Genomic DNA, 55,135 nt, shown 5'->3' on the forward strand with positions numbered 1-55,135 from the left:
GTCCCGGACCATCGTCGCCCGGGAGACCGAGCGGCTGGCCAAGCGCCGCGACGGCATCCTCACCCAGATCGCCGGGCTGAACGAGATCGCCAGCAACATCGCCCGCCAGGCCGCCGAGCTCGACTCCGAGACGGCTGCCCCGGCGTACGTGAACCCCTTCAGTCGCCCCGAGACCACTCCCCCGGCATCGCCTGCCGCGCCCGCCTCCCCGGCACCGAGCGGGTTTGCGGCTCCCGCCGAGACGGTGGCCCCGGCCGGCAGCCCCTTCGCGCCCCGGGAGTCCGTGCCGGCGGCCGAGACCGACGTACCGAGCAGCAAGTTCGCGTCCCGGGACGCCGAGCCGGCGGCGCCGAGCAGCCCGTTCGCGCCGAAGGACAGCGCGTTCTCCGCGCCCAGCGGGCGCTTGCCGAAGGCGGACGAGGACGACGCGCCGGCCGACAGCCCGTTCGCGCCGAAGTCTGCTGGCTCGTCGTACGACGACGACGAGGATGAGGTCCCGTTCACGGGGTCCAGCCCGTTCGTAGGCACCGGCGCGGGTGACGCACGGGTCGACGAGACGCGGATCGACGCCGGGCTGCGGGTCGACACCAAGGTCGCCGAGGACCTGGCGAGCAAGTCCGCCGGCGGGCCGATGGCGGACGACGAGGAGCCGGCCGACTCGACCAAGATCGACGAGTTCCGGCTGAGTGACCTCGACGACGAGGAGACTTCGGTGCAGGCGGCGGCATCGCCATCGGACGACGCAGTCGATGACAAGCCCGCCGACGACGAGAAGACCGACGAGGCCGCAGCCGGCTCGCGATCCCCGAAGGACAAGATGTGACGCCACCCGGCGACGAAAACTCCACAGCGACGCCCGACCGGGACCTCGCGGAGGCCACCCGCGAGGCCAAGGCCGCCGCCGCCGAAGCGGAAGCCGCCGCCACCAAGGCCGAGCAGTCCGCCCGCGAAGCCGACGACGCGGCCGAGAAGGCAGACGCCTCCGCCGAGGACGCGGAAGAGTCCGCGAAGTCCGCCGACGAGTCCGAGGCCGAGGCGGAGACCGCCGCACAGTCCGCCGACGAGTCCGAGTCGGATGCTCAGGCTGCCGCGAAGGCGGCGGACGAGTCCGAGGCCGAGGCGGAGACTGCCGCGAGGGCGGCGGACGAGTCCGAAGCTCAGGCGAAGAGCGCGGCTGCGTCGGCCGACTCCGAGGCCGAGGGGGCCGCGGGCAAGCCGGATGACGACCTGGCGGGCGAGCTGCTGATCGAGGAGCGGCACCCGGACGTCGGCATGGGCCTGCCCGGCCCGCCGCTGCGGCGCTCGAACCCGTTCATGTTCGGCTTCTTCGCGGCTCTCGGCGTGCTGGTCGCCTGGGGCCTGTGGAACGCCCTCGGCCAGGCCCGCTCCGTCCTCATCCTGCTGCTGGTCTCGATGTTCATCGCCGTCGGCCTGAACCCACTCGTCGAGTGGTTCATGCGCCGCGGCCTGAGGCGCGGCCTGTCCGTCGGCGTCGTGTTCCTGCTGATGATCCTCGCGGTGGCCGGCGTCGGCTTCGCGATCGTCCCGGTCGTCACCGACCAGATCAACAGCCTGATCAAGAACGCCCCCGAGTGGCTCGACCTGCTGACCAAGTCGAGAACCCTCAACGAGCTCAACGACCGCTACCAGTTCATCCAGAAAGCCCAGGACTACATCCAGGACCCGGCGCTGGCCCAGCGTGCGTTCGGCGGCATCCTCGGCGTCGGCCGGGTGGTCGCGAACGCCCTGTTCTCCGGCTTCACCATCCTGATCCTGACGCTGTACTTCCTGGCCTCGCTGCCGTCGGTCAAGCGGGCGGCGTACAGCCTGGTCCCGGCCACTCGCCGGACCCGCGTGGCCATCCTCGGCGACGAGGTCCTCAGCCGGGTCGGCGGCTACGTCAGCGGCCAGTTCCTGGTCGCCGCGTGCGCCGGGTTCTTCATGTTCGTCTTCCTGCAGGTCGCCGGCCTGCGCGAGTACGCGCTGGCGCTGGCGATCGTGGTGATGTTCACCGCGTTCATCCCGATGGTCGGTGGCCTGATCGGCGTCGTCATCGTCGCCCTGATCGGCTTCACCAGCGGCCTGTGGATCGGCGTCGCCTGCCTGGCGTACGGCATCATCTACCAGCAGATCGAGAACTACGTCATCGCGCCCCGCATCATGCGCCGGGCCGTGGACATCCCCGGCGCCGTCACCGTCATCGCCGCCCTCCTGGGCGGCGCCCTCCTCGGCGTGGTCGGCGCCCTCCTGGCCATCCCCAGCGCCGCCGCCATCCTCCTGATCATCCGAGAAGTCTGGGTCCGCAAAGCCGATGCCTCCTGACCCGCCACCCCCGCCCGCGCGCTCAGCGTGCTGTCGCGCGCGGCGCGGGTTCCTGACCAGCCCGCTTGGCGGGTGAAGTGTCCGGGAATGCGGTGGGGAGGTGGACTGTTACTCGGAGGCCGCCGGTGGGGCGGGGGGTGAGGGTCAGGGTGCCGTCGTGGGCTTGGGTGATGCTTTTGACGATGGCCAGGCCCAGGCCGACGCCGGCGTGGTCGGTGCGGATTCGTTCGGTGCCGCGCTGGAACGGCTCGACCAGCGTGGACAGCAGTTGGGGGCCGAGGTTTTCGCCGGCGTTCTCGACGGTGAGTGCGACGGTGCCGGGGTGAACGCTGGTCGTGACCCACACCGTGCCCTGGGACGGCAGGTTATGGACGATCGCGTTGTGGACGAGGTTCGTGGTCAGCTGCAGCAGGAGCGCGTGCGAGCCGATGGTGGGGGTCAGGTCGCCGGAGGTCTCGATGGTGAGGCCGCGTTTTTCGGCGAGCGGTAGAAGCGTCTCGATGGCTTCTTCCGCCAGCAGGGACAGATCGACGCGCTCTCGGGTGAAGGACCGCCGGTCGGCGCGGCTGAGCAGGAGCAGCGCTTCGGTGAGGTCGATCGCTCGGCTGTTGACGGCGTGCAGGCGCTCGACGAGCTCGTCGGTGTCTCGGTTGCGATCGTTGCGGGCCACGTCGAGCAGTGCCTGCGTGATCGCCAGTGGGGTGCGCAGCTCGTGGGAGGCGTTGGCCGCGAACCTCCGCTGCGCGGCGACGTGTGCCTCGAGCTGCCCGAGCATGCCGTCGAACGCATCGGCGAGTTCGCGGAACTCGTCCTTGTGGCCGTCCAGCTCGATCCGGTGCGCAAGCGATCCGGTCGCCGCCTTGCGAGTGGCTTCGGTGATGCGAGTCAGCGGGGCGAGCATGCGGCCGGCGAGAAGCCACCCGCCGACGAGACCGAACACCAGCAGGATCGCCATCACCGCGGCTGCCCGCGGAGCGAACTCGCGCAGCAGGGTGGACCGGACGGGGAAGACACCAGGGGTGGTGGCGTCAGGGACCACGAGCATCGCCCGGTCGGGGACGTACCGCAGGAGGAACAGCCACACCGCACCGAGCAGCAAGGAGCAGGCGAGCATCAGGAACCCGGCGTAGCTGAGGGTGAGCTTGAGGCGAACGCTCAACCCGGGCTGCCTATCCACGGTCCCCTCCGGTGTCGATGCGGTACCCGACGCCGGCCACGGTGGCGATGATCCAGGGTTCGCCGAGCCGCTTGCGCAGAGCCGAGACAGTGATGCGTACGGCGTTGGTGAACGGATCGGCGTTCTCGTCCCAGGCCCGTTCCAGCAGCTCCTCGGCGCTGACGACCCCGCCTTCGGCAGCGACGAGGACTTCGAGGACGGCGAACTGCTTCCGGGTCAGCGCGACGTACCGGCCGTCGCGGTAGACCTCGCGGCGGAACGGATCCAGGCGCAGGCCCGCGATCTCCCACACCGGCGGCCGGTTGTGGGCGCGCCGCCGGTTGAGTGCCCGGAGCCTGAGCACGAGCTCCTGCAGTGCGAAGGGCTTCGTGAGATAGTCGTCGGCGCCGAGCTCGAACCCGGAGGCCTTGTCGTCGAGCCGGTCGGCGGCGGTGAGCATGAGGATCGGCATACCGCTGCCGGAGGCAACGATCCGCTGGGCGATCTCGTCGCCGGACGGGCCGGGAATGTCCCGGTCGAGTACGGCGATGTCGTACGCGTTGACGCTCAGCAGCTCCAGCGCCGTGTCACCGTCACCGGCGATGTCGGACGCGATCGCTGCCAGGCGCAGGCCAGCATGAATGGCCGCTGCCATGTCGGGTTCGTCCTCGACGACCAACACACGCACGCCACCGATGCTACGGGCCCGCTCATATCGCCCGCATATCGAAAACCTCGTACACGCTGACAACACCACGCTCCCTTGGCTTCAGCCATGCCTGCCACCACCACCCAGCAAGCCAGTCAGCACGCCACCCAGGAAGGCGTGGCCGCCAGCGCGCGGGAGCTGACCAAGACCTACGGCCGAGGCGAAGCCCAGGTGCATGCCTTGCGCGGCGTCGACCTCGACCTCCCCCGCGGCCGATTCACCGCGATCATGGGGCCGAGCGGCTCGGGCAAGTCCACGCTGATGCACTGCCTGGCCGGACTCGACCAGGCCAGCAGCGGCACCGTCGCAGTGGCCGGCACCGACCTCGGATCACTCGACGACGACGCGCTCACGACCTTCCGGCGCGATCATGTCGGCTTCGTGTTCCAGTCGTTCAACCTGCTGCCGATGCTCACCGCTCTCCAGAACATCGTGCTCCCCCTGGAGCTGGGCGGTCGCCGGATCGACGACGCGACGCGGGAGCGGGCACGGGAGCTCGCCGATGCCCTCGGCGTGGCCGACTGGCTGAGCCACCTGCCCGCGGAGCTGTCCGGTGGCCAGCAGCAGCGGGTCGCGATCGCCCGGGCCCTGGTCACGCAGCCGGACCTGCTGTTCGCCGACGAGCCCACCGGAAACCTGGACAGCGCCACGTCGGCGGAGGTGCTGGGTCACCTGCGCCGGTCGGCGGGCGAGCTTGGCCAGACCGTCGTGATGGTCACCCACGATCGGGACGCGGCGACGTACGCCGACGACGTGGTCACCATGCAGGACGGGCGGATCGCCTGATGCACACGGTCTTGCTCGCGTCCCTGCGCACCCACCTTCGCAGGTACGTCGCAGCGGCGATCGCGGTCATCGTCGGAGTTGCTTTCGTCGTCGTGGTCGGCGTACTCACGGCTGGGGCCCGGAGCGGACTCATGGACGGCTTCGGAGCGCCGTTCCGCAACGCCGACCACGTGGTCTCCAAGATCGGCACGAATGCCGCGGTCGAGCTCGCCGAGCGGCACGGCGAGGACGCTTCCGTGATCGGCCGGGCCCTGCTGCTGATGCGCGCGGGCGGCCGGCCGTACCCCGGAACGGCCGTCGGCCCGATCGCTCCCTCGGCGGAGCTGCGCTGGCAGAAGCTCAGCTCGGGCCGCTTCCCGGCGGGCAAGGGCGAGGCGGTCGTGGATGTGTGGGTCGCCCAGGCCCGGGAGATCGCGATCGGCGACCGCATTCGGATCGGCGAGGGCGCCACCGCGGCCGAGTTGGCAGTCGTCGGTCTCGTGGAGTCACCCTCGAGCACTGCCCAGGCCTCGGTGTACGTCACGCTGCCGCAGATGCTGCAGTGGCGCGACCACCAGTCGCTCTCGCTGGGCCGGGTCGCGGTCCGCGGGGAGGTGGGCCCGCTCCCACCAGGCGCGCAGGTGCAGTCGCCGGAGGAGTTCGTCGACGAGGCGCAAACCGAGCTCAACAACGGTGTGGACACCATGTCGTTGCTGCTGCTGTTGTTCGCCGCCGTGGCGCTCTTCGTCTCGGTCCTGGTCATCGCGAACACGTTCTCGATCCTGTTCGCGCAGCGCCTCCGCGACTTCGCGCTGCTGCGCTGCGTCGGCGCGACCCGGCGGCAAGTGGTGCGTTCGGTACGACGGGAGGCCGCCGCCGTCGGCGTACTCTCATCGCTGACCGGGATGCTGGTCGGCGTCGGACTCGGCTATGGGCTGGTCGCCTTGATCAACGCCCTCGCGCCCACCACCCCGATGGGCACCCCCAGGCTGCCCCTGCTCTGGCTGCTGGGCGGGTTCGCCGCCGGCCTGCTGGTCACCATGCTCGCGTCCTGGTTGCCGACCCGGCGTGTAGTGCGGGTGAGCCCACTGGCGGCGCTGCGCCCGGATGCGGCGGTCGACGTACGCACAGCCGCCGGTGTGGTGCGGCTGGCGCTCGCTGCGCTCCTCCTGGTCACCGGGCTGGTCCTGCTCGGGGTTGCGATGAGCCAGCACAGTACGGCGCTCATGGTGGCGGGCGGCGGATCGGTGTTCACCGGCGTACTCCTGTTCGGGCCGGTGCTCGTCCCCCGACTGATCCGGATCGCCGGCGCGGTACTCGGCCCCGCCGGGCGACTGGCCACCACGAACGCTGTGCGCAACCCGCGCCGGACCGCCACCACCACGGCCTCGCTCCTGGTCGGCGTCACGCTGACGACCGCCGTACTCACCGGGCTCGCCACGTGGCGAACGGCGATGGATGAGGAGCGCGGGAGGCGGCACCCCCTCGATGCCGCGCTCACCTCGCCCGAGAAGCCCGTCACCACCGATCTCCTGGACCAGGTACGTCGTACGACCGGTGTGGAGCAAGCCATTTCAGTCGACGGCGCCATGGCCCACGTGGCCGGGCTCCCTGAACCGCTCCTGGTTGTCACCGCGCCGACCGCGGAGGAGGTGGCTCGCGACGGCGGAGCGTTCGCCCGGTTGGAACCCGGGCAGCTCAGACTCGACTACGCGTCCTTTCGCAAAGGTCTGGGCGTCCGGCCCGGTGACCGGGTCACGGTGCGGGTCGGAAAGCGACAGACCCAACTGGAGGTTGCCGCCGGCATCGGCTGGGGCCGGACGGGCGTGGTCGCGCCCACCACGCTGGCGAGCCTCACCGACTCCGCCGAGCCGCATGCCATCTGGATTCGCGCCTCCCCTCATGCCGACCCGGGCCGACTTGTCGGTGACCTGGACGAGCTGGCCGATCCGGTCGGCGCGCGGGTCGACAACGAGTTGCAGGCCCGGGAGACGGAGAACCAGCAATTGAGAGTTCTCACCTGGTCGGTGCTCGGTCTGCTCGGCATCTCCGTGGTGATCGCGCTGATCGGGATCGCGAACACCCTCGGGCTCTCCGTCCTCGAGCGCGCCCGCGAACACGCGATGCTGCGCGCGCTCGGGCTCACCCGCCGGCAGTTGCGGCGGATGCTTGCCGCCGAGGCCGTGCTGATGTCGGTGGTGGCTGCCGTGCTGGGCACGGCGATCGGCGTCGGGTTCGCCTGGGTCGGCTATGAGACGTTCGTGCAGGACGTCCTCAAGGCCGCCACCCTGCGAGTCCCGTGGCTCTCACTCGGCGTCGTCGTACTCCTCGCTGCCGTGGCCGGACTGCTCGCCTGCGTTCTGCCGGCCCGCCGGGCCGCCCGCGTGGCTCCGGCCGCCGGACTGTCACTCGACTGAGTCGTCCATGGCGGCCAGGGGAACCTCGCCGGCGGTTTTGCTGTAGGCGAGTGCTTCGACGACCTGCCCGTCGCGAACCCGAACCAGGTTCACGCCGCGCACGGAGTCTGCCGGAGCGTCTCCGAAGTGGTAGCGCCAGCGGATCGTCGCTTGGTCGCCCGCCACCATCACGTCCTCGACCTCGAACTGCGTGCTGCGGTCCTCGGCCAGCGCCCGCCAGAAGGTCAGGTTCGCCTCGCGGCCTTCGTAGCGGGCACCCTCGGGCGCCGGCTGGATCGCCTCCATCACGCAGTCCTCGGCGACCAGGTCGTCCAGCACGGCGGGGTCGTGGTTGACGAAGGCGTGGTTGAAAAGGTCGATGGTCTCGGCCGTGCTGCGCTGGGTCATCACACTCTCCTTAGATAGATCGATCGGTCTACTCTGACCATATAGACCGGTTGATCTACTGGCAACCCCATGGCACCCTGATTTTCATGGATTCCCGCACCACAAGCCGCCCGCGTGAACGGCTACTGACCGCCGCCAGGGAGCTGACCTACCGGTACGGCGTCGCGGTCGGCGTCGACGCGATCCTCAAGGAGGCCAAAGTCGCCCGGCGATCGCTCTACGAGCACTTCGGCGGGAAGGACGGGCTGATCGCCGAGGTGCTGCGAGAAACGACGGCAGAGGACGTGGAGCTCTACCGCCGGACCATGGAAGCCGCCGGCGACGACCCAGCGGCTCGCCTGCTGGCGATCTTCGACATGCTCGACGGAGTCATCGACGACCCGAGCTTCCGCGGCTGCCGCTACCTCTCCGCGGACCTCGCGCTGGCGGATCCCGACCACCCGGCCCACGCCATCACTCGCCAGTACCGCGAGCACCTCCACGCCCTCTTCGAGGCGGAGCTCGTCAAGCTCGACCACCCACACCCGGCAGCCGCCGCCGACCAGCTCCTGCTACTCGTCGACGGCACCCTCGCAGCCGGCGCAACCCGGCCCGGCACCACCCCCTCACGCCTGGCCCACCAACTGGCCGAACAAATAGTCGGCTCGGTGGTGTCCCCGGCGTGAGTGGTTGTTCGTCGTACTGGGTGAGGAGGTTCGGATGCGGTTCGCGTTGATGATTTACACGGAGCCTGGGTACGACGAAGGGCTGTCCGAGGCGGAGCGGGAGGGCGTGGTCGCGGAGTACTCGATGCTGTTCGGGGAGGGGCAGTGTGTGGCGGCGGCTCGGTTGCAGCCGGTGGAGATGGCCACGTGTGTGCGGGTTGAGGGTGGACGGACGTTGATGACGGACGGGCCGTTTGCCGACACCAAGGAGGTGCTCGGCGGGTTCTGCCTGCTGGACGCGGCGAACCTGGACGAGGCGGTCGAGTTGGCGGCGCGGTTCCCGGCGGTGCGGCTGGGTGGGACCGTCGAGATCAGGCCGGTGGTGCAGGGCTGACCGCGCTGGAGCAGGTCTTTCGGGACGAGTGGGGCCGGGTGCTGGCCACGCTGGTCGGGTTCCTCGGTGACTTCGACCGGGCCGAGGAGGCGGCGCAGGAGGCGTTCGCGCTCGCCGCGCAGCGCTGGCCGGACCACGGTACGCCGGACAACCCGGGCGCCTGGCTGACCACGACGGCCCGCAACCGGGCCATCGACCGGATCCGCCGGGACCGCACGCTGGCCGAGAAGATCCAGTTGCTACCGGCAACCGAGGTCGTGATGGACGAGTACGACGAAACCGTGATCAAGGACGAACGGCTCGAGCTGATCTTCACCTGCTGCCACCCGGCGCTGGCGCTGGAGGGCCAGGTGGCACTCACCTTGCGGGCGCTCGGCGGACTGCAGACCGCGGACATCGCGCGCGCGTTCCTGGTGTCCGAGGAGACCATGAAGCGCAGGCTGACGCGCGCCAAGGCGAAGATCAAGGCGACCGGCATCCCGTTCGCGGTGCCCGCCGAACGTCTGTTGCCCGACCGGCTCGATGCGGTGCTGGCCGTGATCTACCTGATCTACAACGAGGGCTACAGCGGCCGGATCGATCTCGGCGCCGAGGCCATCAGCCTGGGACGCGTGCTGGTCGAGCTGATGCCTGACCAGCCGGAGGCCCACGGCCTGCTCGCGTTGATGATGATCCACCACGCCCGCCGGCAGGCCCGGTACGCCGGAGACGACCTCGTCCTGCTCGAGGATCAGGACCGCTCGCTGTGGGACCAGCACCAGATCGACCAGGGGCGCGCGCTACTCGACCGAGCGATCGCGTTGGGCGGTCGCGGCGCGTACGTCGTACAGGCCGCGATCGCGTCGCTGCAGACGCGCGAGCAGATCGACTGGCCGCAGGTCGCGGAGTTGTACCGGCGACTGGCCGAGCTCACCGGCTCGCTGGTCGTCGAGCTCAACCGGGCCGCCGCTGTCGCACAGGCCGGCGACCCGCTTGCTGCTCTGCGGGCCGTCGACCGCCTGGACCTCGACGGCTACCTCTACTTCCACTCGACCCGCGGGGAGCTCCTCTGGCGGCTCGGACGTGATGCGGACGCGCGGACGGCGTACCTGCGTGCCCTCGACCTGGCCACCTCGACGCCCGAGCGGCGGTTCCTGAAGCGGCGGCTCGAAGAACTCTGAGGCGGGCTGTCCCCACGGCGCGGACTCGTTCGTCGCCTGGATGTGAGCGACCCCTACATCCAGGGAGGAACCATGACCGTCGCGGTCGCAATCCCCAACTACCTGACCGGCACGTGGAAGGTCGACCCGGTCCACTCCGAGGTCGGCTTCAGCGTCCGGCACCTGATGGTCAGCAAGGTGCGCGGCCGGTTCACGACGTACGACGTGACGATCGTGACGGCGCCGGATCCGCTGCAGTCGTCGGTCGAGGCGACCATCGAGCTCGCGTCCGTTGACACCGGCAACGAACTGCGCGACGACCACCTGCGCTCGGCCGACTACTTCGAGACCGAGGCGCATCCGGTGATGACGTATCGGTCGTCCGGGGTACGTCGTACTGCCGAAGGCTGGATCGTGGACGGCGAGCTCACGCTGCACGGCGTCACGCGGCCGGTGCCGCTGGAGGTCGAGGTGGGTGGGTTCGGGCCGGATCCGTTCGGCGGGTACCGGGCCGGGTTCTCGGCGACCGCTCAGGTCAGCCGGCGGGACTTCGGGATCGACCTCAACGTGCCGCTGGACGGCGGCGGGGTCGCGGTCGGCGACAAGGTGACCATCAACCTCGAGATCCAGGCTGTCCTGGAGAAGTAGGAGAATTTCATGTCCACTGCCGCGCGCAACAAGGCGACCTTCCACCGGCTGCACGAGGCGATGAACTCGCGCGACCCGGAACTGATCTCCAAGGCGATCGACGAGGTGATCGCGCCGGACGTGCAGATCAGCACACCACTGCCCGTCGACACGACTGGCGCGGAGGCCCAGAAGCAGGTCTGGGCGATGCTCCTCGGCGCGTTCCCCGACCTCCACGTCGAGGTCGAGGACCTGATCGCCGAAGACGACACGCTGGTCTGCCGCAACACCGTCACCGGCACCCACCTCGGCGAGTACATGGGCGTCCCACCCACCGGCCGCCGGATCACCTGGAACGAGGTCTTCATCTTCCGCTTCACGAACAACCACATCACCGAAACCCACGGCGTAGTCAACGTGGCCACCCAAATGCGCCAACTCGGTCTACTGCCGGGGTAGTCCTTCCCACACGCGTCTGACCCACGCGGAAGTTCAACCACGCGGCGCCGGTGCCGTTCGCCCGACGTATCACGGCAAGCGCGTCCACGTGGCGGTCGATGAAGCGCGATAGCGCGTGTACCGGTTGGGTGGGAGCGGTGGCGGGCGGGCGACGAAGGAGCTCGCGTGGGGCCGCATGGGGAAGATCTACGGGCTGAGTTTGGTGATTTCCGGCGTAGGCGTGCTGTGGAAGGCGCAGGCTCGGGGGTAGCCGGCCAGGCAGCCTCGGGTGGTCATCAGGGCTGTGTAGTAGTCGATGTAGCGGAAGCCGTAGGTTTCGCCGCGGGCGAAGGCCTGGTGGCGGATGGCGGAGATCCAGCGGTAGAAGGCTTCGTCGGGGATCGGGACGTACATCGTGGGCTGGAAGCCTTCCATGTCCTCCCAGTTCTCGGCGTGCAGGAAGGTGCGGACCGAGTGGCGGGCGCCTTCGACTCCCTCCGACGGGTCCATCGGGAGGCCGGCCAGGAAGCGGGCGCGTTCGGTCAGCTTGGCGGCGTGCTCGTGGTTGCGGTGGATGCTGCGCTTCCAGTGCGTGATCAGGGTGTCCGGTTGTTTCTCGCGGATGATCGCAGCTAGCTCGGTCGCGACGTCGTCGGTGTCGGGCAGAAAGCCGTCGCTGTGGTCGAGGACGATGAAGTCGGCTCCGATGGCGGTGGCAAACGCCTCGCCCTCGGCGATCTTCTGCACCTTGTACTCCGACGGCGTCATCCGCGGGTGGCCGCGCTCGCCGGGGGTGAGCGCGATGATGGTCACGTTCGCGCCCTCCAGCACGAGTTTGGCCAGCGTGGGTCCGGCGGTCAGGTCCATGTCGCCGATGTGCGCTCCGACGGCGAGCACTGTTCTGGTCACGAGCAACTCCTCACTTAAGGCCACTCAGTACGACGCCTCGCACGTGGTACTTCTGGAACAACAGGAACACGACCAGCACGGGCAGTGTGCTGACGACCAGGCCGGCCATCACGATCGGCATGGTGCGGTCGGACGACGAGATCAGCAGCGTCCAGATGTCAGTCCTTCCCGTCGGCCGGGACCAGGGGCGCCCGGAGGATGGTGAACGTGCGGGTGATGGTGAATCCGGTCTTCAGATAGAGCTGGCCGGCCGCGGACTGCACGCCGGTCCAGAGGAACCAGGCGCTGTGCGCGCCGAGCCCGGCCATCCGCTCCAGCGTCAGGTGGAGCAGCACCTTGCCGAGCCCGGTGCCGCGCGCCGCCGGCAGTACGCCGAACGGCCCGAACCGGTCGATGACCCCTTCGTAAGTCCCGTGCATCGCCCACCCAAGCAGGCGACCGGCGGGATCACGTGCGACCACGATCCGCTCCAGCGGCAGCCCAGCCACGACGGCTTCCCGGATCGCGCGCGCCCAGTCCGGGTTGAACTCGTCGCCCGCGATCGCGATCAGCGAGGTGAGCTCGTCACCGCTCGGCGTCCCGAAGCTGTAGCCGTCCGCCGTCAACCCGGCGATCTGCGCACGAACCTCAGCAGGGATCTCGTACCCGACCAGGCTCCGGTCCATCGCGACCGCGTCGTACTGCCGCTCGAACCCCAGGGCCGACAGCAACCGCAGAGCACCCGGGTAGCGGGCGGCGTCGAGGCCGGGCAGGAAGTAGTTCGGCGTGTACGACGAGAAGAACGCCTCGGACCGCCCGTGCGACCGGAGCCAGTCCAGCGCCGCCGTCAGCAACGAGCGGCCGAGCCCGCGACCACGATGGTCGGGATGCACGAAGAAGAACGGGATCCACCCAGCCGACGGCTCGAGGTCCGAGCCGGCTGCCGCGACCAGCCGACGTACGGCGTAAGCCGCCCCGACCACCCGGTCGTCGACGACCGCGACCTGCAGCCCGGCCGGATCGAAGTTCCGGTCGAGCAGGAAGAGGTCGCGGAAGCGCTGGTAGCCGATCGGATCCGCCGGCGCCGCCGCGGTCCACGCCGCGGCCAGTGCCGGCCCGTCGCCGACCTGGAAAGACCGGATCATCGCGAGGTCCCTTCGTAGAGCAGTACGCCGGGCCGCACCCAGTCGAGCGTTGCTGCGGGCAACAACGCGAGCGGGTCCTCACCGGCTTCGAGTGCCTTGCGCAACGAGTCCGAGCCCCACAACAGGTCGAGCGACGGGAGCAGCCGCAGGTCGTCCGGGTACAGCTGCCTGACCACCTGGAGCATCTCCAGCGCCGTACGCACCGGCTCGTACGCCGACCGGTCCACGACGTGCAGCTGGACGCCGGGCACCGCCACACCGGCGTACTTGCTGAACGTCGGCTCGAACCAGGTACGGCGGAAGACGACGCCAGGCAACCCGAAGTCGCGCAAGGTCGGGACGAACCGCTCGTCGAGGAACGGAGCCCCGATGGTCGTGAACGGCCGGGTCGTGCCGCGCCCCTCGCTGAGGTTGGTGCCTTCGAACAGCCCGGTGCCCGGGTAGACGAAGGCCGTATCGAGCGTCGGCATGTTCGGCGACGGCGGCACCCAGACCGCGCCGGTCCCGCACGCGTCCCGCGTCCAGCCCTCCATCGCGATGACCTCGGCCGCGCCCAACTGCAGGGCCAGCTCACCGGCGGTCAGCCCGTGCCGAAGCGGGATCGCCGCGCGCCCGACGAAGCTCTCGAAGCCCGGCTGCAGCAGCGGCCCCTCGACGCGCAGCCCGCCGAGCGGATTCGGCCGATCCAGTACGACGAACCGCTTCCCCAGCCGCGTGGCCGCCTGAAGGCAGTCGTACATCGTCCAGATGTAGGTGTAGAACCGCGTGCCGATGTCCTGGATGTCGAACAGCAGTACGTCGACCTCGGCGAACAACTCGTCGAGCGCAGCACCGTGCCGCCCGTAGGTGTCGAAGACCGGCAGCCCGGTGTCGGGGTCGATGCCCTCGGCCTCACTCGCCCCGGCCTGAGCCGTGCCGCGGAGACCGTGCTCCGGGCCGAACAGCGCCGTCAGCCGCAGGCCCGCGTCGAGCAGCGCGACGGCGGTCGGCCGGAGGTCCGGCAGCACGCCGGTGAAGTTCGTGATCAGCCCGAGGCGCCCGTCGCCCACGAGCCCCGGCTCGCCGGCCAGACGCTCCGCGCCGGTCCGGACTGCCATCGCCACCACCACCCAGTTCGTGGATCATGCAGGAGCTGGGTAGAAAACTTACCGAGGCATTCAGGCGATGGTCAACGGATTACAGACAAACGTTTACCCGAGCAGCTCCGATCAGCGTTGCAAAGTGGCGAAGTACTCGGCCACCCGGGCCTGGATCTCCTCCCGGGTGAACTCGCGGGTCTTCAGCTCCTCGAGCCAGCCCGCCATCACCTCGTTCGAGGCGCTGAGCTCCAGCGCGATGTTGTCCGGGTCCCGGAAGTTCAGGTGGGACGCGAACTCCATGTCCCGGATCGGCGTGTAGGTGACGCCGTACTCGTCGAACCGGCGCTCCCACTCGACCAACTCGTCCCGGCTGGCCGCGTTCAGGCCGATGTGGTCCAGGCCGGTGTGCAGCTCGCTGAACGGCTTCGCCGTACCCGCCTCGTGCTTGACCAGCGACTGGATGAAACTGGTCGGCCGGTCGATGTACGTCCGGGCGATCCCGAAGTCCATCAGCGGCATCAGCCCCAGCACCTCGGTGTAGAAGCGCTCACTGCGGTCCAGATCCGTGACCGTCAGGCTGAGATGATCGATCCCTGAAAAGCTCGGCACGATTCTCCCCCTTCCCCCACCACCGACGGTAAGGGATCAACGGGAGGACAAATAGGTCAAGACAGCCATCACCCGGCGGTTGTCGTCCTCCGACGGGGGCAGGTCGAGCTTGGCGAAGATGTTGTTGGTGTGCTTGCTGACCGCCTTCTCGGTGACGAACAGGGCGTTCGCGATCGCGGCGTTCGAGCGGCCTTCGGCCATCAGGCCCAGCACCTCGGCCTCCCGGGGCGTGAGCCGGCCGATCGGCTCGTCCCGGGTGTTGCGAGCCAGCAGCTGGCCGATCACGTCCGGGTCCATCGCGGTCCCGCCGCCGGCCACCCGGCGTACCGAGTCCAGGAACTCGGCGACGTTCGAGACCCGGTCCTTGAGCAGGTAGCCGACCGCGCCGCCACCGCCGGTCAGCAGCTCCCGGGCGTACAGCTGCTCGACGTACTGCGACAGCACCAGGATCGGCAGGCCGGGCACCTGGCGGCGGGCCTCGATCGCGGCCTTCAGGCCCTCGTCGGTGAAGGTGGGTGGCAGCCGTACGTCGACAACGGCCACGTCCGGCCGGTGCTCCACCAGGGCGGGCACCAGCCGGGGACCGTTGTCGACTGCCTCGACGACGTCGAAGTCGTGCGCCTCCAGCAGGCGGATCAGGCCGTCCCGGAGGAGGGCGTGGTCTTCAGCGATGAGGACTCGCAAGGCAGCTCCATGATCACGGTGGTCGGCCCGGCCGTCGGGCTGACCACGGTCAACGTACCGTCGAAGGCGGCCAGCCGCCGCTCGATACCGTACAGACCGCCACCGGGCTTGATCACCGCGCCTCCGATGCCGTCGTCACCGACCAGGATGTGCAGCTTCTCGTCCTCGTGCGTGATCTGGATCCAGGCGTTCGTCGCGGCCGAGTACTTCACCGCGTTCGCGAGCGCCTCGGCCACCGCGAAGTACGCCGCCGACTCGACCGGCGCGGCCGGCCGGCCGGAGACGTCGAAGGTGACGTCGACCTTGAACGGGCAGGACAGGGCCAGCGCCTTGACCGCGCCCTCGAGCCCACGGTCGGCGAGCACCGGCGGGTGGATGCCCCGGACCAGGTCGCGCAGCTCGGACAGCGCCGTACTGGCCGACTGGCGGGCCTCGGTCAGCAGCGCGGCGGCCTGCTCGGGGTCGCGGCTGACCATCTCCTCGGCCATGCCCAGGTTCATGCTGAGCGCGGCCAGCCGGGCCTGGGCGCCGTCGTGCAGGTCGCGCTCGATCCGGCGCAGCTCGGCCGCCTGGGTGTCGACGGTCTCGGCGCGGGACTCGGCCAGCTCCCGGACCCGGAGCGCGAGCTTGGCGCTCTCGGTCGGCCCGAGCAGCGAGCGGGCCATGAACGCGTTCGCCTTCAGCAGCCGCTCACCGGCGGCCATCCAGATCAGGAACGCGATCAGCGCGACCGGCATGACCAGGAAGCTGGTCCAGAAGTTCACCGTGAGCAGCCCGCCGAACGGCTCGGTGAAGACGCCCTCCGGAGTCACGCCGACCAGCAGCGGGTAGACCAGGTAGAACAGCGTCGCCAGGAACAGCACGGCGGACAGCAGGTTCAGGGTGAACCCGATGGTCGCGTTCACGATCAGCCAGACGATGTCGCGCCAGGTGGCCGGGTCGGTCAGCGTGGTCCGCAGCCACATCAGGATGCCGGGCATCGGCGGCTTCTTGTACGGGCGCGGGATCCGCTCGCCGGTGAAGCCGGCCAGCATGGTCCGGTGGCAGTTCGCGAACCAGCGGGTGGCCGGGACGAACGCGAGCAGCAGCGGGATCCCGACCCACACCGCGATCAGCGGCACGGCCACCACGTTGAGCACAAAGAAGGCGATCCCGAGCTCGGCCAGGATCGCGAGGAACAGCGCGATCCACGGCTGAGCGAGTTTCGGGTACCGCATCGGCGGCGCCTGGGTGGCAACAGTGGTCATGGCTCCATCATGACTGAGCGTAGGACTGCGCTCAGTGGTGTTAGCTCCACTGTCTTCGGGGCACTGTCTCCCCATCGAGTTCGGGTAATAGCACTCATGTTTTCGGCCGTTAGGGCGACGAGGCTTGATGCCGTACGCTGGCCATGGCTGTACGCCTAGGCCCCCACCGCTCTGAGACGAGGACCTGAATGGCTCAGCCCATGGTTTCCCCTACTGCCGTATCCAAAGGCAGTGACTTCGCTCCCCTGCTGCGCGAGATCAAAGCAGCCGGCCTGCTGGAACGGCGTACGGCGGCCTACGCCATGGCAATCGGGATCAACGTCGCGCTGCTGGCCGCGACCTGGGCCGGAGTGGCGCTCCTGGGTGGCTCGTGGTGGGTGCTGTTCCTGGCGATCCCACTGGCCGTCCTGACCACCAGGGCGGCTTTCTTCGGCCACGACGCCGGCCACCAGCAGATCTCGGGCTCCCGCAAGCTGCACGACTGGATCGGCATGCTGCACGGCAACCTGCTGTGCGGGATGAGCTACGGCTGGTGGAACGACAAGCACAACCGCCACCACGCGAACCCGAACCACACCGACAAGGACCCGGACGTCGGCGAGGGCGTGCTGGTCTGGACGCTCGAGCAGGCCGAGGGCCGGACCGGCCTGTACGGCTGGCTGACCCGCAACCAGGCGCGGATCTTCTTCCCGCTGCTCACCCTGGAAGGCTTCAACCTCAAGGTCTCCAGCATCACGTTCCTGCTCGGCCGCCCACGGCGGGACGCCCGGCTGGAGCTCGGTCTGATCGCCGCCCACCTGGTGTTGTACTTCGGCGCGCTGTTCCTGCTCATGTCGCCGGGCCAGGCGGTGCTGTTCGCGCTGATCCACCACATGCTCTTCGGGCTGCACCTGGGCAGCGTGTTCGCGCCGAACCACAAGGGCATGGAGATGCCCGACGCCGACACGAACTGGGGCCACCTGGAGAAGCAGGTGCTCACCTCGCGCAACGTGCACGGCGGCCTGGTCACCGACTGGATGATGGGCGGGCTCAACTACCAGATCGAGCACCACCTGTTCCCGAGCATGCCGCGCGCCAACCTGCGCGCCGCCCAGCCGATCGTCCGGGCGTACTGCGAACGGGTCGGCGTGTCCTACCTGAGCACCGGCCTGATCGAGTCCTACCGGATGGGCCTGCAGCACATGCACGAGGTGGGCGAGGAACTTCGCGTTCAGCGCTAGGCGACCTGTCGCGGATCGATTACGGTCTGGGGTCTCGGGGCCGCCCACCTTGTGAGGAGACCTGCATGACCGACAGATCCGGTCTGAGTCGCCGTGGACTGCTCGGCGCCGTCGCCGGCGTCACCGCCGCCACCGCCCTCCCCGCCGCACCGGCGTGGGGAGCCGACGACCTGCGGCCCGGTGCGGTGCAGCATCCGAACCTGGACAGGTACGACCGGCAGATCGTCTCCGGCCTGTCCTCGGAGAAGGCGCTGCGCCACCTGCAAGTGCTGTCCGAGCACATCGGGCCGCGGATCGGTGGCACCCAGAGCGAGAAGCGGGCCGCCGACTACATCGCCGGCCAGCTCGACAAGTACGGCTACCACACCCGGCTGGAGCCGTTCCCGGTCGCGGACAAGTTCACGGCGCAGATCGAGGACGTCCGCGGCATCCTGCCGGACGACCTGTGCTGGCAGGCGGGCGCCGCTCCGGCCGGCAAGCTCGACGTCACGGTCGAGGGACCGGTGCGGGACGTCGGTCCGGCGACGGCTCCGGTCTGGCCGGCCGACGTCGCCGGCTCGATCGTGATCGCCGACGACACCGCGGCCGCGCGCCAAGCCGTGGTCACGGAGGCCGCGGCGCGCGGAGCGGTGGCAGTCATGCTGCTGCCGGCCGACCAGGTGTTCCCGCGCCGCGCCGCGGCGTTCTCGCCGTCCACCGGTCTGACCGCGGCCACGATCCCGGTGCTCGGAGTGGCTCAGGTGCAGAAGCGGCTGATCCGCGAGGCGCTCGCCGTGGTGACCTCGCTGCCGCTGCGGATCAGCACCACCTCGCATCGCGGGCTGATCTCGAACAACGTGATCGGCGAACGGCGCGGCAAGGGCGGTGCGAACGCGCCGATCGTGGTGGTCAGCGGTCACTACGACTCGGTCATCGGCGCACCGGGTGCGAACGACGACGGCTCCGGCACCGTGCTCACGATGGAGCTGGCTCGCGTTTTCAGCCGGCTCCCGACCAACGCGACGCTGCGGTTCGCGCTGTGGGGCTCGGAGGAGCAGGGCCTAGTGGGGTCGCGGTACCACGTGGCGCAGCTGGACCAGGCCCAGCGGGACCGGCACGCGGCGGTGTTCCAGAACGACATGGTCGCGACCAGCTGGGACCCGGCGATCACCTACTGGCTGCTGTCCTTCACCGGCCTGGCGAACACGGCGACGGACGCGGTCCGGGCGGCCGGCGCGCGGCTCGGGTACGACCCGCGGATGGTCGGCCCGGTCCAGCGCGGTGCGTCCGACCACCAGTCGTTCCAGGAGGTCGGAATCGCGTCGGCCAACTTCTCCTGGCGCGGCGAGATCTCGCCGGCGTTCCTCGAGCCGCCGTACCACTCGCCGGAGGACACGATCGCGAAGAACGTCAGCCTGGAACGGCTGCAGGTCTCCATGGAGCTGATCGGCACCGCGGCGTACGCCGTAGCGCGCGGCTGACCTGCCTAGCCCCGGGTGACGTAGCTCATACGGCTAGCCTTGAAGGGCTATGTCGCGCCGGAAGCCTTCCAAGTGGCAGCGGCCGGTCACCGACCGGCCGCTGCTCGGTGGTACCCAGGCCCGGGAGGAGCGGTCCGACGGTGAGTGGATCGTCCGCCGCGTGTCCGGGTCCTCGTCGAGCAAGGCGTACCGCTGCCCGGGCTGCGACCAGCTGATCCCGCCGGCCACGCCGCACGTCGTGGTCTGGCCGGAGAACCCCAGCCTGCTCGCCGCGATCGGCGGCGCCCAGTCCCTCGACGAGCGACGCCACTGGCATTCCGCCTGCTGGCAACGCCGCCGCTGATCCCAAGGGTCCTCGATGAAGTTACCGGTGACGTCGTACGGCGAGAGTGGCACGCCGGTCGTGGTCATGCACGGCCTGTTCGGCTCCGGGCGGAACTGGATGACCGCGGCCCGGCGGCTGTCGGGCGAGCATCGCGTGTTCGCGTTCGACCTGCGCAACCACGGCACCTCGCCGCACACGGACACGATGAGCTACCCGGAAATGGCCGACGACGTCCGGGAGACGATCGAGTCCCTCGGCGTCGGACCGGTCGCGCTGGTCGGCCACTCGATGGGCGGCAAGACCGCGATGCTCACCGCACTCGAGCACCCGGCCGTTGTCGAGCGGCTGGTCGTGGTCGACGCGGCGCCGGTGGCCTACCCGCCGGCCTTCGTCGAGTACGCCAAGGCGATGCGTGACGCCGACCTGTCGAACGTGCAGCGCCGCGCCGACGTGGACGCTCAACTGGCCGAGGCGGTGCAGACCCCCGGTACGCGCGCGTTCCTGCTGCAGAACCTGATTCTCGACGACGCCGGCGCTCGCTGGCGCCCGAACCTCCCGGTGATCCAGGCCGCGCTACCGGCGATCTCCGGTTGGCCGGCCGAGGCGGAGGGGCGGAGCTACACAGGCCCGACCCTCTTCATCTACGGCGGCAAGTCCGACTACGTCCAGCAGGACCACCGCGCCACGATCGCCTCGTACTTCCCCAACGTCCAGTACGCCGAGGTCCCCGAGGCCGGCCACTGGGTGCATGCCGAGCGCCTCGACTACTTCCTCGCCGTACTGACGCCGTTCCTGCCCTAGAGCGGTCAGCCGTAGGCCCGGACGACCTCGCGGAGCCAGTGCTCGACGTGCACGACCCAGGCGGCGCACTCGATCTCGTCCGCGTGCTCCAGCAGCCGGTGCCAGGACACCATCCGGTGCACCGCGTGCAGCGGCTCGGCGAGCTCGAGCTCGCGGCGCAGCACGTCGAGCGGCGCGAGCTCCGACCACTCCTCGAGGTACGCCGTCACGATCTCGTCGTCGACGTCCTCCCGCACGCTCCCGATCGTCGCGAACGGATGACCCCACACCGCGTCACCGAAGTCGAAGAACCGGAACGGACCGGCCGGATCGGGCCGGAACACGTTCCGCGCGTGCAGGTCGTTCTGATCGAGAGCCATCGGTACGGCGCCCGGCAGCAACCTCTCCACCCCGGACAAGGTGTCAGCGGCCCGCCGTACGCCGTCAAGCGTCGCCTGATCGGGACGCAGCGGGTGATCGTCGGCCAGGTCCGCGAACCAGTCCGCCACGTGGTGCATGGCGCCGGGCAGGCGGGGCGGTGCGAGTGACGTGAGCCCGCTGGCGAGCAAGGCGCTCTCCACCGGGACGCTGTCGCGCTGCAGAGCGGCGTACTCGACGACGAGCCGATGCCATTCGGCACTCTCGTCGTCGAGGGTCGGTCCTTGGTCGGCGGTCAGGAACCAGCCGCGCTCCGGCTCGATCGCCAGCGGGGCGACGACGTGCTGCGGCAGCGCCTCCGACATCGCACCCACCAGGGCAGCCTCGAACGCCTGGCCGGGGTTGTTCTCCTTGAACCAGAACAGCCCGTGGTCGGTCGGATAGCACCAAACGGCCGCCCAGAAGCGGATCTTGTACGGCACCGGGTCACCGGACACTACGGTCCCGGTCCCGGCCAACTGCGTCCGCACCCACGCGTCCGCCTCGGCAAACCAGTCGTCGCCGGTCCAGCGCCGTACCCACTGCCCTTCAGCGTCGGGCAGCAACGACCGCGCAAGCGGTGCGGGCCTCGGCTCGATCATCCGCCCAGCGTAGGTCTCCGCTTCGGCAGCAGCACGCAAATTACGGCGACGGCCAGCAGGACAGCGGCCGCGATGAGGAGGGTGCTGACCGGGCGAGGCGGGTCGAAGTCCGGCTCGGTCGCGGCGGCGGCCAGGCAGGTGAGCAGCGTCAGACCGAGCAGCCCGGTGGTCATCGCCGCTAGGCGTGCCATCAACGCACCGGCGGACAGGTCGAAGCCACGGCCGGTGAAGCGGAGGCCGCGGCGGCTGGGCTGACCCGCGTGCTGGCCCCAGTCCTCGAGGACGTGACGCGGAATGCTGATCCGCTCGAGGTTCGCCAGGCAGCGGGTGAGCGACTCCGGGGTGAGCGGCTGGTCGTCGTACAGGACCAGGGCTGTGCTCGCGATGGCCAGCGAGATCGGGCGGGCGTCGAGCAGCGCCTGCGTGGTGCGGGGATGCAGGACGGCGGTCAGGTACCGCGCGTCGTTGCCGATGACATCGAAACTGCGGTTGAACTCGGCGCTCTCCAGCGTGATGTCGGACCGGGACAGGCCACCCGGACGGACCTCCACCGGCGGCAGCGCGGCCGACAGCCGCGTCGCGACGAACACCGACAACCGACGCCGTCGGCACACCAGCCCGTGCCACTGCAGCCAGCGCACCTCGAAGGCGGTTCCGCCCGGAGTCTGTACGACGCTCCGCACGCTCCACGCCCGCCCGACCGGCAACGGCAGCGGCGGCAGGTCCAGCTCCCGCGGATCGAGCAAATTCCAGCCGTTGCGCTGGGCAACGTCCTTCAACGCTCGCGACGCCGTCTGCGGCCACGAGTACACCAGCACCACCGCTGCGAGGACGAGAATCGCCAGCAACGGCAGTACGGCGATCACGATCGCCGGCCCCGCGTCGTACGCGGACCAGACCAGCCGGACCAGTACGGCGCCGACCGCGGCCAACGCGATCCAGCGGGCCACTGTCGCCGTACCGGAGGAGATCCGGAGCAGCACCCACGCCACCGGCAGCACCAGAACCGCGACCAGGAACATCAACGAGGACCACCCGGCCCACTCCGCGCCGACGACACCGGGCATCCCGATCAACCCGATCCCGGTACACACCAGCAGCAACGTCGCGCAGACCCCCACAAGATCCCGCTGGTACTTCATCCTCCGCATGCCCCGTGAGTCTTCCACGGGGTCAGGTTCAGCTGCTGTAGTCGCGGAAGCCGCGGCCGGTTTTGCGGCCGAGGTAGCCGGCGGTGACCAGGTGCTCGAGGAGCGGGGCCGGGGCGAAGCCGGGCTCGCGGAACTCCAGGTAGAGGGTGCGCTGGATGGCCAGCGAGACGTCCAGGCCGACCACGTCGAGGAGCTCGAACGGGCCCATCGGGAGCCGGCAGCCGAGCTTCATCGCGGCGTCGATGTCGTCGACGTTCGAGTAGTGCGCCTCGAGCATCCGGACCGCGTCGTTCAGGTACGGGAACAGCAGCGCGTTCACGATGAACCCGGCCCGGTCGCCGCACCGCACCGGGTGCTTGCCGGCGGCAACCGCCAGCGCCGCGACCGTGTCGGCCACCTCGGCCGACGTGCTGACCGTGCTGACCACCTCGACCAGCTTCATCACCGGCGCCGGGTTGAAGAAGTGCAGGCCGACCACGTCACTCGGCCGCTTGGTCGCCATCGCCAGGTCGATCACCGGCAGGCTGCTGGTGGTCGTGGCCAGGATCGCGCCCGGCTTGCAGATCTCGTCGAAGGTCTCGAACAGCGCCTGCTTGACGCTCAGCTCCTCGACCACGGCCTCCACCACCAGGTCGACGGTCGCCAGGTCGTCGAGCTTCGCCGTGCCGACGATCCGGCGCAAGGCCGCGTCGCGCTCCTCGGAGGAGAGCTTGCCGCGCTGGACGCCCTTCTCCAGCGAGCGCTCCAGGGCGGCGCGGACCCGGTCGACCTTCTCGGTGCCGCGGGCCACGTAGAGGACGTCGTACCCTGCCTTGGCGCAGACCTCGATGATGCCGACCGCCATCGTGCCGGAGCCGACCACGCCGACCTGCTTGACCGGCCGGACCGCCGGCGCGTCGCCGGCCGTCGAAGGCGTGTGCTCGTCGTCGACCACGACCGGGGAGTCCGGCGCCTCGTAGGTGTAGAAGCCGCGGCCGGTCTTGCGGCCTAGCAGCCCGGCGGTGACCATCTGCTTGAGGATCGGGGCCGGGGCGTGCAGGCGGTTGCGGCCCTGCTTGTACATCGTGTCGAGGATCTCGTACGCCGTGTCCAGGCCGATCAGGTCGAGCAGCGCCAGCGGGCCCATCGGGTAGCCGCAGCCGAGCCGCATCGCCGCGTCGACGTCCTCACGGGTGGCGTAGCGCGACTCCACCATCGAGACCGCGTGGTTCAGGTAGCCGAACAGCAGCGCGTTGGCGATGAAGCCGGCCCGGTCGGCGGCGACCACCGGGACTTTGTCCAGCCGGCGGGCCAGCTCCTGCACGTCCTCAACCACGTCGGGCTCGGTGACGACGGTCTTGATCACCTCGACGAACTCCTGCACCGGGGCCGGGTTGAAGAAGTGCATGCCGACGACCCGGCGCGGGCGCTCGGTGGCGACCGAGATCTCGGTGACGGACAGGCTGGACGTGTTGGTGGCCAGGATGGCGTCGTCGCGGACGATCTTGTCCAGCGCGGAGAACACCTCGCGCTTCAGCTCGAGCCGCTCGACCACGGCCTCGATCACCAGGTCGCATTCGGACAGCGCCTCCAGCGAGGTGGCGAAGGTGACCCGGTCGAACAGCGCCTGCTGGTCCTCGACGGACAGCTTGCCGCGCTTCACCGCCCGGTCGGTCGAGTGCTGGATGTGCCCACGGCCGCGCTCGGCGGCCGCCTCGTCGCGCTCGACGCCGACCACGGTCAGCCCGTTGCGCGCGAACACCTCGGCGATCCCGGCGCCCATCGTGCCGAGACCGACCACACCCACCGTCTTCAGTTCCCGAGCCATGCCCCGAACTATGCCAGTCCGCCCAGTGGTCCGCCCATGAGCTGAGTCACCCCCGAGTCCAACCTCACACCTCCTCGAACACCGCCGGCGACTCCAACCACCCGTCCAGCAGCCACTGCGGATCCGGCGCCTGGTCCAGCGCCGCCGCGACCGGCTTCGGCTTCAGGTCCCGTCCGGCGAGCTCGCGCACCGGCAGCCAGACCGCCCTGTAGCTCCCCCGCTCCGACTCCGGCGGGCTGGTCATCTCCGGCCCGTCGCCGGTCCCGAACTCCCCGCCGATCTGCTCGGCCAGGTAGTACTGCTGCGTGCCCTGCCCGAAGTGCACCACCGCGATCAGCCCACGAATCTTCACGAGCAGCCCGAGCTCCTCGTACGCCTCCCGCCGGGCCGCCTCCGGCGGGCTCTCGCCGTGCTCGACCTGCCCGCCGGGCAGCACGTGGTACGTCGTCCCGTCGCGAACCCGCTCAATCGCCGCCAAGCCATCGGACGTCAGCAGCACGATCCCGGCCCGGATCACGAGCGCCTGGCCAGCACGTGGAACCACCAGCCGATCCGCGTCTCACCGCGGCTGAGTTGCTCGACCGTCCAGCCGGTGGCGGCGAGCAGTTCGCGCAACGGCTGCTCCTGCCACAGGACGAAGTGCCGCGGCAGGTCGAGGTTCCGGTTCGACCACGCCTCGCCCTTGCCTTCCCGCGTGGTGAAGGCGAGCACCGGTGCGGCCCGGGCCGCCTTCCGGAGCACGCCGGTGAGCTGCGCCCGGTCGAAGTGCAGGAACACCGCGTCCGCGAACACCGCGTCGTACGGCCCGCCGAAGTCGTCCGTGATCGCGTTCAGCCGCTCGGCGTCGTACCCCTCCGCTCGCATCATCTCGACGAACGCCGAGGTGGCGTCGGTCCGCCGTACGACGAGACCTCGTCGCTCCAGCTCGATCGCGTCGCGGCCGGTCCCGCTGCCGAGCTCGAGCACGCGCGCGCCGGGGGCGAGCGCCCCGTCGAGCAGGTCGATGAGCAGCGTGTTGGGCTCGGCCGGGATCGACTCCCGGAACTTCTCGGCCGCCTGCTCGTACGTCGCCAGCGTCACCTCGTTGTTGGTCGGCACCCGCGTCCACCCGTCGCCGGTGTGCTCCACGACCGCGGGCAGCCGCAACCCGAGGTCCACCCCGAGCACAACCACGGTCTCGCCCCGATGCAGGTCCGCAATCGCCTGCAGCTCCTCGTCAGGCCGCCGTACCAGCTCAGGTACGACGGTCAGCCGCACGCCGAGCCCCTCCGCCAGCCGCGCCCCGGCCGCCGCGTCGAACGGCCCCGCATAGACCTGCGCAACCCGCTCCCCCACCACCGGCTCCACCACATCCCCAGGCAGCAGCAGTATCCGAGCCGGACAGATGAGGTTCATCCGCGCACGTACTCCAGCGCCTCGGCGGCATAGTCCGGCCACACCGCGGACTGGGCCAGCGGAATCACCACCCACTCCTTCATCGGGCGGCCCATGCCGGGGTCGAACGGCTCCACGCCGGGCAGCGCGAGCGCCTTCTCCCGCGGCTGCGGCGGCAGCTTGAACGTCATCGCGTCGCCGAGCATGCCGGCGACCACCTTCTTGCCGATCTTGAGGCAGGGCATGCCGAACATGCTCCCCCGGACCACGCCGGACGACTCCAGTCCGGCCGCGACCGCGTCGTACTCCGAGACCGCCTGCTCGCTGGGCTTCGGGATCATGCCCACCAGCCTGCCACTCCCGGCGGCCAGGTGGCGTGGGTTCCGGGCCGATCGTGGACTACGGTGCTGTGTCGTGCGCTTGGTGATTGCTACCTGTTCCGTGGATTACTCCGGTCGGCTGACGGCTCATCTGCCGATGGCTCCCCGGTTGCTGATGGTGAAGGCGGACGGATCCGTGCTGATCCACGCCGACGGCGGCTCCTACAAGCCGCTGAACTGGATGTCCCCGCCGTGCAAGCTGACGGAGGAGGAGGGGGTCTGGAGTGTCACCAACAAGGCGGGTGAAGAGCTCCGGATCACGCTCGAGGAGGTGCACAGCGACACCGCCTACGAGCTGGGCACCGACCCCGGCCTGATCAAGGACGGTGTCGAGGCGCACCTGCAGGAGCTGCTCGCCGAGCACGTCCACACCTTCGGCGAGGGCTGGACCCTGGTACGGCGCGAGTACCCGACCGCGATCGGCCCGGTCGACCTGCTCTGCCGCGACGCCGACGGCAGGCACGTCGCGGTCGAGATCAAGCGCCGCGGCGAGATCGACGGCGTCGAGCAGCTCACCCGGTACGTCGAACTCCTGAACCGGGACCCGATGCTGGCCCCGGTCCGGGGCATCTTCGCCGCCCAGCTGATCAAGCCCCAGGCCAAGGTCCTCGCCACCGACCGAGGCCTGGAGTGCCTGACCGTCGACTACGACGCGCTGCGCGGCATGGAGTCCGACGTACTGCGTCTGTTCTAACAGGCCTCCACCGCGTCGACGATGAAGCCCTGGGCTGTGACGGCTGGGTCGGTCAGGAGGCGGACGGAGCCGGTCGACGTGCTGATGCACGGTGACGTGGCTCCGTTGCGATCCAGGCCGGTGTAGCGGGCGAGCTCGTTGCCGTTGCCGTCGTACACGATCACGTAGTCGAAGTCCTTCTCGGTGTCGAGCAGGCTGAAGTGGAACGCGAACCCGGCGGTCCCGTTGTCGTAGGTCCAGGTGCAGTCGCCGTTGTTGCCGTACGGATGTGGCGATTCGAACGGGATCTCGGCGTCCGGGTCACTGACGCACGGCGGTGGTGGCGGGGTGGCCGGCGTACATCCGGACTTCACGCCGACGGCCGCCCAGGCGGCGTTGATCGCGGTCGCGTTGGCGCCCGCCACGGCCACGGTGGCGTTCCGCGCGTCGCACATGTTCGCGAACTCCGGCAGGCTGGTGAACCCGTCGTAGAACACCGACCGCGCGGCGTTCAGCCCGATCGCCGGCACCACCACGTCGCAGTCGGCGGTGTGCCGGTGGCCACCGGAGCCGACCGTGTCGCAGCCGGCGTTGCGGCCGCCGTTGACGGCCAGGTAGTAGGCGTGGTTCGGGATCCCGCTGTTGCTGTGCACGAACCCGTTGTCCGCCTCGCCGACCAGCTTCTCGCTGTAGTGGTCGGGGTCGGCGTCCTCCATCGGGTCGCCCATGTTCCGGAAGCCGGGGGCGGCGTCGGGCGCCAGGATGACGTCCTCGCCGATCAGCCAGTCCGGGGTCGCGGCCGGGTCGCGGCCGTTCTGCGCGGCGTAGAACTCGATCGTGTTGCCCATCATGTCGCTGAACGCCTCGTTCAGCGCCCCGGACTCGTTCTCGTAGATCAGGTTCGAGGTGAACTCGGTGACGCCGTGGGTGAGCTCGTGCCCGACCACGTCCAGGCCGCCGGACAGCGGGAGACAGGTCATGCCGTCGCCGTCGCCGTACGTCATCTGCTCGCCGTTCCAGAACGCGTTGCAGTACCGGTTCGCGAAGTGGACGGTCGAGATCAGCGTCATGCCCTCGTTGTCCAGGCTGTTGCGGCCGAAGACGCCGAGGTAGAAGTCGTCGACCACGTCGGAGTAGTAGTGCGCGTCCACACCCGGCGCCTGGCTGGGTGACAGGAACTTCGGCTTGTTGAAGGTCCAGTGGTCGTCGCTGTCGGTCATGATCACGCCCGGCTGCACCTGCTTGTTGCCGGCGTCGTACGTCTCCTGCCGCCCGTTGGCCGAGCGCAGGTAGAAGGTGCTGCCGATCCGGATGGTGGAGAACGTCTTGGTGTCGCCCTTCACGCCGGTCCCGTCTCCGTGCGCGAGGGCGTCGTACTGCTTCTTCACCGCGCCCGAGGTGGCGTCGACCCACTGCACCCACCGCTGGTCCGGGCGCTGGTTGACGACCTGGTGGAAGAGCCGGCCGTCCTTGGGGTCGATCCGGAGCGTCTCGGACCACTTGCCGCCAGCGCCGACCCGCTTGGCGGCGATCCCGCGGGCGGTCGAGGCCGAGACCGAGGCGCTGTTCTTTGCCTTCAGACCCGGGAAGTACGCGCCGATCACGGCGCTGGTCCTGCCGGCCTTGTCCGTCAGGACGGTCAGCTGGCCGCCGAGGACGCGCGCGGCGCCGACCATCTGCTGGTAGTGGGTCTGGGTCCCGCCGCCGGCCCGGTCGGCCGTCCAGACCTTCACCATCCCCGGAGGTACGGCGAAGCCGCGGGCGTCGGCGCCGGACAGCGCGATCGACCCGCTCGGGAGCGGGGTGGGGGCCGCCGGCCGGGCGGTCGCGGTGGCGCCGCCGGCGGTGACCAGTGCGAGGGCCGCGAGGGCGGCCACGACAGGTGATCGGTGCATGACAGTGACCTTCCGGTCGAGCGGATGTCGACGGGCCGGCCGAGCCCGGGCCCCGAGGGTCGCCCCGTCCAAGGCCAGTCCTACGCCCGGCCCCCGGCACCGGCAAGATCACGAGCACCTGGTGTGGGGATTTCCCTCACGCTGGAGAACAGGAGTAAGGTCCACGGCCGGGAACGGTCTGGTCACCTTCCGTCGAAACAGCGAAATCTGCCCGATTTCGGGCAAGAGCTTGGCTTTGACCCCGGAAACGCTGCACAGTTGACGCGTGATCAGTGAGGCAGCGGCGGGTCCGGTGGACGAACTCGCCGAACAGATCAGCCGGACCACCGGCCTGCCACCGGACGACGCGCGCCGAGTGGTCGCCGACGTCCTGGCCTACTTCACCGAGACGACCGAGGAGTACGTCCGGCGCCGGCACCGAGAGCTGCAGACCTACGGCGCCCGCAACGACGAGATCTTCGCCCGGCTCGGCTCCGAGCTCCGGCACTGGCCGGTCCGCTCACCCGAACTCTCCGCCCGGCAGCTGCGACGGATCGTCTACGGCTGACGGGTCTGACCTCAGACAGCGACAACCTCCGAAAGGCATGAACACATGTGCGGAATCGTCGGGTACGTCGGCACCAAGCCGGCCGCGCCCATCCTGGTGGACGGACTGGCGCGGCTGGAGTACCGCGGCTACGACTCGGCGGGTGTCGCCGTACTGGGGTCCAGCGAGCTGAAGGTGCACAAGGACGCGGGCCGGGTCCGCGAGCTGGAGGCGTCGCTGCCGAAGCGATTCGGCGGCAAGCTCGGCATCGGCCACACCCGGTGGGCGACGCACGGCGGCCCGAGCAAGGACAACGCGCACCCGCACGTCAGCGGCAACGAGCGGATCGCGGTCGTGCACAACGGCATCTTCGACAACGCCGGCGCGCTGCGCGCCCAGCTCGAGGACGCCGGCGTCAAGCTGCGCTCGGAGACCGACACCGAGGTGCTGGCGCACCTGATCGAGCAGTCCGACGGCGCCACCCTCGAGGAGAAGGTGATGGCCGCCCTGCGCCGGATCGAGGGCACCTACGGCATCGCCGTGATCGACCTGGAGTTCCCGGACCGGATCGTGGTCGCCCGCAACGGCAGCCCGCTGATCCTGGGCATCGGCGACGGCGAGATGCACGTCGCCTCCGACGCTGCCGCGCTGATCCGCTACACCCGCCAGGTCGTCTACCTGGACGACGGCGAGCTCGCCACCGTCCGCGCCGACGGCTACCGCACCTTCACCCAGGACGCCGCGCCGACCACCAAGACCGCCAAGACGGTCGAGTGGGAGGCCGACGAGTACGAGCGCGGCCTGCACGAGCACTTCATGATGAAGGAGATCCACGAGCAGCCGGACGCCGTCAGCCGGGCCATCCGCGGCCGCCTGGACGAGCGCTTCCACACCGTCCACCTGGGCGGCCTGAACATGGACGCGCGGGAGGCCCGGGAGATCAAGCGGGTCAAGATCCTCGGCTGCGGCTCGGCGTACTACGCGGGCCAGATGGGCGCCCAGTTCATCGAGGAGGTGGCCCGGATCCCGGCCGACGCCGAGCCGGCCTCGGAGTTCCGCTACCGCAACCCGGTGGTCGAGCGCGACACCCTGTACATCGCCGTGAGCCAGTCCGGCGAGACGCTGGACACCCTGGTCGCGGTCCAGGAGCTGAAGCGCAAGGGCGGCCGGGTGATCGGCCTGGTCAACGCGGTCGGCTCCAGCATCGCCCGCGAGGTCGACGGCGGTGTCTACCTGCACGCCGGCCCGGAGGTCTCGGTCGCGTCCACCAAGGCGCTGACCAACATGGCGGTCGCGTTCGCGATGCTCGGCATCCACCTCGGCCGGATCCGCGACGTCTCCCCCGCCGACGGCCGCCGGCTGATCGAGGGCCTGAAGAAGCTTCCCGGGCACATCGCCGAGATCGTCGCCCAGGAGGAGGAGCTGGCCAAGATCGCCGGCCGGCTGTCCCAGCACGAGAGCCTGTTCTTCGTCGGCCGGACCCGCGGTTACCCGGTGGCCCGCGAGGGTGCGCAGAAGCTGAAGGAGATCTCCTACCGGCACGCCGAGGCCTACCAGACCTCGGAGCTGAAGCACGGCCCGCTGGCGCTGATCTCGCCGGACGTGCCGAGTGTCGCGATCGTGCCGGACGACGAGCTGCTCGACCGCAACATCGGCGCGCTGCACGAGATCGGCGCCCGGTCCGGCCCGCTGTACGTCGTGACGCACCCGGGCGTGGACGTGCCGGACGGCGTGGCGGCGCAGATCGTGGTGCCGAAGAACGAGCCGGAGCTCGACCCGATCCTGCTCACCATCCCGCTGCAGATCATCGCGTACTACGCGGCCGTTGCCCTCGGCCACGACGTCGACAAGCCGCGCAACCTGGCGAAGTCCGTCACCGTGGAGTGACCGTCCGCTGAACCGCCGCAGCCCCCGATCTCCTCGACGGGGGCTGCGGCGGTTTTCAGAGGGTCTGGCCCCATTGGTTGCGGCCGGCGCCGCCGGCGCGGTGGGCGCCCGTCTTCGCTCCCTGGGAGCCCTCGCGTCCCGGCGTCGGCATGCCCCCGAGCGCCCGCCGAACGGTGTCGGCGATGGCGGCCTGCTGATCGGCCTGCCGGCTGCGTTCGGCGCCCAGCCCCTTGTACGGGTGCAGGCCGAACTCGTTCACCAGCCGGCGGCACACCTCGACACCGCGCACCGAGTTGCCGGCCTCGTCCAGCCGCGGCGAGAACGTCACCACCGCGAGCCGCTTGTCCGGCACCACCATCATCACGTTGCCGGAGACACCGCTCTTGGACGGCAGCCCGACCTGGTCGGCGAACTTGCCGGAGTCGTTGTACATCCCGCTGTGCCCCATCACCGACAGCACCCGGCCGGTGGTCTCCCGGGAGAACACCCGCTCACCGCTGTACGGCGCGATGCCACCATTCGCCAGCGTGGCACCGGCCGCCGCGAGCCGGGACGCGTCCACCTCGAGCGAGCAGACCTGGAAGTAGAACTCCGCGGCCCGTTCGGCGCCCTCCCGGCCGCGCGCTCCCTTGAGCATCTGCTCGGCGGCCATCAGGCTGGCCAGGCCGCGGTTGCCGTCACCGGTGTCCCGCTCGGCCAGGAAGGTCTCGACGTCCGACCCCGGCGGCCGTCCCATCATCGCCGTCCAGGTCTCCTTGACCGTGCGCATCCGCGCGGACTCGTCGCTGCCCGAGTCGACCAGCGCGAGAGTTCCGATCGCGCCGGCGTTGATCATCGGGTTGAGCGGCCTGCGGTGCGCGTCCAGCGAGAGCTTGTAGTCGTTGAAGGTGCCGCCGCTCTGCTCCTGACCGACCCACTGGTGCACCTCGTCCGCGCCGAGCTCTTCCAGCGCCATCGCGTAGCTGAACGGCTTCGAGGTCGACTGCACGCTGAACGGCAGCTGGGTGTCGCCGACCTCGAACACCTGCCCGTCGGCGGTGCAGATCGCGATCCCGAACCGCGCCGGGTCCGCGTCCCGGAGGGTCGGAATGTACTGCGCGACCTCGCCGTCCCGGTTCGGTTCGACCTCGGCGTAGATCCGCTGCAGGCCGCGGGCGAGCTCCGCGAACTCGGCCGGCGACACGGCCAGGTCGCCTTGCAGGGCGCGCTGGACGATGCCGTCGCCGTGCTGCGCGATCGCGACGAACTGCTGGTAGTCGATCTGCACCGGCTGGCTGTCGATCCCGAGCGGCTTGCCGTCCGGGTCGCGCAGCTCCGCGAGCGCCGCCCGGACCCGGGGATCTCCTGGCTGGATCCCGCCCCGGCCCAGCGGGCTGAGCAGCTCCCAGGCCCAGACCCGGCCGTCGCCGTCCTTGTCGAGCGCGTCGAACAACCGGCGGTGCGTCAGCTCCGACACATCCATCGCAAACCCCTTCCCCAGATGACGGGCTGGCCCAGACAGTGGGCGCGCGCGACGGCGTTGTCGGGCGAAGCAGCAGCCTTTCCGGCCCGTGTTTCCGGTCTGGATCCACGGTGTTACGCCGGGGTCAAACGGTGCGGCCCCGCAGGTCGTCGTACAGGTTGGCTACTTGTATGATGACTGGATGCCGAGTGATCAGATCCGCCACGTCCGTCTCTCGTCCGTCGTCCTGCCGCTCGACCAGCCGATCAGCGACGCCAAGGTGCTGACCGGGCGGCAGCGGCCGATGACCGAGATCGTGTTCCTGTTCGCCGAGATCGCGACCGCGCAGGACCAGCGCGGGATCGGGTTCAGCTACTCGAAGCGGGCCGGTGGGCCGGCGCAGTACGCGCACGCCAAGGATGTCGCGGCGAACCTGGTCGGCGAGGATCCGTCGGACATCGGGAAGGTGTACGACAAGCTGCTGTGGGCCGGCGCGTCGGTCGGCCGGTCCGGGGTCGCGACCCAGGCGATCGCGGCGATCGACATCGCGCTGTGGGACCTGAAGGCGAAGCGGGCGGACCTGCCGCTGGCGAAGCTGCTCGGCGCGCACCGGGACTCGGTCCGGGCCTACAACACCTCCGGCGGGTTCCTGCACGCGCCGATCGAGGAGGTCAAGGAGCGGGCGTCGAAGTCGCTGGCGGACGGGATCGGCGGGATCAAGATCAAGGTCGGGCAGCCGGACACCCGGATCGACCTGGACCGGGTCCGGGCCGTGCGTGAGCACCTGGGCGACGACGTGCCGCTGATGGTCGACGCCAACCAGCAGTGGGACCGGCCGACGGCGCTGCGGTTCGGGCGGGTGCTGGAGGAGTTCGGCCTGGTCTGGATCGAGGAGCCGCTCGACGCGTACGACGCCGAGGGGCATGCGCAACTGGCGGCCGCGCTGGACACACCGATCGCGACGGGCGAGATGCTGTCGAGCGTCGGGGAGCATGTCCGCCTGATCGAGGCGCGGGCCGCGGACATCATCCAGCCCGACGCACCGCGGATCGGCGGCATCACGCCGTTTCTGCGGCTGGCGGCGCTTGCCGACCACAACGGTCTTCAGCTCGCGCCGCACTTCGCGATGGAGATCCACCTGCACCTTGCGGCGGCGTACCCGCGCGAGCCGTGGGTCGAGCACTTCGAGTGGCTGAACCCGTTGTTCAACGAGCGGTTGGAGACCCTGGACGGCCGCATGCTCGTCCCGGACCGCCCCGGCCTCGGCTTCACCACCAGCGAGCAGTGCGCGGCGTGGACCGTCGACGCCTGCGAGTTCGGCACCCGATGAGCAAGCGCGGGCTGGCGCACGAGGTCGTCGAGGAGCTCAAGCGGCGAATCCTCAGTGCGGAGATCTCGCCCGGCGACAAGCTGCCTGCGGAGAACAGCCTGGTCGAGGAGTTCGGGGTCAGCCGGACCGTGGTGCGGGAGGCGGTCTCGCGGTTGCAGGCGGCCGGGTTGGTGGAGACGTTCCAAGGGCGTGGGTCGTTCGTGCTAGAGGTTCCGGAGCGGGCTGCCGGATTGCGGCAGGTGCGGTCGCATCGGGACGTGCTGGAGCTGCTGGAGTTTCGGATCGGGGTGGAGATTGAGGCGGCCGGGCTGGCGGCGGTACGGCGTACCGAGCACCAGCTGAAGGCGATCGAGCGGGCGCTGGACGACTTCCGGCGGATCGGGGACGACCCGAGCCGGTCGGTCGAGGCGGACTTCGCGTTCCACCTCAAGGTCGCGGCCGCGGCCGGGAACCGCTTCTACACCGACCTGATCGACTCGCTCGGCCCGATGATGATCATGCTGCCGCGGACCCGCCTCGACCCGGCCTACGAGATGTCCGACGCGACCCACCTCACCCGCGTCGTCCTCGAGCACGAGAACATCTACGCCGCGATCGCGCGCCAGGACCCGGACGCGGCGCGGGCGGCGGCCCGGGTGCACCTGTCGAACACCCGGCACCGCCTCACCAGCGAGCGGTATTCGGACTGAAGTCAGGCTGCACGGTCCGCATGTACGACGTGTCGTCGCGCTTGCGGATGCCGGCCGCCAGGTACTGCTCGTGCAGAGTGCGTGTCGCAGATCCCGGCCGCCGATAATGCCTGTCCAAGGCCGATAAGGCATCGAGTGATACCTTTCGGGAATCATGTTCTCGCTCGACCAGCTGAGCGCCTTCGTCGCCGTCGCCGAGGAGCTGCACTTCGGCCGTGCCGCCGAGCGGCTGAACATGACGCAGCCCCCGCTGAGCCGCCAGGTGCAGAAACTGGAGCGCGCCGTCGGGGTCCAACTGCTCGAGCGGGACAACCGCCGGGTGGTGCTGACGGAGGCAGGCCGCGCCTTCCTCGCTGAGGCTCGCCGCGTGCTGGCGCTCGTCGAGACCGCCGGTGACCTGGCCCGCCGGGTCGACCAGGGCGCCGCCGGCACCCTCCGCCTGGGCTTCACGGCAACGTCGGCGATCCGGACGCTCGGTCCACTGCTGCGGCGGCTCTCGGAAGAGTTGCCGGGTGTCGACGTCATCCTGCACGAACGGGTCACACCCGCGCAGATCGACGGTCTGCTGCGCGGAGAGCTGGATCTCGGGCTCGGCCGGCCGCCGTTCGACTCCCGGCTGCTCGACTCCCGGATCGTGTCCCGGGAGCCGTTGTGTGCCGTTGTCCCGAGCAACCATCGGCTCGCTTCGCTCGGCCGGCCGTTGGCACCCGAGGACTTCGGCGGCGAGCAGGTGATCAGCTACTCGCCGACCCAGGCACGCTACTTCCACGAGCTGACGGTCCGGTTCCTGGCCGACTCCCATCCGCGGATCGAGCAGCGGGTGCAGCAGATCCTCACCGTGATCCTGCTGGTCGCGGCCGGTCGTGGGGTCGCGCTGGTCCCGGCGTCGGCGCGCAGCCTCGGCGTCGAGGGAGTCACCTTCTGCGAGGTCGGCGTACCGGGCGAACCGGTCGAGCTGCACGCGATCTGGAACCGCGAGTCGACCAACCCGGTCCTGCACCGAGTGCTCACGATGCTCCACCACCCCGCCTCCCCGCCGGAGGCGGGTGCTGTGTGATGGTGGATGATGCTCTCAGAGCATCAATAGATCTAAAAATGATCTTGGACAGGCATCGGAAAGCGCTTCTACCGTGACGGCGTGACCCACTTCTCCCCCGCCGAACTGGCCGCACGACTCAAGACCGGACTGCTCTCGTTCCCGGTGACGCACTTCCACGCGGACCTGAGCTTCAACGAGGCCGGCTACCGCGAGCACCTGGCCTGGCTGAGCCAGTACGACGTGGCCGGCCTGTTCGCCGCCGGCGGGACCGGCGAGGGGTTCTCGCTGACCGCCGCCGAGATCGACACGGTCGTCCGGGCGGCGGTGTCCGAGGTCGACGGCAAGGTCCCGGTGATCGCCCCGGCCACCGGCGGTACGGCGTCCGCGATCGAGCAAGCCCGGGCCGCCGAAGCCGCGGGAGCCGATGGCGTCCTGCTGCTCCCGCCGTACCTCACCGAAGCGGGCCAGCGTGGTTTGATCGAGCACGTGTCCGCCGTCTGCCACAGCACCTCGCTCGGCGTCACCGTCTACAGCCGGGCGAACGCGATCCTGACCGACTTCTCGGTCGCCGAGCTCGCGGACCGCAACGAGAACCTGGTCTGCCTGAAGGACGGGGTCGGGAACATCGAGATGATGACCCGCACCTACGCCCGGGTCGGCGACCGGCTCACCTACATCGGCGGCCTGCCGACCGCGGAGACCTTCGCGCTCCCGCTGCTGCAGCTCGGCGTCAGCACCTACTCGTCGGCGATCTTCAACTTCGTCCCCGAGTTCGCCCTCGGCTTCTACGCCGACGTGCTGGCCCAGGACCGCGCGTCGGTCTACCGCAAGCTGAACGCGTTCGTCCTCCCCTACCTCGACATCCGGGACCGCACGAAGGGGTACGCGGTCTCGATCGTCAAAGCCGGCGTCTCCGCGATCGGCCGCTCCGCCGGACCGGTCCGCCCACCCCTGCAGAACCTGACCGACGACGAGCTCGCCCAACTCACCGACCTGATCGGGAAGGTCAAGTGACTCCGACCGTCGCGTCCGTCGAGGTCGTGCCCGTCGCCGGGTACGACAGCATGCTGCTGAACCTGAGTGGGGCGCACGGGCCGTTCTTCACGCGCAACGTGGTCGTCGTGACGGACAGCTCGGGCAACACCGGGGTCGGCGAGGTGCCGGGTGGCGAGAAGATCGCCGCGACGATCAGGGAAGCCGCCGAGCTGGTCATCGGGCAGGAGATCTCGCGCTACCGGCAGCTGTTGCGGGCGGTCTCGCAGACCTTCGGCGATCGGGATGCGGGTGGCCGCGGACTTCAGACCTTTGACTTGCGTACGACGGTTCACGCGGTGACCGGGCTCGAGTCTGCACTGCTCGATCTGTTCGGGCAGCATCTCGGCGTACCGGTGGCTGAGTTGCTGGGTGACGGGCAGCAGCGCTCGACGGTGCCGGTGCTCGGCTACCTGTTCTATGTGGGTGATCCGGCGCGGACCGATCTGCCTTATCTGACCGGCGACGGGTTCGGCGATCGATGGTCGGCGTTGCGCCGGCAGCCGGCCTTGGGCCCGGATGCGGTGGTGGCGCTGGCCGAGGCGGCGCAGGAGCGGTACGGGTTCGCGGACTTCAAGCTGAAGGGTGGCGTGTTCGAGGGCGCCGCCGAGATCGAGGCGGTGACCGCGCTGGCGCGCCGGTTCCCGTCGGCGCGGATCACCGTCGATCCGAACGGAGCCTGGCCGGTGCGCGACGCGATCGCGTTGTGCTCGGGTCTGGACGACGTACTCGCGTACGTCGAGGACCCGTGTGGCGCGGAGGCGGGGTTCTCCGGCCGCGAGACGATGGCGGAGTTCCGGCGGGCGACGGGCCTGCGTACGGCGACCAACATGATCGCCACCGACTGGCGCGAGCTCGCCCACGCGATCCGCGCCGACGCGGTCGACATTCCGCTCGCGGATCCGCACTTCTGGACGATGGCCGGGTCGGTCCGGGTCGCCCAACTGTGCAACGACTTCGGGCTGACCTGGGGCTCGCACTCGAACAACCACTTCGACATCTCGCTGGCGATGTTCACCCACGTGGGCGCGGCGGCGCCGGGTGCGATCACGGCGCTCGACACGCACTGGATCTGGCAGGACGGGCAGGCGCTGACCAAGGAGCCGCTGCAGATCGTCGACGGCGCGATCGCCGTACCGAGTGCTCCGGGGTTGGGCGTCGCTCTGGATCGCGATGCGTTGCAGGCCGCGCATGAGCTCTACCTGCAGTACGGCCTGGGTGCCCGGGACGACGCGGTGGCGATGCAGTACTTGGTGAAGGACTGGGCTTTCGATCCGAAGCGGCCCTGTCTGGTGCGCTGATGTTCACCTGGTGTTGCGCGCGGTAGGTTTCCATCGGTTGCAGTCGTCCAGACCTCGCCCTCGCCGGAGGAATGTCATGCGCTGGCACAAGCCGCTCGCCGCTGCCGTAGTCCTGACCGCACTCACCACGACGCTCAGTGCTTCGGCACACCCCGCTGCCGGTGGTTCCTGCTCGCCGGATGCCCGGTTCCTCGGGTTCAGCGACGCGCTCGACAAGACGACGTTCGACGGCCAGCCGGTGGCCGGTCTGTCGGCGCTGAACGTGACTGGCCGGGACAGCGCGGTCGCGTTGGTGGACAACGTCGGGACCACGCCGGCTCGGGTGTTCGACCTGAAGATCAGCAGCAAGCCGACGGTCAGCGTGGACGGGATGACGATCCTGCGCCGGCCGGACGGAACGCCGTACACGGGCGCCGACTTCGACGGTGAAGGACTGGTCGTCGAGCGTGGCGACCGGACCATCCTCGCGACATCCGAGCGGGAGCCGTCGATCCGCCGGTTCCAGTTGTCGGACGGGCTGCAGATCGGCTCGCTGCCGGTGCCCGCGCGCTTCCAGGTCGCGCCCTCCGGCGAGGCGACGACCAACGCGACCTTCGAGTCGCTCGCGGTCAGCAAGGACGGTCGGTCGCTGTACGCCGGAATGGAAGGACCGCTCGCGCCCGACGGCACGGACGCCGACGGTCGCTCGCGGAACCGGATCATCCGGTACGCCGGTTGGCCCGGCCACGACTACCGTCCGGCCGCGCAATACGCCTACAAGACCGACCCGGGTCTTTCGCTGGTCGAGCTGGCCGTGGTGGACCACGACACGCTGGTGTCGATGGAGCGGACCTTCGTCGCGGGGGTGGGCAACACGATCCGCGTCTTCACGGTGTCGCTGCGTCGGGCCGCGGACGTGACCGCGCGGGCGTCGCTGGCGGATGCGCCGGACCAGGTGTTCCTGCAGAAGAAGCTGTTGTTCGACCTGGTGAACTGCCCGCCGTCGGGTGCCGTCGCCAAGCAGCCGCAGCCGAACCCGCTGCTGGACAACGTCGAGGCGCTCGCGCTCGGCGGCTACCTGCCCGGCGGCAAGCGCCAGCTCTACCTGCTGTCGGACGACAACAACGGCGCCACCCAGATCACCCGTTTCTACTCGCTGGCGGTCGAGCTGCACTGACTCACGTGGCGTGCGGACGCCGGTCGGGTGACAATGTGTGAATGCGCGTGATCGTTGTCGGTGCGGGCGTGATCGGGCTGAGTTGCGCCGTCCGGCTGGCCGAAGGTGGGTACGAGGTGGCCGTGCTCGCCCGCGACCTGCCGCTGGAGACCACCTCGGCGGTGGCGGCCGCGATCTGGTACCCGTACCTGTCCGCGCCCGAGGACCGCGTCGCGGCCTGGTCCAGGACGTCGTACGACGAGTTCGCCAAGCTGGCCGAGATCGAGCCGTCGGTGCGGATGCGGCACGGGCGGGAGTTCCTGGTGCACCGGATGCCGGATCCGCGCTGGGCCGACGTACTGCCGGATCTGACCAGGGTCTCGTCGCCGCCGACCGGGTTCGAGGACGGGTGGGCGTTCACGGCGCCGGTGATCGAGATGCCGGTCTACCTGCAGGCGCTGGTCAAGCGGCTCGAGCAGGCCGGCGGAACGCTGACCCGGGCTGCGCTGTCGGCGCTGCCCACGACGGCGGACGTGGTCGTCAACTGCACCGGTCTCGGTGCGCGCCTGACCGCCGCCGACCCGACCGTCACGCCGGTCCGGGGGCAGGTGATGACGGTCGAGCAGTGTGGGCTGACCGACTGGCTGATCGCCGATCGCGCGCCCGACGACCTGACCTACGTCATCCCGCGCGAGAAGGATGTCGTTGTCGGCGGCACCAGTCAGCCCGGCGACTGGAACCTGGCCGTCGACCCGGCGACTGCCTCCCAGATCCTCGACCGGGCTGCTGAGTTGGTTCCGCAGCTCCGGAAGGCGAAGGTGATCCGGCATCGCGTCGGCCTCCGTCCGGCGCGGCCGACGATCCGCTGCGAGCTGGTCCGCACGACGACCGGCGAGCCCGTCATCCACTGCTACGGCCATGGCGGGTCGGGCGTGACGCTGTCCTGGGGCTGCGCCAACGAGGCCTTCGAGCTCATCCATGACATTTGACGGGACATCTGACCGGCCGATCATCCTCGACGGTGGTATGTCGAACGCGCTCGAGGACCGGGGTCACGACCTGTCCGACGCCCTGTGGTCTGCCCGCCTGTTGCGGGACGCACCGGCGGAGATCGCTGCAGTGCACCGCGCGTACTACGAAGCCGGCGCGATAGTCGCGACCACGGCCAGCTACCAGGCCAGCGTCCCCGGCTTCGAACGGTTCGGCGTCGACCGGACCGAAGCCGAACGCCTGATCGCCGACAGCGTCCGCATCGCCCGCGAAGTCCGCGACTCCCTCCCCGGCGATCAGCTCCCCGGCGACTCGCTCACCGGCGAGCGTCGCCACGCGCTGCCCGGTAGGCGCCGCCTCGTCGCCGCCTCCGTCGGCCCGTACGGTGCCGTGCTCGCCGACGGATCGGAGTATCGCGGCCGGTACGGCGTGCCCGCTGCCACCCTCCGCGACTTCCACGGCCCCCGCCTCGAGCTGCTGATCGAGGCCGGCCCCGACCTGCTCGCCGTCGAGACGATTCCCGATCTCGACGAAGCCGAAGTCCTGGTCCAACTACTCGCGGAACTCGACTTCCCCGCCTGGTTCTCCTACTCGATCCACGGAGCACAGACCCGAGCCGGCCAGCCGCTCGAGGAAGCCTTCGCGATCGCCGACCTCGAACAGGTGGTTGCGGTCGGCATCAACTGCTGCGCCCCCGAAGACGTGCAGCACGCGGTCGAGACAGCCGTGGCCGTCACCGGCAAACCAGCAATCGCCTATCCCAACAGCGGCGAGTCCTGGGACGCCGGCGGCCGTCGCTGGACCGGAGCCGCCACCAACTCCACCTCCCTCGCCGCCAACTGGCTGACCGCCGGAGCCACCTACCTCGGCGGCTGCTGCCGAGTGGGCCCCACCGACATCCGCGCCCTGGCGGCTCAGTTCTCCGCGTAGACGATGAGCTTGTTGCCGTCGGGGTCGGCGAAGTGGAACACACTGACGCTGCCGAGGTCCTCGATCGGTCCGGCATGGTCATACTCCGAGGACTTGGCAGAGGAGATCCAGGGCACCTTGGTAGGCGTGGTCGGGTGGGGTGCCGTAGCCGACGATGACTGCTTGGCGGGTGGCTGGGGTGGGGTTGAAGTGGTAGTTGGTGAGGGTGTTGAGGCCGAGGCCCTGGCGGGCGGCTCGGGCGACGATGTCCTCGGCGTCGCCGGGGACGTCGAGGAGGACGTGCAGGCCGGCCGAGATCCCGGCAACCTTGACGTCCGGCGCGCGTTGCGCGAGCAGCTCGACCAGACGGTCGCGGCGGCGGCGGTAGTGCAGGCGGGATCGCCGTACCTGACGGTCGTAGTGGCCTGAGGCAATGAACTCGGCCAGGGTCAGCTGGTCGAGCGTGGCGGTCTGGTAGTCCGTGGTCCGCTTGGCCTCGACCACCGGCTCGACGAGGTGCCGCGGCAACACCATCCAGGCCAGCCGGAGCCCCGGCGCGAGGCTCTTGCTCGCGGTGCCGATGTAGACGACCCGCTCCGGATCGAGCGCCTGCAACGCCCCGACGGCCTGCCGGTCGTACCGGAACTCCCCGTCGTAGTCGTCCTCGATCAGCACTGCCCCGGCGTCCCGCGCCCACTCGACAGCCGCCGTACGGCGCTCAGGCGCAAGCGGCACGCCCGTCGGCATCTGGTGCGCCGGCGTGAGCAGCGCACCGTGGCCCGACAGCTCGGAGACACACGCGCCGAGCTCGTCCACCCGGACCGGCACCGGCTCGAGCCCGCGCGACCGGATCACGTCCAGGTGCAGCGAGTACCCGAACTCCTCGACCGACAGCGTGGTCCCGCCCTGCGACTTCAGCACCTCACTCAGCAGACTCAGCGCCTGCACGAATCCCGAGCAGATCAGGATCCGCTCCGGATCGGCCCGGACACCGCGGGCCCGGGCGAGGTAGTCGGCGAGCATCCGCCGCAACTCGATCCGGCCGCGCGGATCGCCGTACCCGAACGCCTCGTTGGGTGCCGAGGGCAACGCCTTGCGCGCGGCGGCCAGCCACTCGCTCCGCGGGAAGGTGGCCAGGTCCGGCGAGCCCGGCATCAGGTTGTACCGGAAGCTCTTTGCCTCCGACAACGACGTCGACAGCGGCGGTACGGCGTCCGGCGGCGGGCCGGTCCGGTTGGCGACGACCGTGCCGGAGCCCTGGCGGGCAATCAGCCAGCCCTCGGCGACGAGCTGCCCGTACGCGTCGGCGACCGTGTTCCGCGCGATGCCCAGGTCCCTGGCCAGCGACCGGGACGACGGCAGCCGGGTCCCGGCCGGCAGCCGCCCGCTCCGGATCGAGTCGTGCAGCGCGCCGACCAGGTCGTTCCGCCCGCGCGCCGCCGTCAGATCCAGGTGCAGATCCGCTCCCGAGTCCTCCATGTGAAGGACTCTATGCCGTGCCGCTCAGATGGTGATGGCGATCTTGCCGCGCACCGCGCCCGCGTCGAGTTGGCGCATCGCCTCCGGCGCCTGGTCGAGCGGGTAGGTCCGGTCGATGCTCGGCGTCACCTTCCCGGCCTCGATCAGCTCGGTGAGCCGCTCGAGGTCGCTGCCGCGTTCCTTGTTGATGAAGCTGGTCAGCCGCTGGCGAATGAACAGCGACATGATCCTGGCGCCCAGCTGCCGGTGCATCCCGCCGGTCAGGCTGCCGCCGCCCTCGCCGCCGGTCATCACGACCGTCCCCGTCGGCGTGATCGCACGCCGCAGCCGGGAGAGCGTCGGGTTGCCGGCGATGTCGATGATCAGGTCGTAGCGGGTCCCGGTCGCGGCGAAGTCCTCGCGGCTGTAGTCGAGCACGTGGTCGGCGCCGAGCGACCGGACCAGGTCGAGTTTCGCGGTGCTCGCCGTACCGGTGACTTCGGCTCCGAAGGCTTTGGCCAGTTGTACGGCGTAGCTGCCGACTCCCCCGGACGCGCCGGTGATCAGCACGTGCTGACCCGGCTCGATGCGGCCGACGGTGAGCGCGTCCAAGGCGGTCAGCGCGGAGATCGGGACAACCGCGGCCTGTTCGAAGGACAGGTTGGCCGGCTTGCGGGCGAGCTTGTGCTCGCGGGTCACGGCGAACTCGGCGAACGAGCCGGGCGCGACGCCGTAGACCTCGTCACCGACCGCGAACCTGCGCACCGCCGAGCCCACCGCCTCGACCGTGCCGGCGGCGTCTCGGCCCAGCACGGGGTTTCGCGGGCGGCGGAGGCCGAAGGCGAGGCGGATCGCGTACGGCTTGCCGGTCATCAGGTGCCAGGTGCCGCGGTCGAGGCCGGCTGCGTGCACCCGGATCAGGACGTCGTGGTCACCGAGCCGGGCGGCTTCGGGCCGGGCGATCCGGTCGGAGCGCAGGATGTCGGCCGCGCCGTACCCGTCCTGGACGATCGCCCGCATTGCGGTGGTGGTCATGGTCATTGCTCGTCCTCGTGGTGGGTCGGGGGTGCCCCGTGCACCGGTTCGTACTTAGTAAGGCGACAGTAACGTACTTTGTACGAAACTGCTATGGTCCGGAGATGGAAAAGTCCGCGCCGGCCCGGAACTCTCGCCAGCAGCGCCCTCGGCTCAGCCGCGACCGGGTGCTGGAGGCCGCCGTCACGGTCGCCGACGCGGGCGGGATCGGTGGGCTGACGATCCGGTCCCTCGCCCAGGAGCTCGGCGTCAAGCCGATGTCGGTCTACTACCACGTGGCCAACAAGGAGGAGATCCTCGACGGGATCGTCGACCACGTGTTCAGCCAGATCGACCTGCCGTCGGCCGAGGGCGACTGGCGGACCGAGATGCGCAGGCGCGCGGAGTCGGCCCGCCGGGTGCTGCGCCGGCACAGCTGGGCGATCGGGCTGATGGAGTCGCGGACCTCGCCGGGACCGGCGACCCTGCGCCACCACAACGCGGTCCTCGGCACCTTGCGGGCGGCGGGATTCTCGATCGAGATGACCGCGCACGCCTACGCCCTGCTCGACAGCTACATCTACGGGTTCGCCATTCAGGAGGCCTCGCTGCCGTTCGAGGGTCCCGACAGCGTGGCCCAGGTCTCGGAGGCGATCATGGAGCGGTTCGCGACCGGCGAGTACCCGCACATGGTCGAGATCGCGACCGAGTACACGAACCAGCGCGGGTACGACTTCGGGAACGAGTTCGACTTCGGCCTGACGCTGATCCTCGACGGTCTCGCGCGCTTGACCCTCCGGTGACCGGAGGCTCCATCGTCGGTGGCACGACATCGCCGAACGAGGAGAACTGCCGTGATCACCAGCATCTTTCCGGTCATCTGCGCCGACGACGTGGCGGCCACCCGGGACTTCTACGCCGGCCGCCTGGACTTCAAGGTCATCTTCGACAGCGGTTGGTACGTCCAGCTCGAGGCGCGTACCGGCAACCGGCCGCAGCTCGGGATCGTCGAGCGCGAGCACGAGAGTGTGCCGGAGCGCTTCCGGGTGCGGCCGGCCGGGGTTCTGGTGTCGATCGAGGTGGACGACGTGGACGCCGTACACCAGACGCTCAGCGCGGCGGGCCACGAGATCGCGCTGAGTCTGCGCAGTGAGGACTTCGGCCAGCGGCACTTCATGACCGTCGACCCGAGCGGCACGCTGGTCGACGTGATCACCCCGATCCCGCCGTCGCCGGAGTTCGCCGCCCAGTACGCCCAGGTCGCCTCGGACTGAGCGAATGGCCCCTGGAATCATGGCGAAAGTGGACCAAGGGTCTGGGCCGATCTCCGCCTAGCGTGGGGGTATGAGCACAACGACGCGGCGGGTGAAGCTCGCCAACCTGGCCCCCGACTTCTACCAGGCGATGATCGCGCTGGACGCGGTCTCCGACACCGGGCTCGACCCCAGGCTCGCGCACCTGGTCCGGATCCGCGCCTCGCAGCTGAACGGCTGCGCCTACTGCACCGACATGCACTCGCTCGACCTGCTGCACCTCGGCGACGACCAGCAGCGGATCACCTTGCTGCCGGTCTGGCGGGAGTCGCGCAAGTTCTACTCCGAGCAGGAGCAGGCGGCGCTGGAGCTGACCGAGGCGATCACCCTGATCAGCGTCGACCACGTCCCCGACGACGTGTACGACGTCGCGGCCAAGGCGTTCGAGGACAAGGACCTGGCCCGGTTGATCGCGCTGATCATCACGATCAACGCCTGGACCCGGATCGGCGTCACCGGTCGCATGGAACCCGGCCACTACAAGCCGAGCTGACCGGCATGCCATCCACAGCGGAACTGTTCCGCGCCATGCACCACGGCAGGACGCCGTTGGTGCTGCCGAACGCCTGGGATCCGGTCAGCGCCCGGATCGTGGCCGAGGCCGGCTTCCCCGCGGTCGCGACCAGCAGCGGCGCGATGGCTCGCGTCCTCGGGTACGACGACGGGCAGCTGACCCCGCCGGCCGAGATGTTCTCGGCGGTGGCGCGGATCGCTCGCGCGGTCGACGTACCGGTGACTGCCGACCTGGAAGCCGGGTACGGCCTGCCCGCCAAGGAGTTCGCCGAGCGGCTGCTCGAGACCGGAGCCGTCGGGTGCAACCTGGAGGACTCGGTCGGCGACGTACTGACCGATCCGGCGCAGCAGGCGGACTACCTGGCCGAGGTCCGCGCGACCGCGGGGGCGGACCTCGTGATCAACGCCCGGATCGACAGCTTCATCGCCGGCGCATCGCGTGACGTCGCCGAGGCGGTCCGGCGGGGGCGGGAGTACCGCCGCGCCGGGGCGGACTGCACGTATCCGATCTTCGCGCCGGTCGACGTACTGCCGGAGGTGGTCGCGGGAATCGGCGGGCCGATCAACGCGCACGCCGCCCCGGGCGGCCCGACACCGGCGGAGCTGGCTGCGGCCGGCGCCATCCGGATCTCGTACGGCGCCAAGGTGCACCGGCACGTGATGGACCTGCTCCGTCAGCTGCTGCCGTCGCTGAGCTGAGTGCGGTCGTCGTACCAGGACAGCTGCCAGGTCCACCGGTACGACGACCCCGGCGCCAGCGTGATGGATTGGTTGTTCAGCTGGAGGGAGCCGGCGCCTTCTTCGAAGGACGCACCTTCCAGGACCTGGACGACGAGCCCCGGGTGCTGTGTGTCGCGGTACGGCGCGCTGACCGCGAGCGAGGCGATCTCGACGGGCTCGGTGCTCGTGTTGCGGATCTCGTACGTCTCGGTCCACTGCTCGCCGAACCGGCGGCCGATGCGGACCTCGAGCTCCCCGAGTTGATGCAGCAGGTCGATGCCGCTCTGGCGCCATCGCACGAGCACCGGATCCTCGAACCGGTGGCTGGCCTGGTCGGTGTGTACGACGCCTTTGCCCCACGCTTGGTGATCGCGCAGCAGCGGACGGCCGTCCGGGTGGATCGCCTGCCCGACCGCGCCGTCGTCGGCGACGTGGACCGTGCCCGCGCCGCATCCGAAGATCTCCACAATTGGTCAACCTACCGATGTCGAGAACCGGGTACCGGGTTCGTCCCCCTGGTGAGTAGCCGCTCACGAAAGGACCCGAACGATGAACAAGCACGAGATCGCCGAGATCCTCGCCAAGCCGTATGCCCAGCAACTGCTGAACGGCCCCGAGCCGGCCCGCTTCGCGTACACCGCCCTCGACGGCGACCCGCGGGTGATCCCGATCGGCTTCTGGGTCGACGGCGACCGCCTCCAGATCGCCACCGTGCCGAAGTCCGCCAAGGTCGCCGCGCTCCGGAAGAATCCGGCGGTCGCGATCACCATCGACAAGGGCGCCTTCCCGCCCAAGGTCCTCCTGCTCCGCGGCACCGCCGAGGTCGAACTCGTCCAGGGCATCCCGCAGGGCTACCTGGACGCCGGCCACAAGGTGATGACCGACGAGCAGTACCCGGAGTGGAAGGCCGGCGTGGAAGCCCTCTACACCGAGATGGTCCTCATCACCGTCACCCTCACCTGGGCCAAGCTCCTCGACTTCGAAACCACCATCCCGAAGGCAGTAGAAGACCTCATCAAGGAAAAATCAGCCACCTGACGCGAACCGGAGTCGACCCACGCGTGGGGTCGCCGACACCTGAACGGACAACCAACTGGGCTCGGCGCCGGCGGGCTGCGGGAAACCGCCCACGGAGCGGGCTGCGTTCGGTCGGGCTGGTTTCTGCGACCCGCGTCGGGGCTAGGATCGCGCCGTGATGGGGCGGGGTTGGCTGGCTGGGGCTGTTGTCGTTGTGCTCGCGGGGGTTGGGGTTGTTGTCGTGCGGGAGGTGGCCGGCGGCGACAGTCGGCCGACGGGTGGGGCTGTGGTGACTCCTACACCGTCTCCGAGTCCGACGCCCACTCCAACGCCGACAGCTGAGCGCAGCACACCCCGGAGTACGCCGCGTACGACGGCTCAGGTTCTCGCGGCGCCGAATCGGGTCGTCATGCAGAATCCGCTGTACCGGGTGGGTCGGCTGCCGGCGTCGCGATGCAAGGAACCGGCTGCCCGGCCGACCACGATCGCGAACGTGCGGAAGTACTACACGGAGTTCGTGCGCTGCCTCGACAAGGTGTGGGCGCCGGTGATCCGCAAGGCCGGCTTCACGTTCCAGGCGCCGCGGGTCGAGGTCATCACCAGCGGGTCGCGCACGCTGTGCACCGTCACCGACTCGGCTGCGTACTGCGGCGGCGTCATCTCCATGAACGCGAACTACGACCTGCAGAACTACCGCAACGACAACCCGCTGTGGGCGCGCACCACGATGGCTCACCTGGTCGCCCACGAGTACGGCCACCACATCCAACGGCTGACCGGAATCAGCGCTGCCTCCGACGCACGCGAGCAGTACATGTCCGGAGACGCCGCGCTCGCCGAGAGCCGGCGCCTGGAACTTCAAGCATCCTGCCTCAGCGGCGTCTACCTAGGCGCCGATCGGCGCTACTTCCCCGCCACCGGCGCCTGGCTGCAGCGATACCTGTGGACGATCCGCAATCGCGGCGACGAGTGGAACCCGACCCGCAGCCACGGCAAAAGCACCAGCCACAGCCGCTGGACTCGCCGCGGCTTCGACACCGCCAACCCCTCCGCCTGCAACACCTTCACAGCCTCACCCGCAACCATCGCCTGACAAAGCTTGTCGCGACTGGTCAGGACCACCACTTGCCGGAGCGAGAGAGCGCGTCGGGCGTCTGGTTCGTGGTGTCGAGGGCGTCCAGGGCGGAGACGGCGTCGGCATCGAGCTCGAAGTCGGAGACGGCGAAGTTCTCCTGGATGCGTTCGGGGTGGGTGGACTTGGGGATGACCGAGAGGCCCTTCTGGACTGCCCAGCGGATCAGGACCTGGGCGGGGGTGCGTCCGACGGCGGCGGCGATTCGGCCGACGACCGGGTCGTCGAGGTGCCGGCCGGTTCCGAGCGGGCTGTAGGCCTGGGCGACCACGCCGGCGTCCTCGCAGGCCTCGACCAGGGCTCGGCGGTACTCGAACGGGCTGAACTGGATCTGGTTGACCGCCGGCGGGATCTGGCTGACCTTCAGGAGCTCCTGCAGTTCCGCGGCGCTGAAGTTCGAGATCCCGATGCCCTTCGCCAGGCCGGCGTCGCTAGCCTTTTCCATGCCCGGCCACGCCCAGGTCGGCCCACCCTGCGGCCAGTGGATCAGGTACAGGTCGACGTACTCGGTCCCAAGCCGCTCCAGACTCCGCTCCACCTCGGCCAGCGGGTCACGGCTGCCGGGGTAGAACTTCGTGGTCAGGAAGATCTCCTCGCGCGGGACACCGCTGCTCCGGATCGCCCGGCCCACACTCGCTTCGTTCCGGTACGCCTGCGCGGTGTCGATCAGCCGATAGCCGTTCTCGAGCGCCGACTCGACGGCCCGCTCACACTCCCGGCCATCCCGCACCTGCCAGACCCCCAACCCCAGCACCGGGATCTCCGCACCGTTCAACAACGTCCGCGTCACCTGATCAGCCATGCACCCCTTCTACCACCCCACCGCAACCATGGGTTGGGCTGTCAGAGCTTGTTGGCCTGGCGGATGACGTCTACTACGTCGGACATCATGCCGGTGAGGTCGTAGTCCTTCGGGGTGTAGACGGCGGCGACCCCGGCGGCGAGCAGGGCTCGCGCGTCCGCGTCGGGGACGATGCCGCCTACCACGACGGGGACGTCTTCGAGGCCGGCTTCGCGGAGGCCGGCGACGACCTGGGGGACGAGTTCCATGTGGGAGCCGGACAGGATGGACAGGCCGACGCAGTGGACGTCCTCGGCGACCGCGGCGGCGACGATCTGTTCGGGGGTCAGCCGGATGCCCTGGTAGATCACCTCGAAACCGACGTCCCGAGCCCGTACGGCGACCTGCTCGGCACCATTGCTGTGGCCGTCGAGCCCCGGCTTGCCGACCAGGAACCGCAGCCGGCCACCAAGCTCGTCAGAGGTGAGCGAAACCTTCTCCCGGACGGCCGCGATCGCCGCGCCGCCGGCCGAGACACCGACGGACCCGGAGACCCCGGTCGGTGCGCGGTACTCGCCGAACATCTCCCGCAGCACCCCGGCCCACTCCCCCGTCGTCACGCCCGCCCGGGCGCACTCGAGGGTGACCGGCATCAGGTTGTCCGTGCTCTTCGCGGCCTCGCGCAGCTTGCCGAGCGCGGTCTCGACCGCCTTCCCGTCCCGCTGGGCGCGCCAGGTCCGCAGGGACTCGAGCGCGGCACTCTCCGCGGCCGGGTCGACGGTCTGGATCGCGGTGTCAAGGTCGGCCGTCAGCGGCGACGGCTCGGTGTTCTCGAACTTGTTCACCCCGACCACGATCTGCTCACCGGACTCGATCCGCTGCCGGCGCTCGGCATGCGATGCAACCAGCGCCTGCTTCAAGTAACCGCTCTCAACGGCCGCGACCGCTCCGCCCATCGCCTGCACGCGATCGATCTCCTCACGCGCTCCCGCGATCAACGAGTCCACCTTCGCCTCGATCACGTGCGAGCCGTCGAAGATGTCGTCGTACTCGAGCAGGTCCGACTCGTACGCGAGGATCTGCTGCATGCGCAGCGACCACTGCTGGTCCCACGGACGCGGCAAGCCGAGCGCCTCGTTCCACGCCGGCAGCTGGACCGCGCGGGCGCGGGCGTTCTTCGACAGGGTGACGCCGAGCATCTCGAGCACGATCCGCTGGACGTTGTTCTCCGGCTGCGCCTCGGTCAACCCCAGAGAGTTGACCTGTACGCCGTACCGCAGTCGACGAGCCTTCGCGTCGGTCACGCCGTACCGCTGCAGCGTCAGCTCGTCCCACAACCGCACGAACGCGCGCATCTTGCAGGTCTCCTCGATGAACCGCACCCCGGCGTTCACGAAGAACGAGATCCGCTGTACGACGTCGCCGAAACGCTCCTGCGGCACCTGACCGGCGTCGCGGACCCGATCCAGTACGGCGATCGCCGACGACAACGCGAACGCGAGCTCCTGCACCGGCGTCGCACCGGCCTCCTGCAGGTGGTAGCTGCAGATGTTGATCGGGTTCCACTTCGGCACGTTCGCGACCGTGTAGGCGATCAGGTCCGTGGTCAGCCGCAGCGACGCGTCCGGCGGGAACGCGTACGTGCCGCGGGACAGGTACTCCTTGACGATGTCGTTCTGCGTGGTGCCGGTGAGCTCGTCGGGCAGCGCGCCCTGCTCCTGCGCGGCGACCTGGTAGAGCGCGAGCAACCACATCGCGGTCGCGTTGATGGTCATCGAGGTGTTCATCTGCGCGAGCGGGATCTGGTCGAACAGCGCCCGCACGTCACCCAGGTGGGCGATCGGCACCCCGACCTTGCCGACCTCGCCCTTGGCCAGCGCGTGGTCGGCGTCGTACCCGGTCTGCGTCGGCAGGTCGAACGCGACCGACAGCCCGGTCTGGCCCTTGGCCAGGTTCCGCCGGAACAACGCGTTCGACTCCGCCGCGGACGAGTGGCCCGCGTACGTTCGCATCACCCACGGTCGATCCTTCTCGGTCGCCATGTACCCGAGAGTAGGACTGTGTTCCTTTGTGCGTCCCCTCCTCGTGACCGGTGTCACCAGGGGTCTGGATCACACTCAGGCGCTGATTGGCAGGGGGGTGCGTTCGACGTTGAGGATGCGGTGCAGGCGGGTGACCGCGAGGATGCGGATCACCGAGGGCATCGGGTGCCAGAGCACGAGTTGACGGCCGAGCAGCTGGGTCCGGCGGTGCGTGGCGACCAGCAGGCCGAGCCCGGTCGCGTCCACGGCGTCGACCGACTCCAGGTCGACGATCACGTCGCCGTCGGAGCTGTCGATCACCTGGTTGAGGGTTTGACGGACGTCGCCCACCGAGCGGACGTCCAGGATTCCGGTCAGGTGCACGACGTTGGATGTGGTCGAGTGTGCTGTTGTGTTGTCGTGGGTCGGTGCGAGCATGTCCGTGCCCTCCGCTCTCCCCTGGCGGCCCCCGAGTCATCGGCCGCACTCCAGCGTGTGGAGATAAAGACTCCATGGAGACCCGGAAGGTTGCCAAGACCTCGCGACGATTTATTTCGCGAGACAATGTCTGCGTGATCCGTGAGGAGTACTTCGCCTTCCCGATCGTCGCCGGTCTCCTGATCGGCGGTGTCGTGCTGCTCCTCCGGTGGGCATTCTCCAGCGCCAAGGGCGGTTCGCTGGTCCGACGCACCGACTACAAGCCGGCCGATCGCAGCGAGTTCGGGCTGCTGGTGGGCATTCACACGGCCAGGACGTTCGCCGACGCCCGGCAGGTCGCGGACCGCCTGACGGGTCAGCAGATCCGCGCCACCATCGCCCGCACCACCGACGGCTGGGCGGTCTACGTCTGGCCGGACGACGAGGCCGCGGCCCGGGAGTTCCTGAAGGCTTCCTGACTCCGCTGTCCTCCGGAGAGCGCTCTCGCGCGTCCACACCCCGGTAACTCACCGACGTGAGAAGGGGCTGGGGGACATCGGACAAGAAGAGGGTGAGTCGACCCCTAGGAGCTCCATGACGCCCGACCTGGCCTTGGCGACGCTGGCGTTCCCGGGCCGGCTGCCGGCGGCCGCCGTACCCGCGGAGGCCGACGAGGACGGCCGCGCGCTGGAGGCGTCGGTCCGGGAGCCGGACCGGTTCACGCTGATCTTCGACCGGTACTTCGGCCAGGTGCACGCGTACGTCGCCCGCCGGCTGGGGACCGACATCGCGGACGACCTGGCGGCGGAGACGTTCCTGATCGCGTTCCGGCAGCGGGAGCGGTTCGACCGGCGGCACGGGGTGGTGCGGGCGTGGTTGTACGGCATCGCGACCAACCTGATCCGGCGGCACCGGCGCGACGAGGTGCGCGCCTGGCGGGCGATCGCGAAACTCCCGCCACCGGTGGAGTCCGTCGACGACGAGGAGCGGATCGCGGCCCAGGTCACCGCGCAGGGGGTGGGCCGTGAGCTCGCGGCCGCGCTGGCGAAAGTGTCGGCCAAGGACCGTGAGGTGCTGCTGCTGGTGGCGCTCGGGCAGCTCACGTACGACGAGGTGGCCGCGGCGCTCGGGATCGCGTACGGCACCGTGTGCTCCAGACTCTCGAGAGCCCGCCGCATCCTCCGCGACACGCTGGAGCCGCTGTGAACGAACTGGAGCAAATCCGCAAAGCCTTTCCCACACCTGATGCACCCTCCGTGCAGACAACCGCCGCTGCGCGGCGGCAGGTGGAAGCACTGATCCGCGAAGCGGAGGCTGAGGGCGCGGACAGCAGACGTCGCGACCGGGTGGGGCGCAAGGCGGCTGGCGCATCCCACCCCACGTGGTGGGGTGTTGCTCGAGCGGGGTGGGTTGGGAGTGTGCTGACTGCTGCTACTGCTGTGGTGACGGTGGTGGGGTTGGGGGTGCCGCTCCTTCATGGGGTGGATGGGATGGGCGATGCGGCGCCGCCGACTGTCACGCCTACTGCGCCTCGGTTGGCGAGTGCAAGTCAGGTGTTGATTGCGGTTGCGCGGTTGCAGGAGACGGACGAGAAGGTTTCCGGGAAGTTCTTCCGGGTGCGGAGTCTGCAGGTGAACAGGACGCGGCGGGTGATCACGGAGAGCTGGATGCCGATGAAGCACGGCGTGCAGTCCTGGTTCGGCTGGGTGGACCTGAACACGCCGACCCAGCCGGTGGTGAACAAGATGGGCTTCGACGATGTCCCGCCCGGCTACTACCTGACCGGCGACAAACCCCTGACCGCACAACAGATCGCAGCCCTCCCGACCGACCCGGTCAAGCTGCGCGCCGTCCTGTCCCGCGACACCGACCCCGACGCGACCCCGAGCGAGCGCGAGTACGTCGTCTTCGCCGCGGCCGGCCGCCTGCTGTTCGAGATGCCGTCCCCGCCGAAGCTCCGCGGCGCCGCCCTCCGCGTGCTCGCCACCCTGCCCGACACCCGGGTCCGGACCGGTGTGAAGGACCCGATCGGCCGGACCGGCACCGAGATCACCTTCACGCCGGACCCGTCGATGCCCAGCGCCGGCAAGACGCTCCTGCACCGCGGCGGCGCGACCTACATCATCGACCCGGACACGGGCCGCCTGCTGAGCTCGTCGTACCGCGGCCCGAAACCCGGCGCCACCGTCGTCCTCGAATCCGGCTGGACCGACGAAAAACCCAAGCCCCCCGCCCGCACCCTCCGCTGACCTGCGGTTGTTTTTGGGCACGGTCTAGGGTCGGTGTATGGGGATTCTGCTGGAGCTGGATCTGACCAGGGGTGTGCTCGAGACGCCGCCCGCCTCGCCGGTCGCCGCGTTTCGCGCGCGGCACCTGCCGACCCTGCGGGAGCTGGTGGCGGCCCTGCGGAAGGGGGCGCGCGACGACAACGTCGTCGGCCTGGTCGCCCACGTCGGCGGGCACCGGCTGTCGCTCGCCCAGGTGCAGGACCTGCGGGAGGCCGTCGCGGACTTCCGTACGTCGGGCAAGGCGGCCGTCGCGTGGACGGAGTCGTTCGGCGAGACCGGTCACGGGACCGTGCCGTACTACCTGGCCACCGCGTTCGACGAGATCTGGCTGCAGCCGTCCGGTGACCTCGCGATCACCGGCATCTCGGTGCAGGCCGTCTTCGTCCGCGGCGCGCTGGACAAGGCCGGGGTGATCCCGCAGTTCGGCAAGCGCCGGGAGTACAAGACCGCGGCGGACACCTTCACCGAGAAGGAGATGACCGAGCCGGCCCGCGAGATGGCGTCGCGGCTGGCCGAGTCGGCGTACGAGCAGATCGTCGAGGGCATCGCCGTACGGCGCCGGCTCGACGCCGCACGCGTGCGGGAGCTCGTGAACACCGCGCCGCTGCCTGCCCAGACCGGGCTCGAAGTAGGGCTCATCGACCGGCTCGGCTACCGCTCCGACGTGTACGACGAGCTGCGCAAAGGGCTCGGCGAGACGACAAGACTGCTGGCCGAGCGGTACATCCGGCGCGGCCCGCGGACGCTGCAGGACCTGCGGAAGCAACTGCCGTGGCCGCAGAAGCCGGTCGTGGCCGTCGTACGCATCTCGGGTGGGATCACCGTGGGCCGCAACTCCAACAGCCCGCTCGGTGGACCCGGTTCGGGCTCGGACACCGTCGGCGCGGCGCTGCGTGCGGTGGCGGACGACGAGAAGGTGAGAGCCGTCGTACTGCGGGTGGACAGCCCAGGCGGCTCGTACGTCGCCTCGGACGCGATCCGGAACGAGGTCCTCCGGCTGCGGTCCACCGGGCGGCCGGTGATCGCGTCGATGGGCAGTGTGGCCGCGTCCGGCGGGTACTTCGTCTCGATGCCGGCCGACGTGATCGTCGCGCAGCCGGGCACCATCACCGGCTCGATCGGCGTGCTGTCCGGCAAGGGCGTCGTACGGGACGCGCTCGGCCGGATCGGGATCTCACAGGAGGCCGTGTCGGAGGGCGACAACGCGCGGATGTACTCGGCGCAGGAGGAGTTCACCGACGAGCAATGGGCGCGGCTGGAGGAGACGCTGGACCGCATCTACAAGGACTTCGTAGCCAAGGCGGCCCAGGACCGCGGGCTGCCCGAGCAGCAACTGGAGGGTCTCGCGCGCGGCCGGGTCTGGACCGGCGCGGACGCCCACAGCCGCAAGCTGGTGGACGAGCTCGGCGGTTTCCAGCACGCGCTGACGATCGCCTGCAACCGGGCCG

Annotated in this window: 57 protein-coding genes (2 of these 57 cut by a window edge); 34 read left to right on the top strand and 23 right to left on the bottom strand. The window is 69.8% G+C overall.

What is annotated here, in order from left to right:
- Nucleotides 1-823, top strand: partial view of a transposase gene (locus tag ACWCOV_RS02840; protein ID WP_449827501.1) — the end only. 920 nt of this gene lie to the left of the window's left edge; the window shows 823 of its 1,743 coding nt (coding positions 921-1,743); the start codon falls outside the window, past its left edge; its stop codon occupies nt 821-823.
- Entirely contained in the window at nt 820-2,322 is a 1,503-nt protein-coding gene (locus tag ACWCOV_RS02845) for an AI-2E family transporter (protein WP_449827502.1), read from the top strand. Before ACWCOV_RS02840 ends, ACWCOV_RS02845 begins: the two co-directional genes overlap by 4 nt.
- A gap of 22 nt (nt 2,323-2,344) precedes the next feature.
- On the opposite strand, the gene ACWCOV_RS02850 is transcribed toward ACWCOV_RS02845, so the two are convergent.
- Nucleotides 2,345-3,499, bottom strand: a complete 1,155-nt coding sequence (locus tag ACWCOV_RS02850; RefSeq protein WP_449827503.1) for a sensor histidine kinase — start codon at nt 3,497-3,499, stop codon at nt 2,345-2,347.
- Nucleotides 3,492-4,166, bottom strand: a complete 675-nt coding sequence (locus ACWCOV_RS02855; RefSeq protein ID WP_449827504.1) for a response regulator transcription factor — start codon at nt 4,164-4,166, stop codon at nt 3,492-3,494. Before ACWCOV_RS02855 ends, ACWCOV_RS02850 begins: the two co-directional genes overlap by 8 nt.
- Nucleotides 4,167-4,253: 87 nt before the next feature.
- On the opposite strand from ACWCOV_RS02855, the gene ACWCOV_RS02860 reads away from it, so the two are divergent.
- Both ACWCOV_RS02860 and ACWCOV_RS02865 read left to right on the top strand, forming a co-directional pair.
- Nucleotides 4,254-4,973 carry an ABC transporter ATP-binding protein gene (locus ACWCOV_RS02860; RefSeq protein ID WP_449827505.1) on the top strand — a complete coding sequence of 240 codons (720 nt, stop codon included), beginning with the start codon at nt 4,254-4,256 and terminating at the stop codon, nt 4,971-4,973.
- On the top strand, nt 4,973-7,369 hold the full coding sequence (locus ACWCOV_RS02865) for an ABC transporter permease (protein ID WP_449827506.1): 2,397 nt from the start codon (nt 4,973-4,975) through the stop codon (nt 7,367-7,369). Before ACWCOV_RS02860 ends, ACWCOV_RS02865 begins: the two co-directional genes overlap by 1 nt.
- Here ACWCOV_RS02865 and ACWCOV_RS02870 read toward each other — a convergent pair.
- Entirely contained in the window at nt 7,358-7,756 is a 399-nt protein-coding gene (locus tag ACWCOV_RS02870; RefSeq protein WP_449827507.1) for a nuclear transport factor 2 family protein, read from the bottom strand. The genes ACWCOV_RS02865 and ACWCOV_RS02870 overlap by 12 nt on opposite strands.
- A gap of 86 nt (nt 7,757-7,842) precedes the next feature.
- On the opposite strand from ACWCOV_RS02870, the gene ACWCOV_RS02875 reads away from it, so the two are divergent.
- The 5 genes from ACWCOV_RS02875 to ACWCOV_RS02895 all read left to right on the top strand — a co-directional run bounded on the left by ACWCOV_RS02875 (nt 7,843) and on the right by ACWCOV_RS02895 (nt 11,019).
- Nucleotides 7,843-8,421 (top strand): TetR/AcrR family transcriptional regulator, encoded by a 579-nt coding sequence (locus tag ACWCOV_RS02875; RefSeq protein WP_449827508.1) that lies wholly within the window; start codon nt 7,843-7,845, stop codon nt 8,419-8,421.
- A gap of 34 nt (nt 8,422-8,455) precedes the next feature.
- Nucleotides 8,456-8,794, top strand: a complete 339-nt coding sequence (locus ACWCOV_RS02880) for a YciI family protein (protein WP_449827509.1) — start codon at nt 8,456-8,458, stop codon at nt 8,792-8,794.
- Nucleotides 8,795-8,832: 38 nt separating this feature from the next.
- Nucleotides 8,833-9,954 (top strand): RNA polymerase sigma factor, encoded by a 1,122-nt coding sequence (locus ACWCOV_RS02885; protein WP_449827510.1) that lies wholly within the window; start codon nt 8,833-8,835, stop codon nt 9,952-9,954.
- Between the two features lie 72 nt (nt 9,955-10,026).
- On the top strand, nt 10,027-10,581 hold the full coding sequence (locus tag ACWCOV_RS02890; RefSeq protein WP_449827511.1) for a YceI family protein: 555 nt from the start codon (nt 10,027-10,029) through the stop codon (nt 10,579-10,581).
- Between the two features lie 9 nt (nt 10,582-10,590).
- Nucleotides 10,591-11,019 (top strand): ester cyclase, encoded by a 429-nt coding sequence (locus ACWCOV_RS02895; RefSeq protein ID WP_449827512.1) that lies wholly within the window; start codon nt 10,591-10,593, stop codon nt 11,017-11,019.
- A gap of 186 nt (nt 11,020-11,205) precedes the next feature.
- Here the strand turns inward: ACWCOV_RS02895 and ACWCOV_RS02900 are convergent, their stop codons facing one another.
- The 6 genes from ACWCOV_RS02900 to ACWCOV_RS02925 all read right to left on the bottom strand — a co-directional run bounded on the left by ACWCOV_RS02900 (nt 11,206) and on the right by ACWCOV_RS02925 (nt 16,650).
- Entirely contained in the window at nt 11,206-11,907 is a 702-nt protein-coding gene (locus tag ACWCOV_RS02900) for a PIG-L deacetylase family protein (protein WP_449827513.1), read from the bottom strand.
- A gap of 158 nt (nt 11,908-12,065) precedes the next feature.
- Nucleotides 12,066-13,031: a GNAT family N-acetyltransferase gene (locus tag ACWCOV_RS02905; protein ID WP_449827514.1), complete on the bottom strand. Its 966-nt coding sequence runs from the start codon at nt 13,029-13,031 to the stop codon at nt 12,066-12,068.
- Complete coding sequence (locus ACWCOV_RS02910) at nt 13,028-14,128, bottom strand: exo-beta-N-acetylmuramidase NamZ family protein (protein WP_449827515.1); 1,101 nt, start codon at nt 14,126-14,128, stop codon at nt 13,028-13,030. The genes ACWCOV_RS02905 and ACWCOV_RS02910 overlap by 4 nt, the downstream gene beginning before the upstream one ends.
- A 111-nt stretch (nt 14,129-14,239) precedes the next feature.
- Nucleotides 14,240-14,719: a VOC family protein gene (locus ACWCOV_RS02915; RefSeq protein ID WP_449827516.1), complete on the bottom strand. Its 480-nt coding sequence runs from the start codon at nt 14,717-14,719 to the stop codon at nt 14,240-14,242.
- 36 nt (nt 14,720-14,755) lie between these two features.
- A complete protein-coding gene (locus tag ACWCOV_RS02920) occupies nt 14,756-15,403 on the bottom strand; it encodes a response regulator (protein WP_449827517.1) in 648 nt (215 codons plus the stop codon).
- Entirely contained in the window at nt 15,355-16,650 is a 1,296-nt protein-coding gene (locus ACWCOV_RS02925; RefSeq protein ID WP_449827518.1) for a sensor histidine kinase, read from the bottom strand. Before ACWCOV_RS02925 ends, ACWCOV_RS02920 begins: the two co-directional genes overlap by 49 nt.
- A gap of 188 nt (nt 16,651-16,838) precedes the next feature.
- Between ACWCOV_RS02925 and ACWCOV_RS02930 the strand changes: the two genes are divergently transcribed.
- From ACWCOV_RS02930 to ACWCOV_RS02945, 4 genes are all read left to right on the top strand, one after another.
- The gene (locus tag ACWCOV_RS02930; RefSeq protein WP_449827519.1) at nt 16,839-17,870 is read left to right on the top strand and encodes a fatty acid desaturase family protein; all 1,032 of its coding nucleotides are present in this window, start codon (nt 16,839-16,841) and stop codon (nt 17,868-17,870) included.
- A gap of 65 nt (nt 17,871-17,935) precedes the next feature.
- On the top strand, nt 17,936-19,330 hold the full coding sequence (locus tag ACWCOV_RS02935; protein WP_449827520.1) for a M28 family peptidase: 1,395 nt from the start codon (nt 17,936-17,938) through the stop codon (nt 19,328-19,330).
- A gap of 49 nt (nt 19,331-19,379) precedes the next feature.
- Nucleotides 19,380-19,673 carry a hypothetical protein gene (locus ACWCOV_RS02940; protein WP_449827521.1) on the top strand — a complete coding sequence of 98 codons (294 nt, stop codon included), beginning with the start codon at nt 19,380-19,382 and terminating at the stop codon, nt 19,671-19,673.
- A gap of 15 nt (nt 19,674-19,688) precedes the next feature.
- Nucleotides 19,689-20,456, top strand: a complete 768-nt coding sequence (locus ACWCOV_RS02945) for an alpha/beta fold hydrolase (protein WP_449827522.1) — start codon at nt 19,689-19,691, stop codon at nt 20,454-20,456.
- 5 nt (nt 20,457-20,461) lie between these two features.
- On the opposite strand, the gene ACWCOV_RS02950 is transcribed toward ACWCOV_RS02945, so the two are convergent.
- The 6 genes from ACWCOV_RS02950 to ACWCOV_RS02975 all read right to left on the bottom strand — a co-directional run bounded on the left by ACWCOV_RS02950 (nt 20,462) and on the right by ACWCOV_RS02975 (nt 26,127).
- Entirely contained in the window at nt 20,462-21,454 is a 993-nt protein-coding gene (locus tag ACWCOV_RS02950) for a hypothetical protein (protein WP_449827523.1), read from the bottom strand.
- Complete coding sequence (locus ACWCOV_RS02955; RefSeq protein WP_449827524.1) at nt 21,451-22,605, bottom strand: hypothetical protein; 1,155 nt, start codon at nt 22,603-22,605, stop codon at nt 21,451-21,453. The genes ACWCOV_RS02950 and ACWCOV_RS02955 overlap by 4 nt, the downstream gene beginning before the upstream one ends.
- Nucleotides 22,606-22,633: 28 nt before the next feature.
- Nucleotides 22,634-24,412, bottom strand: coding sequence for a 3-hydroxyacyl-CoA dehydrogenase family protein (locus ACWCOV_RS02960; RefSeq protein ID WP_449827525.1), 1,779 nt, complete (start codon nt 24,410-24,412; stop codon nt 22,634-22,636).
- A gap of 64 nt (nt 24,413-24,476) precedes the next feature.
- Nucleotides 24,477-24,956 (bottom strand): NUDIX domain-containing protein, encoded by a 480-nt coding sequence (locus ACWCOV_RS02965; protein ID WP_449827526.1) that lies wholly within the window; start codon nt 24,954-24,956, stop codon nt 24,477-24,479.
- The gene (locus ACWCOV_RS02970; RefSeq protein WP_449827527.1) at nt 24,926-25,747 is read right to left on the bottom strand and encodes a class I SAM-dependent methyltransferase; all 822 of its coding nucleotides are present in this window, start codon (nt 25,745-25,747) and stop codon (nt 24,926-24,928) included. Before ACWCOV_RS02970 ends, ACWCOV_RS02965 begins: the two co-directional genes overlap by 31 nt.
- Before the next feature lie 56 nt (nt 25,748-25,803).
- Nucleotides 25,804-26,127 (bottom strand): hypothetical protein, encoded by a 324-nt coding sequence (locus ACWCOV_RS02975; RefSeq protein WP_449827528.1) that lies wholly within the window; start codon nt 26,125-26,127, stop codon nt 25,804-25,806.
- 73 nt (nt 26,128-26,200) lie between these two features.
- On the opposite strand from ACWCOV_RS02975, the gene nucS reads away from it, so the two are divergent.
- Complete coding sequence (gene nucS / locus ACWCOV_RS02980; protein ID WP_449827529.1) at nt 26,201-26,860, top strand: endonuclease NucS; 660 nt, start codon at nt 26,201-26,203, stop codon at nt 26,858-26,860.
- On the opposite strand, the gene ACWCOV_RS02985 is transcribed toward nucS, so the two are convergent.
- Complete coding sequence (locus ACWCOV_RS02985) at nt 26,857-28,734, bottom strand: M4 family metallopeptidase (RefSeq protein WP_449827530.1); 1,878 nt, start codon at nt 28,732-28,734, stop codon at nt 26,857-26,859. The genes nucS and ACWCOV_RS02985 overlap by 4 nt on opposite strands.
- Before the next feature lie 265 nt (nt 28,735-28,999).
- Here ACWCOV_RS02985 and ACWCOV_RS02990 point away from each other — a divergent pair, with 265 nt between their 5' ends.
- Together ACWCOV_RS02990 and glmS are read left to right on the top strand one after the other, a co-directional pair.
- On the top strand, nt 29,000-29,281 hold the full coding sequence (locus ACWCOV_RS02990; protein ID WP_449827531.1) for a hypothetical protein: 282 nt from the start codon (nt 29,000-29,002) through the stop codon (nt 29,279-29,281).
- Nucleotides 29,282-29,326: 45 nt separating this feature from the next.
- Nucleotides 29,327-31,147, top strand: a complete 1,821-nt coding sequence (glmS, locus tag ACWCOV_RS02995; protein WP_449827532.1) for a glutamine--fructose-6-phosphate transaminase (isomerizing) — start codon at nt 29,327-29,329, stop codon at nt 31,145-31,147.
- Nucleotides 31,148-31,202: 55 nt separating this feature from the next.
- Here the strand turns inward: glmS and glsA are convergent, their stop codons facing one another.
- Complete coding sequence (glsA, locus tag ACWCOV_RS03000) at nt 31,203-32,609, bottom strand: glutaminase A (protein WP_449827533.1); 1,407 nt, start codon at nt 32,607-32,609, stop codon at nt 31,203-31,205.
- Between the two features lie 181 nt (nt 32,610-32,790).
- Between glsA and ACWCOV_RS03005 the strand changes: the two genes are divergently transcribed.
- From ACWCOV_RS03005 to mmuM, 8 genes are all read left to right on the top strand, one after another.
- Nucleotides 32,791-33,918 (top strand): L-talarate/galactarate dehydratase, encoded by a 1,128-nt coding sequence (locus ACWCOV_RS03005; RefSeq protein WP_449827534.1) that lies wholly within the window; start codon nt 32,791-32,793, stop codon nt 33,916-33,918.
- On the top strand, nt 33,915-34,607 hold the full coding sequence (locus tag ACWCOV_RS03010; protein WP_449827535.1) for a FadR/GntR family transcriptional regulator: 693 nt from the start codon (nt 33,915-33,917) through the stop codon (nt 34,605-34,607). The genes ACWCOV_RS03005 and ACWCOV_RS03010 overlap by 4 nt, the downstream gene beginning before the upstream one ends.
- A gap of 154 nt (nt 34,608-34,761) precedes the next feature.
- Nucleotides 34,762-35,664, top strand: a complete 903-nt coding sequence (locus ACWCOV_RS03015) for a LysR substrate-binding domain-containing protein (RefSeq protein WP_449827536.1) — start codon at nt 34,762-34,764, stop codon at nt 35,662-35,664.
- An 81-nt stretch (nt 35,665-35,745) separates the two neighbouring features.
- Nucleotides 35,746-36,660 carry a 5-dehydro-4-deoxyglucarate dehydratase gene (gene kdgD / locus ACWCOV_RS03020; RefSeq protein ID WP_449827537.1) on the top strand — a complete coding sequence of 305 codons (915 nt, stop codon included), beginning with the start codon at nt 35,746-35,748 and terminating at the stop codon, nt 36,658-36,660.
- Nucleotides 36,657-37,979: an enolase C-terminal domain-like protein gene (locus ACWCOV_RS03025; protein WP_449827538.1), complete on the top strand. Its 1,323-nt coding sequence runs from the start codon at nt 36,657-36,659 to the stop codon at nt 37,977-37,979. The genes kdgD and ACWCOV_RS03025 overlap by 4 nt, the downstream gene beginning before the upstream one ends.
- 76 nt (nt 37,980-38,055) lie before the next feature.
- Nucleotides 38,056-39,135 (top strand): esterase-like activity of phytase family protein, encoded by a 1,080-nt coding sequence (locus tag ACWCOV_RS03030; RefSeq protein ID WP_449827539.1) that lies wholly within the window; start codon nt 38,056-38,058, stop codon nt 39,133-39,135.
- 41 nt (nt 39,136-39,176) lie between these two features.
- A complete protein-coding gene (locus ACWCOV_RS03035; protein WP_449827540.1) occupies nt 39,177-40,103 on the top strand; it encodes an FAD-dependent oxidoreductase in 927 nt (308 codons plus the stop codon).
- Nucleotides 40,093-41,034 (top strand): homocysteine S-methyltransferase, encoded by a 942-nt coding sequence (gene mmuM, locus ACWCOV_RS03040; RefSeq protein ID WP_449827541.1) that lies wholly within the window; start codon nt 40,093-40,095, stop codon nt 41,032-41,034. The genes ACWCOV_RS03035 and mmuM overlap by 11 nt, the downstream gene beginning before the upstream one ends.
- A 78-nt stretch (nt 41,035-41,112) precedes the next feature.
- On the opposite strand, the gene pdxR is transcribed toward mmuM, so the two are convergent.
- Nucleotides 41,113-42,492, bottom strand: a complete 1,380-nt coding sequence (gene pdxR, locus ACWCOV_RS03045; RefSeq protein ID WP_449827542.1) for a MocR-like pyridoxine biosynthesis transcription factor PdxR — start codon at nt 42,490-42,492, stop codon at nt 41,113-41,115.
- 24 nt (nt 42,493-42,516) lie between these two features.
- Nucleotides 42,517-43,506 (bottom strand): NAD(P)-dependent alcohol dehydrogenase, encoded by a 990-nt coding sequence (locus tag ACWCOV_RS03050; protein WP_449827543.1) that lies wholly within the window; start codon nt 43,504-43,506, stop codon nt 42,517-42,519.
- Between the two features lie 104 nt (nt 43,507-43,610).
- Here ACWCOV_RS03050 and ACWCOV_RS03055 point away from each other — a divergent pair, with 104 nt between their 5' ends.
- The 4 genes from ACWCOV_RS03055 (at nt 43,611) to ACWCOV_RS03070 (ending at nt 46,010) form a co-directional block, all read left to right on the top strand.
- Nucleotides 43,611-44,288, top strand: coding sequence for a TetR/AcrR family transcriptional regulator (locus ACWCOV_RS03055; protein WP_449827544.1), 678 nt, complete (start codon nt 43,611-43,613; stop codon nt 44,286-44,288).
- Nucleotides 44,289-44,339: 51 nt separating this feature from the next.
- Entirely contained in the window at nt 44,340-44,759 is a 420-nt protein-coding gene (locus ACWCOV_RS03060) for a VOC family protein (RefSeq protein WP_449827545.1), read from the top strand.
- A gap of 70 nt (nt 44,760-44,829) precedes the next feature.
- Nucleotides 44,830-45,291 carry a carboxymuconolactone decarboxylase family protein gene (locus ACWCOV_RS03065; RefSeq protein ID WP_449827546.1) on the top strand — a complete coding sequence of 154 codons (462 nt, stop codon included), beginning with the start codon at nt 44,830-44,832 and terminating at the stop codon, nt 45,289-45,291.
- A gap of 5 nt (nt 45,292-45,296) precedes the next feature.
- Complete coding sequence (locus ACWCOV_RS03070; RefSeq protein ID WP_449827547.1) at nt 45,297-46,010, top strand: isocitrate lyase/PEP mutase family protein; 714 nt, start codon at nt 45,297-45,299, stop codon at nt 46,008-46,010.
- On the opposite strand, the gene ACWCOV_RS03075 is transcribed toward ACWCOV_RS03070, so the two are convergent.
- On the bottom strand, nt 45,986-46,498 hold the full coding sequence (locus tag ACWCOV_RS03075; RefSeq protein ID WP_449827548.1) for a hypothetical protein: 513 nt from the start codon (nt 46,496-46,498) through the stop codon (nt 45,986-45,988). The genes ACWCOV_RS03070 and ACWCOV_RS03075 overlap by 25 nt on opposite strands.
- 82 nt (nt 46,499-46,580) lie before the next feature.
- Here ACWCOV_RS03075 and ACWCOV_RS03080 point away from each other — a divergent pair, with 82 nt between their 5' ends.
- Nucleotides 46,581-47,069 (top strand): pyridoxamine 5'-phosphate oxidase family protein, encoded by a 489-nt coding sequence (locus ACWCOV_RS03080; RefSeq protein ID WP_449827549.1) that lies wholly within the window; start codon nt 46,581-46,583, stop codon nt 47,067-47,069.
- Nucleotides 47,070-47,457: 388 nt separating this feature from the next.
- Nucleotides 47,458-48,141, top strand: a complete 684-nt coding sequence (locus ACWCOV_RS03085; protein ID WP_449827550.1) for a neutral zinc metallopeptidase — start codon at nt 47,458-47,460, stop codon at nt 48,139-48,141.
- A 19-nt stretch (nt 48,142-48,160) separates the two neighbouring features.
- Here the strand turns inward: ACWCOV_RS03085 and ACWCOV_RS03090 are convergent, their stop codons facing one another.
- The 3 genes from ACWCOV_RS03090 to ACWCOV_RS03100 form a co-directional block, all read right to left on the bottom strand.
- Nucleotides 48,161-48,982 (bottom strand): aldo/keto reductase, encoded by an 822-nt coding sequence (locus ACWCOV_RS03090; RefSeq protein ID WP_449827551.1) that lies wholly within the window; start codon nt 48,980-48,982, stop codon nt 48,161-48,163.
- 41 nt (nt 48,983-49,023) lie between these two features.
- Complete coding sequence (locus ACWCOV_RS03095; RefSeq protein ID WP_449827552.1) at nt 49,024-51,003, bottom strand: methylmalonyl-CoA mutase family protein; 1,980 nt, start codon at nt 51,001-51,003, stop codon at nt 49,024-49,026.
- A gap of 75 nt (nt 51,004-51,078) precedes the next feature.
- Complete coding sequence (locus ACWCOV_RS03100) at nt 51,079-51,420, bottom strand: STAS domain-containing protein (protein ID WP_449827553.1); 342 nt, start codon at nt 51,418-51,420, stop codon at nt 51,079-51,081.
- 134 nt (nt 51,421-51,554) lie between these two features.
- Here ACWCOV_RS03100 and ACWCOV_RS03105 point away from each other — a divergent pair, with 134 nt between their 5' ends.
- From ACWCOV_RS03105 to sppA, 4 genes are all read left to right on the top strand, one after another.
- Entirely contained in the window at nt 51,555-51,878 is a 324-nt protein-coding gene (locus ACWCOV_RS03105; protein ID WP_449827554.1) for a hypothetical protein, read from the top strand.
- A gap of 115 nt (nt 51,879-51,993) precedes the next feature.
- Nucleotides 51,994-52,605 carry an RNA polymerase sigma factor gene (locus ACWCOV_RS03110; RefSeq protein WP_449827555.1) on the top strand — a complete coding sequence of 204 codons (612 nt, stop codon included), beginning with the start codon at nt 51,994-51,996 and terminating at the stop codon, nt 52,603-52,605.
- 80 nt (nt 52,606-52,685) lie between these two features.
- Nucleotides 52,686-53,648 carry a CU044_5270 family protein gene (locus ACWCOV_RS03115; protein ID WP_449827566.1) on the top strand — a complete coding sequence of 321 codons (963 nt, stop codon included), beginning with the start codon at nt 52,686-52,688 and terminating at the stop codon, nt 53,646-53,648.
- Nucleotides 53,649-53,685: 37 nt separating this feature from the next.
- Nucleotides 53,686-55,135, top strand: partial view of a signal peptide peptidase SppA gene (gene sppA, locus ACWCOV_RS03120; RefSeq protein ID WP_449827556.1) — the 5' portion only. Its footprint extends 203 nt past the window's final position; only the first 1,450 of its 1,653 coding nucleotides appear in the window; the start codon lies at nt 53,686-53,688; its stop codon lies off the right edge, out of view.

This window comes from Kribbella sp. NPDC002412 (genome assembly GCF_053592935.1).

Excerpts from the sequence above, each read along its gene's own strand:
- ACWCOV_RS02860 (WP_449827505.1), top strand. The coding sequence starts at position 4,254 with ATGCCTGCCACCACCACCCAGCAAGCCAGTCAGCACGCCACCCAGGAA.
- ACWCOV_RS02865 (WP_449827506.1), top strand. The coding sequence starts at position 4,973 with ATGCACACGGTCTTGCTCGCGTCCCTGCGCACCCACCTTCGCAGGTAC.
- ACWCOV_RS02870 (WP_449827507.1), bottom strand. The coding sequence starts at position 7,756 with ATGACCCAGCGCAGCACGGCCGAGACCATCGACCTTTTCAACCACGCC.
- ACWCOV_RS02875 (WP_449827508.1), top strand. The coding sequence starts at position 7,843 with ATGGATTCCCGCACCACAAGCCGCCCGCGTGAACGGCTACTGACCGCC.
- ACWCOV_RS02880 (WP_449827509.1), top strand. The coding sequence starts at position 8,456 with ATGCGGTTCGCGTTGATGATTTACACGGAGCCTGGGTACGACGAAGGG.
- ACWCOV_RS02890 (WP_449827511.1), top strand. The coding sequence starts at position 10,027 with ATGACCGTCGCGGTCGCAATCCCCAACTACCTGACCGGCACGTGGAAG.
- ACWCOV_RS02895 (WP_449827512.1), top strand. The coding sequence starts at position 10,591 with ATGTCCACTGCCGCGCGCAACAAGGCGACCTTCCACCGGCTGCACGAG.
- ACWCOV_RS02905 (WP_449827514.1), bottom strand. The coding sequence starts at position 13,031 with ATGATCCGGTCTTTCCAGGTCGGCGACGGGCCGGCACTGGCCGCGGCG.
- ACWCOV_RS02910 (WP_449827515.1), bottom strand. The coding sequence starts at position 14,128 with ATGGCAGTCCGGACCGGCGCGGAGCGTCTGGCCGGCGAGCCGGGGCTC.
- ACWCOV_RS02925 (WP_449827518.1), bottom strand. The coding sequence starts at position 16,650 with ATGACCACTGTTGCCACCCAGGCGCCGCCGATGCGGTACCCGAAACTC.
- ACWCOV_RS02930 (WP_449827519.1), top strand. The coding sequence starts at position 16,839 with ATGGCTCAGCCCATGGTTTCCCCTACTGCCGTATCCAAAGGCAGTGAC.
- ACWCOV_RS02935 (WP_449827520.1), top strand. The coding sequence starts at position 17,936 with ATGACCGACAGATCCGGTCTGAGTCGCCGTGGACTGCTCGGCGCCGTC.
- ACWCOV_RS02940 (WP_449827521.1), top strand. The coding sequence starts at position 19,380 with ATGTCGCGCCGGAAGCCTTCCAAGTGGCAGCGGCCGGTCACCGACCGG.
- ACWCOV_RS02945 (WP_449827522.1), top strand. The coding sequence starts at position 19,689 with ATGAAGTTACCGGTGACGTCGTACGGCGAGAGTGGCACGCCGGTCGTG.
- ACWCOV_RS02950 (WP_449827523.1), bottom strand. The coding sequence starts at position 21,454 with ATGATCGAGCCGAGGCCCGCACCGCTTGCGCGGTCGTTGCTGCCCGAC.
- ACWCOV_RS02955 (WP_449827524.1), bottom strand. The coding sequence starts at position 22,605 with ATGCGGAGGATGAAGTACCAGCGGGATCTTGTGGGGGTCTGCGCGACG.
- ACWCOV_RS02960 (WP_449827525.1), bottom strand. The coding sequence starts at position 24,412 with ATGGCTCGGGAACTGAAGACGGTGGGTGTGGTCGGTCTCGGCACGATG.
- ACWCOV_RS02975 (WP_449827528.1), bottom strand. The coding sequence starts at position 26,127 with ATGATCCCGAAGCCCAGCGAGCAGGCGGTCTCGGAGTACGACGCGGTC.
- ACWCOV_RS02985 (WP_449827530.1), bottom strand. The coding sequence starts at position 28,734 with ATGCACCGATCACCTGTCGTGGCCGCCCTCGCGGCCCTCGCACTGGTC.
- glmS (WP_449827532.1), top strand. The coding sequence starts at position 29,327 with ATGTGCGGAATCGTCGGGTACGTCGGCACCAAGCCGGCCGCGCCCATC.
- glsA (WP_449827533.1), bottom strand. The coding sequence starts at position 32,609 with ATGGATGTGTCGGAGCTGACGCACCGCCGGTTGTTCGACGCGCTCGAC.
- ACWCOV_RS03005 (WP_449827534.1), top strand. The coding sequence starts at position 32,791 with ATGCCGAGTGATCAGATCCGCCACGTCCGTCTCTCGTCCGTCGTCCTG.
- ACWCOV_RS03010 (WP_449827535.1), top strand. The coding sequence starts at position 33,915 with ATGAGCAAGCGCGGGCTGGCGCACGAGGTCGTCGAGGAGCTCAAGCGG.
- ACWCOV_RS03015 (WP_449827536.1), top strand. The coding sequence starts at position 34,762 with ATGTTCTCGCTCGACCAGCTGAGCGCCTTCGTCGCCGTCGCCGAGGAG.
- ACWCOV_RS03030 (WP_449827539.1), top strand. The coding sequence starts at position 38,056 with ATGCGCTGGCACAAGCCGCTCGCCGCTGCCGTAGTCCTGACCGCACTC.
- ACWCOV_RS03035 (WP_449827540.1), top strand. The coding sequence starts at position 39,177 with ATGCGCGTGATCGTTGTCGGTGCGGGCGTGATCGGGCTGAGTTGCGCC.
- mmuM (WP_449827541.1), top strand. The coding sequence starts at position 40,093 with ATGACATTTGACGGGACATCTGACCGGCCGATCATCCTCGACGGTGGT.
- pdxR (WP_449827542.1), bottom strand. The coding sequence starts at position 42,492 with ATGGAGGACTCGGGAGCGGATCTGCACCTGGATCTGACGGCGGCGCGC.
- ACWCOV_RS03050 (WP_449827543.1), bottom strand. The coding sequence starts at position 43,506 with ATGACCACCACCGCAATGCGGGCGATCGTCCAGGACGGGTACGGCGCG.
- ACWCOV_RS03055 (WP_449827544.1), top strand. The coding sequence starts at position 43,611 with ATGGAAAAGTCCGCGCCGGCCCGGAACTCTCGCCAGCAGCGCCCTCGG.
- ACWCOV_RS03065 (WP_449827546.1), top strand. The coding sequence starts at position 44,830 with ATGAGCACAACGACGCGGCGGGTGAAGCTCGCCAACCTGGCCCCCGAC.
- ACWCOV_RS03070 (WP_449827547.1), top strand. The coding sequence starts at position 45,297 with ATGCCATCCACAGCGGAACTGTTCCGCGCCATGCACCACGGCAGGACG.
- ACWCOV_RS03080 (WP_449827549.1), top strand. The coding sequence starts at position 46,581 with ATGAACAAGCACGAGATCGCCGAGATCCTCGCCAAGCCGTATGCCCAG.
- ACWCOV_RS03085 (WP_449827550.1), top strand. The coding sequence starts at position 47,458 with ATGCAGAATCCGCTGTACCGGGTGGGTCGGCTGCCGGCGTCGCGATGC.
- ACWCOV_RS03090 (WP_449827551.1), bottom strand. The coding sequence starts at position 48,982 with ATGGCTGATCAGGTGACGCGGACGTTGTTGAACGGTGCGGAGATCCCG.
- ACWCOV_RS03095 (WP_449827552.1), bottom strand. The coding sequence starts at position 51,003 with ATGGCGACCGAGAAGGATCGACCGTGGGTGATGCGAACGTACGCGGGC.
- ACWCOV_RS03100 (WP_449827553.1), bottom strand. The coding sequence starts at position 51,420 with ATGCTCGCACCGACCCACGACAACACAACAGCACACTCGACCACATCC.
- ACWCOV_RS03110 (WP_449827555.1), top strand. The coding sequence starts at position 51,994 with ATGACGCCCGACCTGGCCTTGGCGACGCTGGCGTTCCCGGGCCGGCTG.